The following is a 57,671-nucleotide window of genomic DNA, read 5'->3' on the forward strand; positions in this document are numbered from 1 at the left end:
GTGGGCATACAAAGATCGATTTGAATTTTGATGAAAAATAAGAATACGATACACTGGGGAATAATTGGAGTAGGCGACGTTACGGAAGTAAAAAGCGGACCGGCTTTTAATAAAAGTAAAAACTCGGGGCTGATTGCTGTTATGCGAAGAAATCCAGAAAAAGCAGCCGACTATGCCCGTCGTCATAATGTTCCAAAATGGTACTCAAACGCCAGTGAGTTAATAAATGACCTGGAAGTTGATGCCGTTTACATAGCCACCCCACCCGATTCTCATGCTCAATATGCTATTGAAACAATGCGGGCCGGCAAACCGGTTTATGTTGAAAAACCGATGGCCAGAAATCACAGGGAATGTATGGAAATGTTAAAAGTATCGGAGGAAACAGGCATGCCGCTATGTGTTGCATACTACAGAAGAACTTTGCCTGCATTTTTAAAAGTAAAAGAGCTTGTTGAAAAAAAAGCTATCGGCAAACCGTTACTCGTAAACATTAAACTATATAAACAAGCAGCCGAAAAAAATCAAAAGAGAGAGGAAATGCATTGGCATGTTTTTCCTGAAATAGCTGGTGCAGGTCATTTTTTTGATTTGGCTTCTCACCAGTTCGATTATCTTGATTTTGTTTTCGGCCCCGTCAAAGAAGTTTCAGGAAAGGCGGAAAATAAAGCTGGTCTGTATCCCGCAGAAGATACTGTTACCGGAACCTGGAAACACGAATCGGGCATCACCGGAACAGGAAGCTGGTGTTTTGTAGCAGATGCATCATCAGAAAAAGATGAAATAGAAATTATCGGAGAAAAAGGCCGTATAGTCCTTCCTTGTTTTTCACCGGGAAATGTTATTCTGCAAAACGAAAATGGCACCAGGGAATATGAATTTACCAACCCAAAACATATTTCTCAAAATCTCGTTCAACAGGTTTCCAATGAATTCCTTGGCCAGGGAAAATCAGTGAGTACAGGAATTTCGGCTGCCCGCACAAGCTGGGTTCTTGATGAAATGGTCAAAAACTACTACCCGGAAAAACAATGAAAATTATTATCGACGATAAAATACCGTATATTAAAGGCGCTCTCGAGCCTTTTGCTGAGGTTGTCTACCTTCCGGGGAAAGCAACCAATGCAGAAGTTGTAAAAGATGCCGACGCACTGATTACCCGGACCCGGACCATCTGTAACAAAAAATTACTTGAAGGTTCGCTTGTGAAATTCATTGCTACGGCAACCATTGGTTATGACCATATTGATACAAATTACTGCAAATCAGCGGGAATTCACTGGACAAATGCTCCCGGTTGTAATGCCGAGAGTGTAAACCAATACATTACATCAGCATTATTCTCCTGGTCGATGCGAAAAAGAGAAGATCTGGCCGGAAAAACCATTGGAATTGTCGGAGTAGGAAATGTAGGCACGAAAGTAGCAAGAACTTGTGAAATACTGGGAATGAAAGTTTTGCTAAACGATCCGCCACGTGAAAGAAATGAAGGTTCTGAAAAATTTGTGTCGATTGAAACCATTCAGAAAGAAGCAGACATTATTACTTTCCATGTTCCTTTAAATTTAGCAGGAAATGATGCCACCTTTCATATGGCAAATGAAAAGTTTTTACAGAATCTTTCAAAACAACCGCTTCTGATCAATTCTTGTCGGGGTGAAGTTTTTGAAACTGAGTCGGTTTACAACGCACTGGAAGCCAACGATATTTCAGGAGTAATTTTAGATTGCTGGGAAAATGAACCCGAAATTGATTTAGAGTTACTAAACCTTGCTGATTATGGAACTCCTCATATTGCAGGATATTCAAAAGACGGAAAAGCCAACGGGACAAAAATGAGCGTTCAGGCTGTCAGCCGATATTTTAATCTTGGAATCGATGATTGGGAACCGGAAGGTGTTGAACTTCCTCAAAATACATTTATTGAGATTGACGGGAATCAACGACGTGAATATTCAATTCTGGCGGAAGCTGTACTTTCAACTTATGATATTGAAAACGATGATGAAAGCTTGCGCGAAACTCCGCATCTTTTTGAAAAGCAGAGGGGAGATTATCCGGTAAGAAGAGAATTTGATAGCTTTACTGTTAAAGCAAAAAATATTAAAAAAGATACACTAGAAAAATTGAAAAAATTAGGATTTAAAATTATTGAAATATAAAAATCAAAATAAAATGAAAAAATTAGCTGATATTGGATTGATAGGGTTAGCTGTAATGGGCGAAAACCTTGTATTAAACATGGAAAGCAAAGGTTACACTGTAGCAGTGTACAACCGCACTGTAGAAAAGGTGGACAAATTTGTAAATGGACGCGGAGCCGGAAAAAACTTTATTGGTGCGCAGTCCATTGAAGAATTTGTTGCTTCTCTCGAAAAACCAAGAAAAGTGATGATGCTGGTAAAAGCGGGAAAACCGGTTGATGCGCTGATAGAGCAAATTATTCCGCATCTTGAGGAGGGCGACATTATTATTGACGGGGGTAACTCACACTTCCCCGACACAATAAGAAGAACAGAATATGTGGAAAGCAAAGGTTTGCTTTACGTAGGAACCGGTGTATCGGGTGGTGAAGAGGGTGCGTTGAAAGGCCCTTCGATGATGCCGGGTGGATCTCCGGATGCATGGCCGCATGTTAAAGAAATATTCCAGGCAGTAGCAGCTAAAGTGGAAGATGGTTCTCCCTGTTGCGACTGGGTAGGAGAAGGCGGCGCCGGACACTTTGTAAAAATGGTGCACAACGGAATTGAATATGGTGATATGCAAATTATTACCGAAGCATACCAGCTAATGAAAGACCTGCTGGGAATGAGCAACGATGAAATGCACGAAGTTTTTAAAGCATGGAATGATCAGGAACTGGATAGTTATCTTATTGAGATTACACGCGATATTTTGGGTTATAAGGATGAGAATGGTGAAGAAACTGTTGACTTTATCCTTGACACAGCGGGTCAGAAAGGAACCGGAAAATGGACAGGTATTTCTGCTCTCGACCTTGGTATTCCTTTAACATTGATTGGAGAATCAGTTTTTGCACGTTGTCTTTCCGCTCAAAAGGATCTAAGAGTTCAGGCGTCAAAAGCAATTTCGGGCCCGGCTCCAAAATTCGACGGAGAAAAGGCGCAGCTGATTGATGATCTGAAAATGGCTCTGTATGGTGCAAAAATCATCTCATATGCACAGGGTTATAACCTGATGATGGAAGCAGCCCGGGAATATGGATGGAACCTAAACTATGGCGGAATCGCTTTGATGTGGCGCGGTGGTTGTATCATCCGTTCAGTATTTTTAGCTGACATCAAAGCGGCATTCGATAACAACCCTGATTTACCAAACTTACTTCTGGATCCGTTCTTTAAGGAAAAAATTGAATCAGCGCAGGAAGGTTGGAGAAGAGTTTGTGCAACAGCTCTTTCAAACGGAATTCCGGTACCGGCACTTACTTCTGCACTTTGTTATTTCGATGGATTCAGAACAGAGAGATTGCCGGCAAACTTATTGCAGGCTCAACGCGACTATTTTGGAGCACATACATATGAAAGAACAGACAAACCACGTGGCGAGTTTTTCCATACCAACTGGACTGGTCGTGGTGGCGATACTGCTTCTTCAACTTACAATGTGTAGCTTAAACCAACTTAATTTTAATGTAAAATCCGGGGAATTTTCTCCGGATTTTCTATTTAAGAAAAGATTACAAATTAATCATTGCCTTTATTGCGCCGTCTTTATACCCTTCCACAATATCAAAAGCTACAGCTGTTTCGTCAAAGGAAAAGTTGTGTGTCACCATTTTTTCAATATCTATTTTGCCCGAAACGACCAAATCAATTGCTTCTTCTACACAGTGATTCTGACGGCGCACGTTAATGACGGTTAATTCCTTACGACGCATTAAATCCATATTAAACGTGTACTCAGCAGAAGGAGGAATTCCGACTAAAACAAGTTTGCCTCCGGGTTTTAATATTTTAATTGCATTGGTTACAGCCTCCTGTTCGCCACTTGCCTCAAAAACGACATCGAGCAACAATTCTTCTCTTTTTTGAACTTCTGTTTCCACTACCTCTTTTTCAGGATTGATCAAATAGGAAGCGCCAATCTCACTTGCTTTTTTCAGCCTGTATTCAAGAGGTTCAATTATTCCAACATTCGAAATCTCCTCAGCCAGAAGTTTCATAAGAATACTCATCCCTATAGGACCTGCCCCGAAAACACCTACAGAAGTTTTATTATTCGAAATATTTGCCAGATTTACCGCATAAACCCCAATCGTAAGCGGTTCGATTAAAGCCGCCTGTGTTTTATTGAGTTTTCCTGTTACCGGGAAACACGTAAACTCAGGCATTACAATTGACTCAGCCAAACATCCATCCAACTGCCCCGGGCAACCTAAAAATTTATTATTCCGGCAGGTATGTGGTCTTCCTCCCCGGCACTGGTCACACTCTCCACAATGTACAGAAGGATCAATCACAACCAGGTCTCCCACTTTTACACGGCTTACCTCCTCGCCTATTTCTTCTATTATTCCGGAACATTCGTGCCCAACCGGGAAAGGATATTGCACAACTTGAGAACCTATTTTCCCTTCAGAATAATAATGAATATCTGAACCGCAAACCCCAACTACCGACACTTTAATTTTAACTTCAGTCGGTTTTACAATTTTAGGTTCATCGCAAACAGTTGGTTCCATTTTCCGAATATTTGTCAAAACAATTTTTTTCATTATGATAAGTCTAAAAAGATTATTTTTTAAAAGTAGACATTTATGCACACACTGCCTTATACGACCTGCTCATAAAACAATTGAAAAATGATTTTTGTCACATTTTATATTTCACAGACCCTATTGAATAAACAAAAAAATCAACAAAAAAAAAGTGTTTATATTTTACAACATGCCCCCCTTTTATTAACGACTGAAAATCAATATTTTAAAAAAATAGGCATTTGAAATTTTAACAAATATTAATAAATTTTTAAAAATCGTTAACGATTGAAACAATTTTGTACTATATTAGCAATGCTTAAAAATGAAAGATTAAGAAAATTATTGAAAACTACCTTTTCTCTATTAGACCAATAAAGTTTTCTTATCTAACTAAACTAGACTATGAACAATCGGGTTATCCAATAAAAGATAACCCGTTTTTTTATACTCTTTTTCTGATATTATGTTTAAAACGAAAATAAAACAGCAACCCGGCAACCCCAAGTCCAACGAGGTATCCATACCAAATTCCCTGCGGGCCGATATTAGCAACAAAAGTTAGCAAATAACTTGTTGGTATTCCGATTAGAAGATAGGCAACAAAAGCAATAAACATTGGAACTTTTACATCTGCCATTCCTCTCAAAGTACTTAGCATAACCACCTGTAATCCGTCAAAAATCTGAAATACTGCTGCAACAACCAGTAAACTGGCTGCAATAATAACGACATGTGAATCGGTGGTGAAAAGATAGGGAAGATAGTTTTTTCCAAAAACAAATACCAGTGCCATAAACGACATAAAGGCTAAAACAAGGTGAGTAGAACCAAATGCTGCCATTTTTAAAGCTTTTAAATCGTTATTTCCCATCTGATGGCTGATTCTAATTGTATTGGCCTGAGAAATTCCTAACGAAATCATGTAAGTAAAAGAGGCCAATCCAAGCGCAACCTGATGCGCTGCGAGAGGCTTTTCTCCTAACCAGCCCATCATTATTGCTCCAATACCAAAAGCTGTAACCTCTACAATAATTTGTAATGCTATAGGAATTCCGATTTTTAGAATTTTTTTAATACGACTTAGTTCCAACGGATGGATCCGCGCACTACGAAAATGAATTCTATGTTGTTTTCTCTTCCAGATAAAAAGTATAAAAAGGCACGGCATCACTAGTCTTGAGACCAAGGTGCCGATTCCGGCACCAACCAGCCCCATGGCAGGAAAACCAAATTTTCCAAAAATTAAAACATAATTGAGCAATATATTTACAACATTAGACATCAGGGTAATTTGCATAGCCATTTTTGTATTTCCCAAACCTTCAAAAAACTGCTTAAAGGAAAAAAATAAAATAAAGGGTAAATAGGATGCACACAATAAAAGATAGTAAGGTTTTGCCAGATCCAAAACATCTTTTGGTTGTCCCATTAGTGGTAAAAAGAAATAAACCCCGCTCATGATTGCAGTTAAAACAAGGGCTGCCACAATATGTGTAAACATGCCGTTTTTAAGCCAAACTGTAACTTCCGATTTTTCATTGTTTCCGAAAGCATTACCAACCAACGGAGTTAGCCCCAAAGTAAGCCCCATGCCAAAATTCATCCCTATCATGAATATATTATTCACAAAAGCCGATGCAGCAAGCTCAGTAGTCCCTACATGACCAACCATCATTACATCAATAAGCTGTACGCTTACCTGCCCAACTTGCGAGAGTACAACTGGTAAAGCCAGCCTCAGATTACGCTTGTAATATGGGAAATAATGTGCCAGTTTCATTCCAAACATTGAATAATTGGGCACCAAAGTTATGATTTTGAATTAAAGTGAGAACCAGTAGCTCAGTTTTATCATAAAAGCATTTTGAGCAGCCACTTTTGAAATTCCTTTTAAACTGTTGCCGATTGACGGGTTGTATACATTTTCGTAACGAGACCTGTAGTTTGTCCAAACAAAATAAAATGTTGAACCGGTTTTGTATTCCCAGCGTAAAACCAGATTGGAATTAAATTCCTGAAAATTAAAATCCTGATTATCCTCGGTAAGATTAAGAACTAAATTTGAATTTTCATCTACCAGTAAACGCTCATCTCCTTCTTCAATATTTAAGAAGGTATACCTGCTGTTTAAATCTTTAGATTTAGAATCAGCAACTTTTCTAAAGTCAAGAAATTTTCCGGTAGAAGCATAGGGGCTCCCGTAATACTGAAGCGATAATTCCGGAGTAACAAACAGTTCTGCCCGTAAGGTCGTATACAAGGTTTTTCGATCCAGTTTTCCAACAATATATTCCTAATTATCGGTTATTGATTTTTGCATAACATACTGGCTGTTGTCAACCTCGTTGGTATATGTCGTACGCGCCGCTACCGTAAACCGGTTGCTAATTAACCATTGAATATAAAACTGAGAATAATTTTCCTGACTTATTTTATCATCAAAACGTGCCCAATAACCGGAGAATCCCAAAATAACATCTTTTCCCGGGTCGGTTTGTAAATTAACCCGGCCCATTGTTCTGTTGTCAATTCTCAAAGAAGGACCGCCCCATAATTGTCGGGTATCAATTGTATTAAACTTACGATCAAAAACCAAATCCAATCGCCAGCGGTTTTTAAATTGGATACGCGAATTTATATTTATCTCATCTCCTATATTTTCACCGCCATAACTCCAATGATGCATCTGTTCCACCCCGATATGGTAACTTCGGAGAATTCCTTTCGGTTTATTTATCCAATATAAAAAATCAAGATTCTGATCGATGTAGTCGGCTTGTCTTAAATATCCCAAATCATTTAATTCAACTCCCGGAGACCGCCAGTCAAAGCCACCGGTCAACCTAACCTTACCACTTCTTTTTCCTCCACTAATTTCACCTCCCCAACCTTCCAAAGTAGTCAACTCAGGATCATATTTCAAATGACCAGCATCAGGTCTTTGAAAATAGTGCCTTGAATTATTTTGCAAACTCGATATTGCAGTTGTACTTCCATTCACCTGTGAATAAAAGCTCTTAAAATTCACAAAATATTTTCGGTTTTTCCAGTTGTGCTCAAAGTCAACCCCGCCTACGGTCGAATTGTCGGCCAAAAAATCAAGATGGTCATCTTTTATATTTCTGATGGTTGAAGTTACCAATCCGCCCAGCACGGTGTTTCCTTTATTAAAATCCTTTTTAACCCGACCAATAAAATAATTGGTAAATGGCTCAACGGCTTCTTTTGAACTTCCATTATTTGAGAAAAGCGTTGCCTGTTCGTTTGCCGTCATACTATTGATAATCCCCAGCGAAAGCCCCTTTTTGTTTTTTCCAGTCAGCTTCAGGGCATTTATGATTGATGTATTATCCGGAACTGAAATTGAATTTATACCCTCGGTGTAACCCGGCGCATAGCTTGGCGCATGTCCAATTCGTCTTGAATAAAACAGCAAATCAGAGCCTGCTCCATACTCCAGAATATTGTTTCCTTCCAGAAAAAAAGGTCGTTTTTCATCATAAAAAACTTCATACGAAGTTAAATTCAAAACAGAGGGATCCGCTTCAACCTGCCCAAAATCCGGGTTAATTGTATAATCAAGAGTAAAGTCGGAAGTAACTGCAATTTTCCCGTCCAGGCCTCCGCCAAAGTTGAATTTGTCGTGAGCATCAGAAATGTATTTTGATTTTACATAGGGCAAGACCTCAAAATTTCTTTTAAAAGGGATATCTTTTATTCCTCTCAATTCTCCAAATATATAAACCATGGCAGGTGCATCAACAGGAATTAATTTCCACTGGTCTTCTTCACTCAATCTGTGTATCCACCGCCAGATGTGCATTCCCCAAACATGTTCTTCATTGTTTGCAAAACGCAACTGCGTAAAAGGCACCCTCATTTCAGCATACCAGGCCGAGTCTCCAACCGAGGATTTCCCATCCCAAACGGCATCCCAGTTAAAATCCCAGCCATATTCTCCCAAATGCATCAGATCCACTTTTTGGCCGGCAGCAGTTACATTAAACTCAAAGGCCGTTTGTTTATCGTTGTATGAGTCAAGCGCTATTCCTGCCATATCACCGTTATTTTCATCACGACGGCCTAAAATCGGACTTATTTTATCCGGCTCATCGTCATGACAAACAATTGCAAAATACAAATAGGTGTCATCATAAAGTATTTTTATTTCAGTTTGCTGAGACGGAGCGTTTGCCTGATGTGGTTGCTGCTGGATAAATCCTCCATCCCACTTTCCTACAACTTTCCAGCATTCGTCATCCAGCTTACCGTCTACTTTGGGTTTTAGGTTAGTTCGTGTTGCATAATATACCCTTTTAATGCTTGCATGATGATTCACCAATGAATCATCGGAAAGCGTATAATTAAAATCCTGAGATTCAGCTACCAGAGATTCAGATAAAAAAGATATACTAAAAAAAAGTATTAAGAGGTAATTCCTATACATAACGCATATTTAAATAAGTGGCCTAAAATTAGTTGTTTGCGAAAATACAAAACTTTTTTCTAAGAAAATCTATTTCAACCTTAGAACAAGTTCTTTTGTTTTTCGAATTTAATGGTCGCGATTAACAATCCTATATCTCAAATTTACATTTATTAACACATTTTGATTTGTAGATTAAACCACAAAAGGTAATTTCAAATGGTTTTCTGAACTAAACAATTTTGGATTTGTACAGTTATACTTGATTGTATTTATAAAACAGATAATTTTTATCGATTTATAAAATCAAAATGAGTCAAATAAATAAAATTTTAGTTGCAAATCGTGGCGAGATTGCAATTCGTGTAATGCGCACCTGCCGGGAGTTAGATATAGAAACTGTAGCTGTTTACTCTGAGGCGGATCGCACTTCACTTCATGTAAGATATGCACACGAAGCATATCTCATCGGAAAAGCGCCTTCAAACGAAAGTTATTTAAACATTGAAAAAATATTAGAAGTTGCCAAAAACTGCGGAGCCGATGCTATTCATCCAGGTTATGGCTTTCTTTCTGAAAATGCAAAATTTGCACAACGGTGTTTGGAAGAAGGCATCATCTTTATCGGACCAAATCCGGATGTAATTGTAAAAATGGGTGACAAAATACAAGCCCGTGAAGTTATGAGCAAAGCCGGCATTCCGGTTGTTCCCGGTACTGATGGTGCGATTACAAGCGAGGAAGAAGCACTTTCCATTATAAAAGAAATTGGCGTACCTGTAATGATAAAAGCTTCTGCCGGAGGTGGTGGAAAGGGAATGCGGCTGGTAAAAAATGAATCGGAAGTTGTTTCAGCTGTTCGCGCTGCCCGCTCAGAGGCAAAATCATCGTTTGGCGACGATTCCGTTTATATTGAAAAATATATTACATCGCCGCACCATATTGAATTTCAAATATTGGCCGATCAGCATGGAAATGCCGTTCATCTTTTTGAAAGAGAGTGTTCTGTTCAGCGAAGACATCAAAAAATGATTGAGGAAACTCCTTCTCCGCTGATGACAGAGGAATTACGTGAAACAATGGGAAAAGCAGCTGTTGAAGCAGCCAAGGCGGTTAAATATACGGGGGCAGGTACTATCGAATTTTTAGTGGATAATGACCTGAACTACTATTTCCTTGAAATGAATACAAGGCTTCAGGTTGAACATCCAATAACTGAAAGAGTCACCGGAGTTGATTTGGTAAAACAGCAAATAAAAATCGCTGAAGGACAGGAATTGGAATTTACACAAGATGACCTTATTCAAAAAGGGCATGCTATTGAGTGCCGGATTTATGCTGAAGATTCTGACAATAATTTTATGCCCAGTGCCGGAAAAATCTATAAAATTTCAGAACCTCTGGGGTTAGGTGTCAGAACCGATGGGTATGTGTACGAAGGCTACGAGATTCCAATTTTTTACGATTCAATGATCTCAAAACTTATCGTTTGGGGAAAAACACGGGATGAAGCAATTCGCAGAATGCGGCGGGCACTCTATGAATACAAAATTACCGGGGTTAAAACATCCATAAAGTTCCTGGAAAGAATCATGAATAATAAAAACTTTATTGATGGAAACTACGACACACATTTTATTGAAAAGAACCAGGAACAGCTACTGAATAACGATTCGTGTGAAGACTGTGACGACATGGTAATTATCGCCGCGTTTATTGATTATCTTGATAAACTGGGAAATTCAGAAAAAAACCAAAAGGAATTTACCGCTGCACAAAGCAGATGGAAGAAAATCCAGTTTATTAATCATTTCTAAAAAATTAGTTATGCCAGTTGAAATAAAACTAAACAACAGAGTTGCATGGGTAAATCTGTTAAATCAAAATGGAAATCTTCTTGAAGTTGAGGTTGACGGAAAGCTCTACAAGGTAGATTTAATGCATACAGCCGACGGAACCTTTTCAATTTTGGAAGGAGGACATTCCTATAACATTGAGCTCGTGCCTCATGAACAACCAAAAAAATACACTGCTTACACGCTTTATAAAGAATTTGAGCTTGAAGTTATTGACGCAGAAGCTCGTTATCTCTTAAACAGAGGAGCCAATGGTTTTAGCTCAAACGAAAATACAATTTCGTCGCCAATGCCGGGAAAAGTAGTTGAGATACTGGTTAACGAAGGTGATGAAATAAAAGAAGGCGAGAATGCGATTATTATTTCTGCCATGAAAATGGAAAGCGAATACAAATCGCCCCGCGACGGGAAGGTAAAAAAGATAAATGTTAAAGCGGGCGATACAATCGAAGGAAATCAGATTTTAATTGAACTGGAATAAAACCTGGAAATATATGGATTTAAAAGAAAAGTATAACCAGCTCGAAGAATTGAATGAAAAAGCCGAGTTGGGTGGAGGAATTGAACGTATCGAAAAACAACATGCTGCCGGAAAAAAATCGGCTCGCGAACGGATTTTACAATTGCTCGACCCCGGTACATTTAACGAAATAGACAAATTGGTTACCCACCGCAGTTATGACTTTGGAATGGAAACCAAAAAAATACTTGGCGATGGTTTAATTTCGGGATATGGAAAAATGAATGGCAGACTTGTTTATGTTTTTGCCCAGGATTTTACAGTTTTTGGAGGTTCACTGAGCCGGGCAAATGCCGACAAGATTGTCAAAATTCAGGAATTGGCACTTAAAATGGGAGCGCCTATTATTGGTTTAAACGACTCAGGTGGAGCAAGAATTCAGGAAGGAGTGGAAAGTCTTGCAGGATACGCCGATATCTTCTATAACAATGTTATAGCATCGGGAGTTATTCCGCAAATTTCAGCTATCTTAGGTCCTTGTGCCGGTGGAGCAGTTTACTCTCCTGCCCTTACCGATTTTATTTTTATGGTGAATGAAAAAAGCCACATGTTTGTTACCGGACCAGATGTAATTAAAACTGTTACACACGAAGAAGTTAGCAAAGAAGAACTGGGTGGAGCCTCAACACATAATACAAAAAGCGGCGTTGCTCATTTTAATGGAGCTGATGAAGACCAGACTTTAATGATGATAAGGGAACTACTTAGTTTTCTTCCCTCAAATAACCTGGAAGATCCTCCCGTAAAAACAACAATCGATCCTTCTGACCGTGTGGAAGAAAGTTTGCAGGATCTGGTACCGGCCGACCCCAACAAACCTTACGACATGCACGAGATTATTCAAAAGGTAATCGACAACAAACACTTTTTGGAAGTCCAGGCACAATACGCAAAAAATATAGTTATTGGATTTGCCCGCTTTGGAGGCAAGCCTGTTGGGATTGTTGCAAACCAACCGGCTCACCTGGCGGGAGTACTCGATATAAATTCATCGGTAAAAGCTGCTCGGTTTGTTCGTTTCTGCGATGCCTTCAATTTACCCTTGGTAACTTTTGTTGATGTCCCGGGATTTTTGCCCGGAACCGGCCAGGAGTTTGGCGGTATCATTAAACACGGTGCAAAACTTCTGTATGCTTTCTCGGAAGCAACGGTTCCAAAGATTACGATTATCACGCGAAAAGCTTATGGCGGAGCGTATGATGTAATGTCGAGCAAACACATTGGCGCTGATGTAAATTTTGCTTATCCTACAGCTGAAATTGCTGTTATGGGCCCCGAAGGAGCCATAAATATTATTCACCGGAATAAACTAAATGACGATGAAAAAGTAAACGCGGTGCAGGAATACCGGGAAAAATTTGCCAATCCGTACAAGGCGGCATCACTGGGTTACGTCGATGAAATCATTAATCCCAGGGACACCCGTAAAAAAATTATTGATGCGTTGGATATGACTCAAAATAAACGAAAGTCAAATCCACCCAAAAAGCATGGAAATATTCCGTTATAAATCAGAATTATATTAAAATATTGGGCAAAAAGGCGTACAATTGTACGCCTTTCTATTTTTAAATACATTTCTCTTTTAAAAAGGACCGAAAGTATTTGATAAATAACATATTATTTCTATTTTTGCGCGTCCAAAAAATTGGATATTTAATATTAATTAAAAATTAGATGTTTATGTTGAATCAGTATGAAACCGTTTTCATTTGTACTCCCGTTTTATCTGAGCCACAGGTAAAGGAAGCGGTAAAAAAATTCAAGGAACTCATCGCTGAAAATGGAGGCGAGATGATCCATGAAGAAGATTGGGGAATGAAAAAACTGGCTTACCCAATCCAGAAAAAATCGACAGGCTTTTATCATTTATTTGAATTTAAAGCTGATCCTTCTTTTATTTCAAAGTATGAAACTGAATTCCGTCGCGACGAAAGAGTAATCAGGTTTATGACCGTTAAACTCGATAAGTACGCAATTGAATACAGCAATAAAAGAAAAAAATTACAAAAAGCTAAAACAGAACAGGAGGGATAAAAATGGCACAGAATTCAAGTGAAATCAGATATCTGACTCCACCGTCAGTTGAAATCAAAAAGAAAAAATATTGCCGTTTCAAAAAGAACGGAATTAAATATGTAGATTACAAAGACCCGGAATTCCTGAAAAAATTCTTAAACGAACAAGGTAAAATTTTACCTCGCCGAATTACCGGAACTTCTTTGAAATATCAGCGTAAAGTTGGTCAGGCTATCAAACGTGCCCGCCAAATTGCTTTATTGCCATTTGTAACCGACATGTTAAAATAGTAAGGAGGACACGAAATGGAAATTATATTAACACAAGACGTTGAACGTTTAGGAAGTAAAGACGACATTGTATCTGTAAAAGATGGTTTTGCACGTAACTTCCTTATTCCGCAAAAAATGGCGATTGCCGCTACGGAAACCGCAAAAAAAGTTTTGGCGGAAAACATAAAACAACGTGCGCATAAAGAAGCAAAACTAAAAGACGCTGCAGCTGAAATCGCAGAAAAAATTGTAAACAAAAAGATTACCATTGGAGCAAAAACCAGCTCATCAGGCAAAATTTTTGGTTCGGTAAATACAATTCAGCTGGCAGAAGCAATCAATAAGAAAGGTTTTGAAATCGACCGCAAACAAATCATTCTTCCTGAAGACAGTATTAAGGAAGTTGGTTCGTACACAGCAAAAATTAAACTACACAAAGAAGTAGTTGTGGAAGTTGAATTCGAAGTTGTTGCTGAATAAGAAAATAACTTATAAATAAAAAGAGGCTGCTTTTATGTTTTTCATACACAAGGCAGCCTCTTTTATTTTTTTGACTATTCTTCTTACCTTGTATAAGTATCTCCCGATATACAGACGTAACTATTTATACCTTTATACCTGACCAGTTATTATTTATGTCAAGAGTAGTGACATCCGTTGCACATCCTTTGGCAACACTATTGGGTGAATCATCAATAATAAGATCATAATATTCTTTTGAATAATTCTCGTACGGACAATGATTTGGTGCATGACGAACTAATACTGCAGATCCCCATTTTGACCAAACATAGCTCAAATCCGCAGTATCTGCTCTTGCTGAATGCGCTGCACCATTGTAATATATTTTACTGTAATAGTTCATATGATCTACTTCTTCATATGTAGCCCTATCTCCGCTAAAATATTTCTCAACATCGGAAACATTTGGTATTCTAACCGTATCTCCCCCATCAGACATATGCCATGCATACGCATGGCAATTATATTTATATGAACCATTAGCTTTAATGTCGGCATTCCATCCATTTACATTAATCATAGAGTCATAATATGCCCAGCAAGCAGCACGTTCTCCAGCATCCATAATGGTATTATCCACCTCATAATAAATATCTACTCCTGTCGGAGTTTTAATATCAATTTGACTCAATGAGTATAATGGTATAACTAATAATATTGTTGATAAATTAAGATATTTCATTTTGGGTTTACATTTAATTCAATTAAATAGTTTTCAGTATAATAAATAATTGTATCGGCAAGCTCAATACTTAATTGGTAAGTACCTGTTCCATCAATAAACCGGCCAAGCGCATCATTCCTGTCTATTGAAAATAAAAACGGTTCGTTTTCATCAAAGGCCATAAGACGTCCCATAAATACCGGAGTTCCATCCCAATGAATAACACTGTCATTAAAAATATTTCTTCTTTCTTCAAAATAATCCAATTGCAGATTTAACATTTCAATTTTTTGTTCTTTTGAAAACCGGTTTAAAACGCTATCCTGAGCAGAAGCTACTTCAAGAGCATACAAATTATAATCTATCGTATTTTTAAGCTCAATGGTTTTAAAATAGGAAATAAAAGCAGCAGGAGCGTCAAGCCGTTTTTCCAGTTCATCAAATCCACGGCACCAATTTTTCATTAGATTGTATCCCGATTGATATCCGTTTGAAGCTTCTATTAAACGTCCATAAAATGTCGTGTAACAACTTTTTATTAATCCTTCAGTTGTTAGACAGGGAAGCACACTTTCGGGAATATTCATGTATTCCTTTCTTTCTTCACTGGTTAACGATGAATCCGGAATACTGCTCGCACAAACATAAACTCCGTCAATAAGTAAACTGCAAGGATCCACTTCTTCCTCAACCGGAATCTCTTCATTGTTACAACCCCAAGCAATTATTATAATTGACAAAAAAATTAATAATTTTCTCATGGTAATAATTTTTTGTAATAAAGGTCTGCCATATTGTTTATACAAATCAACATCTTTCTGTTATCCGTAATTCCTTCTTTTATAAAATCTTCACACTGTAAGAATCTATTCTTAATATCCGAAAATTCCACGTTTTGATTTTTCTCTAAAATTCTACCAAGTACTAATCCTGTAGAAGACAAACTCAATAAAGAATAATTAATTTCCGGATTATTTTTGTCCTGAAAAACAGAAATTGCTGCACCCAAAAGTTGTGTTAAATCTTGTTTAGATAAACTTCTTAGAATATTTGGCTGAGATAATACTATCTCAATAAAAATAAATTGATAGCTAAAATTACCTTTTTCAATACTTGTTTTTAATCCCAATCGTTTTTGAGGATCCATTTTTTCGTACTCTTTAAAAACTCCTTTCCTGCATCTTTTCGATTTTCTAATTCTCTAAATCCATTAAATACAGATTTTAAATAATCGTATCCAGCCTGATTATTATCGCGGCTGGTAATTAAAATCCACCAGGGATAAGCGAGGCAGGTTTCAACCAGATTCTCAGTTGTCATTTCCGTTAAAATATCGCCCGGAATATTAAAGGCGTTAAGTCTTTCAGAGAACGAATTGAGCGTATTCCATTCTTCTGTCCCCGGATGAACCGGATAATTCCATGTTACTTCTTCTGTTTGCGCAAATGAAATAAATGGAACGAAAAAAATTAAAATAATAAATTTAAAATTCATAATTTTTGGGTTTAGTAATTGTTGGTTTTAATTTAAACTTAGGCTAATAAAAAATTAGTGAAACTTTTCTTCATATTCAGGATAATCGTAGTTACCGTGCGAGAGAGCAATTGAGAACGAGGTTCATTTGGAGGAGCGGGCTATTCAACCTTGTTGCTGCCCGGGAATGTTTTAAAAGATTTGGTTTACGGGGCATGTTTCATTTTTTAGGTTTTTTTGTAGTTATGAATTTCAGATGAGTTTAATTACCAGAAGATTGCGTTGAAAAGCGGGCCAAGAAATATTCGCACCTTCCGGCGTGTAAGTAAAGGTTTTTTGAGTGGCGGGTTCATAATTTTCAGTTTTACTTGTTTGTGAATTTCAGGTTTATTTCTGTAAGTACATTCCTTAAAACCCGAAAAAGGAACCTGGTAAACAATATGTTTCGTAACACAAAGCTAAAACTTACCTTTCCCAAAGGTTGGGATTTTTGGCGTTTACAAGCCACGCGAAGAAACCGCGCGCGAGTAGAACCATGCTTTCAGATTTTAAAGAAACTGAAAGATACGTCCGACTTCGAAGCTCTAAAAAATCTTTTGTGTATTTGAACTGTTAAGGTAAATCAAAAACGAAAACCAATGGAGATTTTTTATTAAAAAAATATATAAGCAATTTATTCTGAGACAACTGCTTTTATTTTACCGCAATAGTTTCAATTTCAATAAGTACATTCAGCGGTAACTCTTTTACCGCAAATGCTGCCCGGGCTGGTTGATTCTCAGTATAAAACTGTCCGTACACCTCATTCATGTCTTTAAAGTCTTCCATATTTGCCAAAAGACAGGTCGATTTCACAACGTCCTTATATGAATATCCTGCAGCTTCCAAAATGGCACCAATATTCTTTAATACCTGAACTGTTTGTTCCTTAATACCACCATACACAACCTTTATTGTTTCAGGGTCTAACGGAATCTGTCCTGATATATACAGTGTGTCCCCCACCTCAACAGCCTGGCTGTATGGTCCAATCGCTTTCGGAGCATTTGAGGTTTCAATAACTCTTTTCATTTTTTGTATTATTAATAATTGTCGAAATAACTTCTGTTTTTTGTCAGTTTTAAATCTTTTAACAACGAAGATCTTGCATTAATTGTAAAACTGTAACTCCGTCTCTGCCCAAAAGGAATAAAATTAAACACCATTTGCCAGCAATGCAAATCACGTGTTATATTAAAAGTAGTAAATGAAAATTCCCGGGCCATAATGTCAAAATTTGTTGTCATACTCATACGCCACTTTTCCGTGAGGTTTAGGTTTCCCCTGAACCCCAGGGTCTGAGTAACAATATTATCTCCTCCTAAATAGTTAGGCCCCCGATAATTAATACTATAATCAATATTAAAATCCCAGGGCACGTTAAAATCGGCATAATTTGAATAATCACCGGGCAATATATTTTCCTCTTCAATAGCTTCCTTATTTGCCTGAGCCTGCTCTTCTCCTTTTTTCGATTTAAATTGCAAACCAAATGAAAGGTTGGCCTGAGTAAATCTACCAAATTTTGAAAATCCTTTCTTTTCACTCCAGGCGTATTTATTTACTCTTCCATCTTCATCAAGAATATATGGATCGAGCGTTGTTCCAGCATTTATACTAACGCCGGCAATAGTTGTCCTGGCCCGAATGGCTACAGGCGACAAATTAAATGAGTCGGCAACCAGATTATACGATGTACTAAAACTTAAATTGTCAATCAATTTTACTTTTCTATACTTCTGCTCTTCATCCGACTTCGTTGTATCTCTCACATCCAGAACCTTCATCTCCAAACTGTTGTTTAAAGAAAAAGAAACAGCACCTGAAGCTCCCTGGCCTGGAGAACCTCCGTAAATTCCACCATAGTTTACATCATAATATCTTATTGTTCCGGCAGAATCGACTTGAACAGGCTGATAATAGCCAAACTTCTCCTGCCCGAAATCGGGAGTATAACTAAGGCTAACAGAGGGAGTCATTTTATGCCGGATAGCCTGCACTTTCGAGTCTGGATTTAAGGGCGAAAACATTCCGTAAATATTTGTTGAGGCACTCACGCTATATGAATAATCATATACACGGTTTAAACCCGTTAATGTATCAATTCTAACCGTATTTGCAATTCTGTCAGGATTGTCTTCAAAATCAGCGCCCGGAACATAGGTATATTTCATTTTTTTGAAGTACCACTTTTCATTGTAACTAAAACTCGGGCTAAAGTTGACATAGTTAAACAAATTAAAACTGGGCAATGAAATTGGAAGGTTGTGTTTTATCCCATTTTTCCAGTCTTTTGTAAAAGATGAACTCATGACCTCCCATTCTTTTGCATTCTGAAGCGCATTTCTGAGATTACCGGAGTAATTGACTCCAAACTTCTCATACCACCTTACCGGACCCGCCCGGTTTTTTTTCCTAAAAGGATATACTTTGGCCATGCTAAAAGTCATCTCCGGTAATGTGAGAGAAATGGTGGAATCGGTAGAATTTTGCGAGTGCCTCAAGTTTACCGACATATTAAATGGTGTATTTTCAAACTTTTTGGTGTATGATACACTCGACTGTTTTTGCGTACGCAAGTAGGTATCAGCGGTTAACGAATTTTGCTTATCGTATCCGCTGGTTGAAAAATTTACACTTGCCGAAAAGGTTTGGTTCGGATTCGCTTTTGCATCCTGCGAATGTCTCCATGAAATAGCAAATTGATTCGATTTTCCATAGGTGTCGGTTCCTCTTTCGCCTGTTGTATTTACATTATATTTAAAATCGAAATTTCCGTTAAACTTGTATCGCTTTCTGTAGTTGGTATTTAGTTTTCCGGCCCATGAGCCTTTTGAATAAATATCTCCACGCAAGGCTAAATCGAAATACTGGCCGGCAGCCCAATAATAACCACCATCGCGAAGATAAAATCCACGATTGGCTTCCTCTCCGTATGTAGGAACAATAATTCCCGAAGAATAAGTTGGTGTGCTCGGAAAATATCCAAAAGGAAGAAAAGGGAAATAAATTGGAAAATCTTCCAAAACCATATATGCAGGGCCCGTTATAATTTTGTTATTGGAAATAACTTTTGCCTTTGAAAGGTGCAAATAGAAGTGCGGGTGATCAGCATCGCAGGTTGTATATTTTCCGTCTGTTGCAAGAAATGCGTCATCCGATATCTTCTTGGTTCGCTCACTGTGAAAATAGCCTTCGCCTTGCTCGGTAACAACCTGAGTAATTATTCCTTTTTTTGTTTCGAAATTGTATCTCAGTGTTTTTGATTCAAATTCTTCATCACCGTCTCTAAAAACCGGTTTCTGAATAAGTGTTTCAGTTGAATCTAAAAGACCTTCAGCATAAACTTCTTTGGTTTCCAAATCGAGTTCAATATAATAGGCTGTTAATTCAATTTGCTGATAAGTAACATGAGCATTGTTGTACAAAAATACTTTTTGCCCGTCAAAGGATACAATTATAGAATCTTCTGCGTTATAATCAATAGGTGCTTCAATTACAGGAGGTACAATTGAGTCAATCTCAATTGTATCTACAGCTAAAGTATCCTGCACGGGAGTTTCGGTGAAAGTAGTGTCCTGCTGATTTAAATTTGTTAAACGAACATTTTTATCTGTTTCCTGGCCAAAAACAAATAGTGACAAGACTATGAAAAGATATGTTAAACCTATTTTGTACAAATTGTTTTCTGAATTAAAACCTTTATTACCCGGCTTGCCGTGCAAAAATAAAAATAAGGGTTATACAAAAGCCCTAATAAATGCAAAATAATTCTAATATTTCTATTTTTGTTACCGAAATGAATTTTGTTATGAGACAAAGCTTATTCATATTTCTTATCATTTTTTCTTATTTGTCGCCGAAGTGCGCTGAAATACAGGGAGAAAACCCGAGCCCATCTTTTCAGGATGAATCGAAAGTTTCAATAATCGTAATTGATGCAGGACATGGAGGAAAAGATCCGGGGGCAGTTGTAGGTACAGCCCGTGAAAAAGATATTGTCTTGGATATCTCATTAAAACTCGGAGCCTATATCAAAAGTAGTTTCCCTGATGCCAAAGTAATTTATACGCGAGATAAAGATATTTTTGTTCCATTGTACCGGCGTGCCGAAATTGCAAATCGCAACGACGCCGACCTGTTTATCTCAATCCATGCCAACTATGTATCGGCAAGGTCGGTTCAGGGAGCCGAAACTTTTGTTCTCGGACAACACCGAAGCGAGGACAATCTGGAGGTAGCAAAAAAGGAAAATTCGGTGATTTTACTCGAAGACAACTATTCAACCACTTACGAAGACTTTGATCCCAACTCTTCCGAATCCTACATTATGTTTGAAATGATTCAGGATGAATACCTTGAACAGAGCGTTATGCTGGCTTCCGTTATCCAGGATCAATTTCGGGAAGTAGCCAAAAGATATGACAGAAGTGTTAAACAAGCCGGTTTTTTGGTTTTAAGGGAAACGACAATGCCAAGCGTTCTTGTTGAGGCTGGTTTTCTAAGTCATCAATCGGAAAGAAATTACCTTCTGAGTGAATCGGGACGTGATAATATTGCAAACTCCATTTTTAAAGCTTTTAAAGAATACAAACACCGAATAGAAGAAAAAAGCAGCTTCAATCTGGTTACCGAACCGGAAGAAAAACAAGTGGTTCGCAATGAAAAGAAAGAAAATTCAAATCCGATTTTAAACTCCTATTATTCGGTTCAGGTTGCAGCCACGAGAAGATCTCTCGATACAAAACCTTCAAACTTCAAGGGAGAGAAAAACATTTTTAAAATAAATACCGGAAAAATTTACAAATATTATTCAGGGAAATTTGAATCGTACGACGACGCGGTAGCGGAGAGAAAAAGGCTACAAGGAAAATTCAAAGACGCATTTATTGTGGTTTTTGAAGACGATAAGTTGGTTTCCGTTAAAAAGATTCGGTGAAAAATGTAATTCCTGTTCTAAATCCCTAATTTTACATTATCAAAAACTGAAAAGCTGATCAAAAAAAAATAAAATTTGGGTTGATACATTTTATTGTTGAAAAAATACACGCATGAAAATAAAAATTTCGAAATACGCGCGATTAGGCATTTTAATTGTTACATCAATAACCATATTGATTTGGGGGCTAAGTTACCTGAAAGGGAATGACATATTTAAACAAAACAAATATTACCACGTAATCTACGAACGCATTGACGGACTTGATGTTTCAAACAAAGTTACATTAAACGGATACCAGGTGGGGCAAGTCAAAGAAATTTCATTTACTCCCGACAACAGCGGAAAACTTATAGTAACCTTAATGATAGATGCCGATTTCAGAATTCCCGTAAATTCAGTTGCCCAAATCATAAGCGCCGATATAATGGGAACACGATCGGTTAAATTAGTTCTAAGCAAAGAGACCGAAATTTATTCATCAAATGATACTATTCCGGGTGCTGTTGAAGCTGACTTAAAAGAACAGGTTAGCATGCAGGTTTTACCAATAAAAAATAAGGCAGAAGAGCTGCTTGGTACCCTTGATTCTGCAATAACAGTACTAACGGTTATTTTTAACGAAGATGCCAGGCAGAATCTTTCTGAAAGTTTTGAGAACATCAACCAAACCATCGAAAATCTTGAAAAAACCACGGCCGATTTAAATGAAATTGTCTCCACTGAAAAAGGAAGTATTCAAAGAATAATTGTAAATGTTGATGAAATCACAACAACATTTAAAGAAAATACAGGTGAACTTGAAAAAACAATCCAAAACCTCTCTGCATTTAGCGATACGCTTGCACAGGTTTCCGTTTCTCCTGTTCTAACCAACCTGCAAAATGCCTCAAACCAACTTTTAGCTACTATCGAAAAATTAAACAGCGACGATAATTCTGCCGGGCTTTTGCTAAACGACGATGAACTTTATTATTCCATAAACACCCTCTCCGAAGACTTGAGTTCACTGATCAGTGATATTCAAACCAACCCGAAAAGATATCTTCACTTTTCCGCGCTGGATTTAGGCAAAGAAGTATATATTACCGCAGCCGGAGATGCTGCATCAAAAAATATTATTTTTAAAGTGCATCTGATATCAACCGAAAATCAAATTCCGTTAAATTCAAAAATATTTGACGGACTGGGAACCGAGGTTGAGGAATATTCAACAAGTGGTGCTTATTCCTACCTTACTGGTGCAACCAATTCTTACAATGAAATTATCGAGTTACAAAAAAAAGTAAAAAGAAATTTTCCGGATGCAACTGTCGTAGCATTTAAAAACGGACGGTTAATAAAATTAAAAAAAGCACTAAAATCCTTACGATAATAAACCAGCTAGTGTTGATATAAATTGTTATGACAACAAAAACCCAACTACTACCAACCAGATATACTATTAGCTATCAACGCATTACACATAACATACTCAATATCAAAATCTTAACAGAGCTCGTAAATAATTAAATTTTAAACCACTGATAGAGAAAACAATATAATTATCACGAAAAAATCAATAGCAATTTCATTTTTTTTTTAACTTTTTTTTCGCAAATTTTGTTTCCGGGAATACTGAGAATTATAAAGAATTATTTTGTAGAACCTCATTAACTTGCGTTTTTAAATGAGCAACGAATACCAAGCTGCGTGGGAAAAATGTCTTCACGTTATTAAAGACAATGTACCTACCAGTAGTTATAAAACATGGTTTGAACCAATAGTACCGGTTAAACTTGACAACAAAGTGTTAACAATACAAGTTCCGAGTGCATTCTTTTATGAATACCTTGAAGAACAGTTTATTGACATCTTGCGAAAAACACTTCGTATGGTGCTTGGCACCGGTGCCAAACTTGAATATAACGTTGTTATGGGAAATGCTTCGGATAATGGAAATACACCGTTCACAGTAAGCTACCCAACCAACAACAATAATAAAATTCAGAACAAACCACTGACCATTCCGTTGCGTTCAGAAGAAAAAGCCTCAATAAAAAATCCATTTATTATCCCTGGCATTCAAAAGCTTCAAATCGATCCTCAACTTAAACCGGATAATACTTTTGATAATTTTGTTGAAGGTGATTGCAACCGCCTGGCCAGAAGTGCAGGTTTTGCCGTTGCTCAAAACCCCGGAGGGACAGCCTTCAATCCTTTAATGATATACGGAAATTCAGGTTTGGGAAAAACTCACCTGGCGCAAGCAATTGGAATTGAAGTAAAAGAGCGTTTTCCGGACAAAGTTGTTTTATATGTAAATGCCAATAAATTTCAAACCCAGTTTACCGAAGCCACAAGAAACAACAACAGGAACGATTTTCTTCATTTTTATCAAATGATTGATGTTCTGATTCTGGACGATGTTCATGAATTTGCAGGAAAAGAAAAGACCCAGGAAACTTTTTTCCATATTTTTAATCATCTCCATCAAATGGGTAAACAGTTGGTTTTGACATCAGACAAACCGCCAATTGAATTAAAAGGGATGGAACAAAGGCTACTTTCGAGATTTAAGTGGGGATTAACAGCAGATTTACAGACGCCCGACTTTGAAACCCGAATGGAAATTTTAAAAAGAAAAGTATACAAAGACGGGATTTCACTTTCCGACGAAGTGCTGGAATATATTGCATCTCATGTTTCAAATAATGTTCGTGAACTGGAGGGAGCATTGGTTTCGCTGCTTGCTCAGTCAATGTTGAACAAACGGGAAATTACGCTTGAGTTGGCAGCCAAACTCATAAACAAACTGGTTAAAAATTCCAAACGAGAGCTTTCTATCGAATACATTTCAAAAGTGGTTTGCGATTATTTCAACATGCCGGTTGACGCATTACAGACAAAAACAAGAAAACGTGAAATTGTACAAGCCAGACAAATTGCAATGTATTTTTCAAAAAGCCTCACAAAATATTCACTGGCGAGCATTGGAGCACAAATTGGAAGTAAAGACCATGCCACTGTACTTCATGCATGCAAAACGGTAAATAATCTGAAAGATACAGATAAAAACTTCAGACAGTTTGTAGAAGACATTGAAAAGAAATTAAAAATGTAATTAAAAGCATCCAAAACCGGATGCTTTTTTATCATACAAATGATATATCTATTTGCCAGTATAATTTCCTCAACTTCTATCTATATAATTTTTCGTTGGGCAAAAAATTATTCTTGCAACCTCACTCATTTAATTACAGTAAACTACTTTACAGCAACTATTTTTGGTACTGTACTGTTTTCACCATCTGAATCTATTTTTACAGATCAAACAAAAAACTGGTTCCCTTTTGCCTTACTTTTGGGTATATTATTTACCGGATTGTTCTTTTTAATCGGAAACTCTTCTCAAAAAGCGGGGATTACGGTTACTACATTGGCAAACAAATTGTCATTGGTATTTCCTGTCCTTTTTTCTATTTCATTTTTCAACGAAGGAATTTCCACCCTAGAATATATCGGATTAACAGGCTCATTCGCAGCCATAGTACTAACCGTTTATAAAAAGGAAATCAAAAAAACCAATATCATATTTATTCTCTTTCCTGTTTCTATTTTTATAGGTAGCGGCTTTGCTGATTCACTAGTTAAATATGTTCAAACACTAAAAACATCTCCCGAACAGATACCGATATTTACTACCTATGTATTTTTTGTAGCATTTGTTTTTGCCCTTCTATTCTCGATCCGAAATGGAAAGAAAATATTGAATGTATTGATTCCTACTGTACTTTTGGGTATTCTTCTGGGAATTGCGAATTTTGGGTCACTTTATTTTCTGATGAATGCTTTAAGCAGCAACTATTTGGAAAGCTCTCTGATTTTTGCCGTTAACAATATGTCCATTGTTGCACTCTCAGCATTTGTTGGATATATTATTTTTAACGAAAAGCTAAACAAAATAAATTATGCCGGGTTGGCTCTGGCATTTGTGAGTTTATATTTATTAACGTAATGGAAGACACATATAAAACAATCGGGAATTCCAATGAAGGCTATTTTAAAGACAAAGGCAGTAAATTTTTATCATATGCTTTTCCTGTACATTCCGAAGAAGAAATTAAAGAGCACCTGAATCGACTAAAAAAAGAACACCATAGTGCCCGCCACCATTGTTACGCCTGGCGCCTGGGCACAGAAGAAATTACTTTCCGGGCCAACGACGACGGAGAACCTTCGTCAACAGCAGGAAAACCAATCTTAGGTCAGCTCCAGAGTTTTGAAGTAACTAACATTTTAATCGTAGTTGTTCGTTATTTCGGGGGTACTTTACTTGGTGTAAGTGGTCTGATAAATGCCTACAAAAGCGCTGCCGCCGATGTTCTTTCAAAAACAAAAATTGTTACAAAAACCATAGAAAGACGCTACCAGCTTCATTTTAACTATCCGGTTTTAAATGATGTAATGAATATAATCAAGCAGGAAAATTTTACGATTTTGAATACAAAATTTGAAATCGATTGTCTGTTGGATTTTTCCGTCAGGAAGTCGGAAGCAGAAAAGGCAGAACAAATTTTCAGAAATTTTTATGGTGTAGAAATAAAAAAAACAGAGTGAATTCTGTTGATAAAATAATAAAAAAAACTTGCATTAATCATTATTTCTGAAAATAAAACCCGCTAATTTTGAATCATGATGAAACGCCTAAATTTTAATTCAAAAAAAGGAACCCTAAAACGCTATAAAAAAATAATTCTTTATTCTCAGAGTTTCATCACAAATCCATTAAATCATATTTTCGATTTTCTACATAAGAAAGGATATTTCCTTTTCAACCTACAGAAAACCAACATTTCTTTTTTTCAGAATGTTGGTTTTCTTTTTTTTATGAACAGATTAAACACATTAGTTAAGGCATATTATGAAAAAGGATTTAATTTCAATTACAGACTATTCAAAGGATGAATATCTGAAAATTATGAAACTGGCGGCGGAATTTGAAGAAAACCCGAATCAGGAACTACTAAAGGGGAAAGTTGTTGCTTCCCTTTTTTTTGAGCCTTCAACCCGCACTCGTTTGAGCTTTGAGACCGCTATCAGCCGGTTGGGGGGCCGGATAGTTGGGTTTGCCGATCCAGGGAGTTCAAGCGCAACAAAAGGCGAAACGTTACATGACACCATAAAAATGGTAAGTAATTATGCCGATTTGATAGTTATGCGACACCCACTGGAAGGAGCAGCCAGATATGCCGCAGAAATCTCGCCTGTTCCGGTAATAAATGCAGGAGACGGAGCAAACCAACACCCAACCCAGACATTGCTCGATATGTATTCAATTTTGAAAACACAAGGAACACTCGATAATATGAATATTTTTATGGTCGGGGATCTGAAATTCGGAAGAACCGTACACTCGCTTCTCATGGCCATGTCAGAGTTCGGGAGTCCAATTTTTAACTTTATCGCACCGGAAGAGCTTCAAATGCCAAAAGTGTATAAGCTGTTTTTAAAAGAAAAAGGAATTCGCTTTTTTGAACATACCGAGTTTACCGATATTATAAGTGAAGCTGATATTATATACATGACAAGGGTTCAAAAGGAGCGTTTTTCAGATCCTATCGAATATGAAAAAGTAAAAAACATTTACATTCTGAATAATGCAATGTTAAAAAATACAAAACCAAATGTAAAAATTTTACACCCTCTCCCCAGGGTTAATGAAATTCATACCGATGTAGACAGCAACGAAAAAGCATATTATTTTACACAAGCGTTAAATGGTGTTTTTACACGCGAAGCCATAATTGCCCACACCATGAACCTAAAATAAAAAGAAATGAACAACGATATGAAAAAGAAGCTGAAACTAAAAGTAAGCGCAATAAAAGACGGAACGGTAATCGATCATATTCCGGCCAAAAACCTTTTTACAGTAATTACCATACTGGGCTTAGATAAAATTGAAAACCAAATTACTTTTGGGACAAATCTGGATAGTGGGAAATTGGGAACAAAAGCCATTATAAAAGTTTCGGACAAGTTTTTTGAAAACGATGAAATAAATAAAATTGCATTAATAGCGCCACATGCCAAATTGAATATTATCAGAGATTATGAGGTTGTTGAAAAGAAGATTGTTAAAATTCCGGAAGTAATAAAAGGTATTGTAAAGTGTTTTAATCCCAAATGCATCACCAATCATGAAAAAATATCAACGTGCTTTACAGTTATATCAAAAGAATCACTGGAGCTGAAATGTAAATACTGCGAAAAGATTACATCACAGGATCAAATAAAAATGTATTAAAATGTTAGATTGAAATTTACCTTTGGTCTGCATAAAAAGAAATACTGTTTTTTAACAAACACCAACAGGATTTTTTTTATATTTGCAGCGCTCAAAGCCCAGTTGGCGGAATTGGTAGACGCGCTAGTTTCAGGGACTAGTGTCCAATTGGACGTGAAGGTTCGAGTCCTTTACTGGGCACGATTAAAGAATCAAAAAAAATAAAAAGCACTTAAGATATTGATTTTAAGTGCTTTTTGTTTTTACAAGGAAGTCAAAAAGCACAAAAAAGGTCAAGATAAACGAGACTTTACCGAGAACAAACAATTTTAAAAGATATGTTCTTGATATAGTCTCAGAAATTCTCGCGATACTCTCTTTTACAAACATTTAAATTGACATGAATTGATTCGATTTGGTATTGAAAATCATGCTCTAAACGGGTATTTTTAGGCAACAATCGAGAACAATTTTTCGATTACCTTAAAAAGAAGAAATTATAAGATTTGAAGACTGCTTTTTTTGTACACTTGATTCAAAAAAAACGCCAATTTTTATAAGAGGTTATGAAAATTTCTTTAGGTTTTGTCGTTGTAATTGTTTGAAACAAGGTTTAAACTACCAAGAAAGTCCATGCAGGCAGCTTTTACATTGTAGCTTCTGTCTGGCATCTCACGTACTTTTTTTACAGCCTCAATAAAAGGCGTTTTGTTATTGGTATACATCAAAAAGTTTATAGCCAACAGTGCAATGTCCATGTTCTCAGACAGGCAATTTTCAATAAGAATCTGCTGAGCCCTTTTATTCTCCCACAATCGAAAAGAAATAGCTGCAGCACCAAGCGAAACCAATGGATAGGTATCATCCATACTTTTTACAATCTGCTTCTGAAATTCATTTAACATCTCCTGTTCCTGGCTTCGCAATCCCATAATTCCCCAGTACCTGACGATTTTATTTTTATTCCGAAGATATTCAACTTGTTTTGCAGCAACGTTTCTCCCTCTTTTTCCAGAAACTGAAGCGGCTTTATAAATTTTTTTGAAAGGATATTTTTGTTTATCCAAACGATATTCGTAAGCAGTTTGATATTTTGAAAGCAACCTAATTTCATATTCAGGCAAAAACATTACATCCCTGGCTTTCAATACGTCTTCATCCAATTGTTTTCTCATTTTTTGCAACACATCACTATAAGTCGGATTGTTAATCAGGTTATTAGTTTCCCAAAGGTCATTCTCAATGTCAAAAAGATATTCAGCCGTGCGCGGTTCAAAATAGCTTTTCTGAAGAGAATCAAGCAGCTGGATATTGTAATCGCTTCGCATCTGCTGTACAATTTCAGAAATGTACATATAACGAATATATCTTCCCTGAGGAATGAATGGTAAATAATTTCGGGAATATATAAACCGTCCATCTGTAATAGTGCGCACCATATCAATTCCGTTATCTGCCCGGTCTGCCGACAAAATAAGATGATTAACAGGTTCTGAACGATATTTGCCCATCAAAATCCGGCCCTCGAGGTATTTCGGTATTTCTCCATCAGTCAGGCTGATCAAGGTTGGAGCCAAATCTTCAAAACTTATTAGCTCCTCGGTAACTGCTCCGGCCGTTCCCCAAGGCGAAAGATGTTTGTACATTTCCGGAAACCACACAACAAAAGGTACACGGTAGCCATAATTTATACCATTGGTTTTTCCACGAGGTTCTCCTTCGCCATGATCGGCAAAAAAGAAAATAATTGTGCTATCTCTCAAATTGTCAGCATCCAGCTGTTCAAGCAGTTCTCCGATGCGTTTATCAGTTAGAGAGATCGAATTATAAACCCGTGCAAAATGTTTTCGCATCTCGTCGCTTTCACGATAAATAGGTGGCATTTCAAAAGCATCTTCTGAAATTCGCTCGTCTTCATCCAGCTTTTCCCACACATTTTCGATATACCAGTCATAAGGCATTGTCATTGTTCTCGACTGGTGCGATTCCTTAAAATTAAAAACAGCAAAAAAAGGTTGTCCTGGCTTTCTGTTCCACCACCCGGCTTTCCCGGAGCTTTCGTTCCATGTTTCGCGAATAAAAAAATTTGCATTGGCAATATTGTAATCGGTTTTCGAATTATTGGAAACGTAATATCCCTGTTTTTGCAAATAATAAGGGAAACCTTTAATAGACTCAGGAATCGGATAATTGCTCCGATGATTGCCTGTACCTGCTTTAAAAGTACGAACTCCTGTTATTATTGTACTTCGACTCGGAGAACATACTGTTCCAGTTGAAAAAGCGTTAGTGAATCGAACACCTTCCTGAGCAAGTTTATCGATAACAGGTGTATTGGCATTACTATTACCGTAGCACCCAAAAAATTGCGGAGAAGAGTCCTCAATGGTAATCCACAAAATATTAGGTTTGTTTTGTGCTGAACAATAAAAACCAACCATTAACAGGAAGCACAATAAGTATTCTTTATAGTTCTTCATAGTCTTTATATATTTGTAAATCCCTGTCTTCTATTTAAGGTCTCTTATATCAATTTTATCATCACCGTCTTTGTCTAACCTGTCAAACAATTCATTTGTTCCTCCAAATTCCTTATGTGTAATAATTTCATCATTGTTTAAATCGAATTGTTTAATATCATTGAAAGAAAAACTACCTAATTTCTTTTTAGTTCTCATGTATTTCTGTGAAAGTCTTATTTCATTGAGCAGTTTATCCTTTTTACTACCAATGGTTTTATCAAAGAATGCTAAAACAGAAGGCCACAATAAACTCTCATGTGTAAGCATTGGTGTATGTCCTAAATCATCTACTAAAATTAGATTAATATTTTCAGCCCCAACTTTTCTCAGCTCTGAAGCCAGCCGTATTGACTGACTGGCAGGAACGGTCTTGTCTTTGGTACCATGAATCAACAAAAACGGCGGAGACATTTTATTAACATAGCTAATCGGAGAAGCTTTTTGTGCTCGTTCCATTAATGTCCCTTTCGAACTATCGAGAAATTCAACTGACTGAACCGAATCATAATTTTCCCAATTTGAAAAATCAGTAGGAGCCGAAACTGCACATACTGCGTTTACAACACTGGAAAATTCCATATTGGCTCCATCATCAAATCCCATATCGACTGGAACTAGACCAAGCATAGATGCAAGATGGGCTCCAGCTGAGTTACCATAAGCTCCAATTCTATCCGGGTCGACGTTATATCTGTCTGCATTTGCCCTGAGAAAACGGATAGCTGATTTTACATCCTGAAGACAAGCAGGAAAGGGGGCTTCCCCGGAGAGACGATACCTAACAGCCATAGCAACGTACCCATTTTGAGCAAACCGAACAATTAATCCCCTTTGTCCGTTTTTATCGCCTTTTTTCCATCCGCCTCCATGAATTGTTGCTACAGCTGGTAAATTTTCTCCTACATTCTCCGGAACGGCAATATCTACCAGCCAGGCATTATTCCCTTCTTTATAAGGAATATCAGAATAAAATTTTACTCCTGCAGGAGGACTGAAACACGCTTTCTTCTTTTGAGCCCCTGAGAACAAAGGAACGACTATCAAGAGAAGAAAACAGGCAAGTGGTGATATCAAACTTGAAATATTTCGTTTTAATGTTTTAAATTCAATTCTATTTTTCATAATGGTATCAACTATTTATCTTCATTCAAGATTTCTTCTGATAAGAAAGGGAATGTTTTTGAGGAGATTCGTGCCTCTCTCATTAACCGTTTTAATTCGCCGACAACTTCGGGAAAATCTTTTGCAACATTATTCCTCTCCTCTTTATCATTTGACAGATTATATAGTTCGAATTGACCATTCTCCACAAATAGAACAGCTTTCCAATCTCCTTTCCTAACAGCCTGAGTACCTCCTCTTTCATGAAATTCCCAATACAAAAAATCGTGTTGTTGTTGTTCTTTTTGCCCTAGTAGTGTCGGAAGAAAAGAAATCCCATCAATATTTTTCGGCGTTTCAATTTCCACAAGTTCAGCAATTGTAGGCATTACATCCCAAAAAGCAGAAACATGATCGCTGGTTGTTCCTGCTTTTATTTTACCCGGATACCAGGCAATCATTGGTTCACGGATACCACCTTCATATAAATCTCTTTTATACCCTCTCAATGGTCCGTTGCTGTCAAAATAGTCAGGATCGGCACCAGCTTCGAGATGAGGACCATTATCAGAACTAAAAATAACTAAAGTATTATCGTCTATTCCCAGCTCTTTTAGTTTTGTAAAAATATCTCCCACCTGTTTGTCGAGCAAGGTAACCATCGCCGCAAATGCGGCATGGCCTTCAGGTTGTGTTCCGTATGATCCATCTCTGAAACCTTTTTCATCAGGTTCTGTTCCATCGAAACTTTTTTCCGGCAGGAATTTACCTCTGAATTTTTTAATTAATGTTTCCGGTGGTAACAACTCAGCATGAGGAATTATATTTGGGTAATACATGAAAAAAGGTTTGTTCCTGTTCTGTTCAATAAACTGAAGAGCCTCATGATGAATAAGCTCCGGAGCATATTTTATCAGCTTGTCTCCATTGTTTTCATTCAGTATAACTTTATTTTGGTTATGCCATAAATAAGCAGGGTAATAATTATGAGCCTTGCGTTGACAATTATATCCATAAAATTCATCAAATCCCTGCATGTTTGGGTCTCCTTTTGAGCCGGGATAACCCAATCCCCATTTCCCAAATGCACCGGTTACATAACCCTCTTTTTTAAGCATTTCTGCTATTGTAAAAGTTGAATCAGGAATTGGCCACTGCCCTTCAGGCTTTGCTGCTTTATTCCCTCTTACTGGTGTGTGACCAGTTGTTTGCCCCGTCATTAAAGATGAGCGGGACGGCGCACAAACCGTGGCACCGGCATAATGTTGTGTGAAAAGCATACCTTCACTGGCCATCTTGTCGATATTTGGGGTGCTAAAAAGCTTTTGTCCGTAGCAACTTAAATCACCATATCCCAAATCGTCTGCTAAAATATATATAATATTGGGTTTGCTATTTTCCTTCTTCTTTTGAGTGATACACGAATAAAAAAGAAATACCGTTACAAATAAAAGATAAGCTGAATATTTTAATTTCATTTTTTTACTTTTTGGTTGTTAATGACTTAGTACAACGGAGATAAAACAAAACTAAATGAGGTTTGCTGAGGATGTATCCAAAAGGCTTCCAGCGGTTTCACATTTCCGCAACTCATGTTTCCCAATGGTGCATTTAATGCATCCACATGAAGAATTCCACAGGCTTGTTTATTCAACTCAAAAGGGTGCATTGCCTCAGTAATATTTCTATTTTCGAAATGGCTGACGGAAGCCTGAAACATTGAACTTTGACCGGATATCATAATTCCTTCACCCCTATTATTTGAAAGTTTTAACCAGCGCACATCTGTTTTATTCCCGTTCTCCTGCGGCACGGGATAGTTTACCCACTGGTCATCAATAGTTCCTGACCAGATTCCGGGATAAACACCTGCCCGGTGATCTGCATAAGATTCATAAGGACCATTCCCATACCACTCAAATTGCTCAAAACCTTCAGGCGTTTTCATTTGTATTCCAATACGAGGCAACATTTCGGGTAATTCTCCAAATGGTTCCACTTGCAATGTAACTTTAATTTTCCCATCAGGGAAAATCACATATTTCATACTGGTATTAAAACCAGAGGATTCTTTTGCCTGTGACTGAAATCCAACAGATACAACGATTGTACTGTCATTGTTTTCCATCTGAATATTTTTCAGCACGTTATTTATATCTCCCAATCCTGAATCAAGCCATCTGGCTGATAATCTGCGAGCATCGTTTCTTGTAGGCGGCCTCCAGAAACAAGAAGTAGGACCTTCTTCTAAAAGAGGTTTCCCGGCAAATACATAGGAAATAATTTCTCCATTCTTTTTACTGAATTTCATTGAGAAAAGGTTGTTTTTTATCGAGATTAGCTCCGCCGTTTCATCGCTCTCTATCTTATCATACCGGGAATTTGTATTTGACAAAATGGCCCCGCTCCAATCAGACAGTGAAAAATGCCCCCTTGCAATAGAAAGTCCAGCGCCGGCCCAGGGAACTTCCTCCTTTAGACGAACTTCAACAATCAATATTTGCTCCTTTTCTGAATTTAACCGGTGCTCAGAGAATAACTCAAATTCTTTCTTTTGCCCTGGCTTTATTTTTATGTTATCGATAGTCCCTTGCCAAACCTGATATCCATCCTCAAGCAACCTCCATGCTAAAATACAGCTACTTAAATCATCGAAATAATTTTTGTTAAGCAGTTCAACAGTAATATTTTTTCTATCTGTTAATTTGAACGCTATATTCTGATATGCTGCTTTTACTTCAACAAGTTTGCTGTCACCAGTCCTGTCAGGGAAAATAATACCGTTTAAACAAAAGTCGTTGTCTCCAACCTTATCTCCAAAATCTCCGCCATACCCCCAATAAGGTGTTCCGTCGTTGGTGTATGTGAGTAGCCCCTGATCAACCCAGTCCCAAATGCATCCACCGCTAAGTTGTGGATACTTCTCAAACATAGCGACATACTCTGGTAGGTTTCCAATTGAATTTCCCATTGCATGTGCGTATTCGTTCATTAAGAAAGGTCTGTTGTCATCAAGATGAGCTATAGCTTCCAGTGCTTCCAATGGCAAATACCGATTAACACCTTCAATTTTACCATCCACAGCTATACTGCGATTTATTCCGCCAAGAACGTCACAGGACACAGGATTTCCGGCAGCATGATAATGTGTTGGCCGTGTAGGATCTAACCGGTGAGCCAGTTTGTTCATTGCCACGAAATTTGAGCCATTACCTGCTTCGTTTCCGTGAGACCACATTACAACCGAAGGATGATTTTTATCACGTTCAATCATTGCTTCTGCCCTGTCGAGAAATGCCTGTTTCCAGCTATCATCATCTGCCAGGCTGTTTTGTTTTACACCAAAACCGTGACTTTCCAAATTCGCTTCGTCAATAACATAAATACCAAAGCGGTCGCATAAATTATAAAATTCCGGATCCTGTGGATAATGAGCCGTACGAACGCAATTAATATTGTTCTGTTTCATTAACTGAATATCCTTTCTAAGTAATTCAGGACGAACATTTTTCCCATTCACTGGATCTCCTTCAACTCTGTTTACTCCTTTAAAAATTACGGCTTGTCCGTTAACCAATACTGTTCTGTCTTTTATTTTAATTTCTCTTATTCCAAACTGACTTCCAGCCATTGACAGCGTCTTTCCATTTTGGTCCTTTAATTTAAAAGTTATATAATACAGATTAGGAATTTCTGCTGACCACAGTTCCGGATTTTTAATTTCTAAATTAAATTGGGTTGACAGCGACGATTTTTGTTCAACGGTCTCAACTGAAAACGTTTTATAAAGAATTACTTCTTGAAATGAATTGTAAATTGTCGTCTCAACAGTTGACGAGACTTGCTTTTTAGATTGGGTATTTGTGAGTTCTAAACCTACTGTTAAGTTAGCATTTGAGAAATTATCGTTTAGTTGGGTTTGTATAAAGAAGTCGTGAATATGAAAAGTCGACTTTGCAACCATGTAAACATCACGAAAAATACCTGACATTCGCCATCCATCCTGATCTTCGAGGTAGATACCATCACTTAACCTGTACACTTCAACAGCTAGTGTATTTTCTCCACTTTTCAAATAAGGAGTAATATTAAATTCAGATGTAGTCCGGCTATCTTCACTGTACCCGACAACCTCTCCGTTAACCCATACATAAAAAGCTGATTCTACTCCGTTAAAGTTAAGATATACATTTTTTCCTGTCCACTCTTCGGGTATGACAAAATTTCTACGGTATGAACCGACCGGACGTCCTTTTATATCTTTGGGAATAACGTAAGGTGGATTCTTTTCGATAAGGAAACCAATGTTTCTGTAAACCGGCATTCCATATCCGCGCATTTGCCAGCTACAAGGAACATCAATAAAATCCCATTCGGAAACATCAAAATCCGTTTTATAAAAGTCTGCTGGACGTTTGTCCACATCCTCCGACCAGTGGAAACGCCATTTTCCGTCCAGAGACAAATAAAAGTCTGATTCCTTTTGGTTAAAAAATACTTGTGCTGGTTTTGAAAGAGGAATAAATGTTGAGCGCCAAGGCTCTTCATTTACCTGGTTGATTTTTTGATTTTCCCAATTTTGTTTCGTTGCTTTATTTTGGGCAAAAGACCATGAAAACAACAAAACGAAAACAACAAGAGATATTATATTCTTATTCATTATATTTAATGTTTAAAGTGAACAAATTTTATTTTGCTGGAAAGGCAACCCTGCGGAGAACAGTACATCCTTCGGGTATAAGTTGTACATTTCTCTTATTCCCTTTTTCATCAATAAGTTTTCCCTTTAAATACAAGGGTGATTCTTCCCATGGGCTCAGTTTGTTCGCTTTTTTATTTTCTGTTATTGAAAATTTACTGTCACTGTCAATAAGATAATTCCATCCGGTACTGTCCATCGTATTTACCTCGTAACGATAAAACCCCGTATTATTATATTCGTAGCTTTCAACTAATTCGTATGAAAATGGTAATGCATAAACCAACGGGCCACGTTGTACAAAAAATCCAGGAGAAGGCACCGTTTCTGAAACGGGATGAGGAATAAGTTTGGAATTCATAACAAATTTTATCTCCAAAGTATCTCCTGTCTGCCACTTTTTCGTAATAATAATTTGCTCTTGCTTCCTGACAATATTTGCATCTTTGAGTTCTTTTACTTCAACATTGCTTACTCCTTCCGGAATTCGGAAACAGAGAGCAAAAGAAACTGATTTTTCCGGTTCTACGCTGAAATTTATTAGATCGGAAAAAGGATAATCTGTTCTTTCACTGATTTTTACTTTTACTCCATTAATGTCCGTATTTAGTTCTACAGGCCCATAGAACATTGCTGTTAATCCCGGGGCATCCGTATTTTTCATCCACATTCCATCGATAAAGTAAGGTAATAAACGAGGCCCGCTTGTAACACAGCAAATAGCCTGTTGTTTATACGAATTCGAATCGAACACTCCTTTCTTACACGAAAAACGGTTGGAATCGTATGCAAGCCTGCCTCCATGGTCGCAGGAATTAATTGTAACCCGGTTGTCGCTGGATAAATATTCCAGTGCTTTTAACACCGGGAGACGAGCTCCCTGACCGGCATTAAAAACTGTTCTTTCCACAAAATCCCCTAATTGTAAATTACCGCTGATACTAATTAAACGATTTAATGAAAACACCATTTCCGTCATTCCGCAATATTCCCTATATGCATCAGCTGTTCCCGGGCGTCCTTTAACGGATTCATCGCCAACAACGCCACCTCCGGGAGTAATATGTTCTTTTAATTTACGAACGCTCATGTCAGCGGCTTTCTGAATTTCACTATCTTGGGTTATACTTGCAACTAGTTCAGCCATATAAAGTCCTTCCATAATGTGCGGAGTATGCTTTTCCCACTTTTTGTTTTTAGCCAAAAGATTTGTCATTGTCAAATCATCATCTCTAACCGGGCCTTTATTGAAATCATTGTAAAATTTAACTGCAAAATCCAGGTATAACTTTTCTTTTGTAAGACGGTACATCCATTCGAGAATATCGAAAAATCCAACAGCATGACTAATTCCACCACCTTGTTTTTCTCCTTCGGGTGGACTTTGAAAATAACTTCTGTCGGTATATTGGAGAACAGAAAGTTTGGCTGCTCGGTTCACCGCTTCCAAATAACGTATGTCTCCGGTATATTCGTACCAGGCAAGCATTGCCGACATAATGCGGCTTTGCACCCACAGTTCTCCGTTTTCATAGGTGTGGTTAAACCGGGTATTGGGTTCATCTCCTGCCACGTACATACCGATGTAGCCATCTTCTCCCTGAAATTTCAAAAGGCGTTCCATCCACTCATTGGCTCTTAGTATAAATGCTGTATCTCCTGATTGTATTGCCATTCGAATAATCCCGTCTTTTAAATACCCCTCTGGCTCAGCCCCCCACCAACCAAGTAAATGCGGATATTCAGAAAAACGTTCAGTACTTTTCATCCGGTTTGTGTTAAAAACGTCCTGGTTAACAAAGGGACATATTTTTTCAAAACACGATAAATATCCTTCATTTAAATCTCTCTTCATTTGTTCCTTTATCCAGCCACGGGCAGTTACCTCTCCTACTTTCAAAATTTTATACTTTGGATGATAAGAGGGTTCGGGCTTGTTATCTCCACATATACCTTTTCCGACAAGTAGTAACAGGCAAAATATAATAATATTAATTTGTTTCATTATTTTTTAATTTTTTGTCGAACCAACTTCCACCTTCCTCGATCATTTGGATGCGAAGAGTTAACATTTCTTTCCGCATTTTTTCCACTATTCCAGGATATTGGTCGGCTACATTGTATCTTTGTTCTTTATCTGTTTTTATGTTATATAGTGCAAAATGTGAGGGTTCATTTTCAAGCATAAAATTGTAGTGTTCCAGCCTAAAAGCCCACTGAGAGTATCTGTCCTCACCTTTTCCTGGTTTAATATTTGCAGTTTCAAATTTATTATAGAACGGAGCGTAGGGAGGGATATCGTTCAAATACCCCAAGAGGCACCATTCTCCTTCGCGTAACATGCTAACAGGGTCATGAGTATACTTAAAGAAGAAAAGTGGTTTATTACGTTTTATCTCTTTCTTTTTTCCCTTGATTACCGGTAAGATTGAAATACCATCCAATTTTCTTTCATTCGATTTTAATGGCACCCCAATAATATCAGCCAACGTTAGAAAAACATCTGTAAAACAAGCAGGGAAGTGAGATACTTTGCCTGGGTATATTTTTTTATCCCACTTTATAATAAAAGGAACCCGAAGTCCCCCCTCGTAATTAAAAACTTTCGCACCACGAAGTGGATCATTGGAATGATTCATTTTTGAGCCATTATCAGAGGAAAAAATGATAACTGTTTCTTTGTCCAGCCCTGTCTGGTTTAAATAATCCAATAATCGTCCGATAGCATTATCCATATTCTCAATGCACCCGTAATATTCGGCATTGTAATCATGTCTTTTTACTAAACTATCGGGAGCGGCAACTTTGTCGTGTGGTTCATTAAACCAAACATTCATATAAAACGGAGTTTCAGACTTATGCCTATCTTTCAACCAGTTAATTGCCTCATCAACTACTAGTTGGCATGCATAACCTTTTGTCTGCCCCACAGGTTTCCCATTTCTGAAATAGTTAACAGGATTTTTGTGCGATGGTTGGGCATTGTTATAAGTGTAAAAGCTATAATCAAACCCCTGGTCGGAGGGTAAGTGGCTTTTACTGTTATCGGTAACCAGATGCCATTTACCCAAATGGACTGTTTGATACCCCTTTTTTTTCACCATTTCTGCAATAGTAATTTCACTGTCTCTCAAATGCATAGGTGATTCGGGAGGAATATAATTATAAATGCCAAGACGTGTTGCATTACGTCCGGTGAGCAGGGCCGCTCTTGATGGAGAGCATACGGCAGCACCTGCATAAAAATCGGTAAACAATACTCCATCTTTAGCAAGGTGATCAATGTTTGGTGTAACGCATGTTGGAGACCTTTCTGTTTGCATATTTGACATTGCCCGGTAACAGGAGATATCGTTATACCCCAAATCGTCAGCCAACAGTATTATGATATTGGGGTTATTTGCTTTGCAACTGATAATTCCGATAATAAGCAGTGACAATAAAATTAAATTTTTAGAGCCTTTCATTTTGGAATTTATTTTTAGGTATTTTAAATAATTTTGCTAATAATAATCTTCGGGGATCAAATTCTTCTTACAGGGATATTCTCGGATGAATCTCATAACCGGATCATAAAATCTTTCACCATATAACTCTTTTGCCTTTGAGATATTTCTGTTCGGATAAAAATCAAAAATTTCTCCTTTGCCCATTATTCTCGGGTCATGTTGCAGGGTAAGTTCTTTTTTTAATTTCTTCCACAGTTGACGTTTTATCTTTGCATATTGTCTATTTCCTGCCAGATTTACAATACAATCGGGATCTGAGTTTACATCATATAATTCTTCTTCCGGACGTTTCCCAAAACAAAGCTCAAAGTTTCTCATATCTTCTGCACTTGAGTTATGTTTTAAAATGTATGTTTTTGTAGGAGAATTATCACAGTTCATAAAGCCAAATTCAGGATCCCCTGCAGGCCATCGATCGGTTTTGAAGTTCCTGATGTAAAGAAACTGAGCGTTCCGAATTGCCCTTACAGGATAACTTACTGAAATTAATTCACCATCAGTACGTCCTAAATCATGGCGTTCTTTTCCAACCAGAGTATAATCCCGTGAATCCTTTTCCTGCTCCTCTTTCTTTGATAAAAGGATATCCAAAAAACTTTTGCCTGTCATGGATTGAGGTATGGGAACTCCTGCCGCCTCAGTAATTGTTGGAGCAATATCTGCGAAATTGATAAAATCAGAAATTACACAGTTTTTTTTGATGCCAGCTCTCCAGCTTATAACCAAGGGAACATGAAATCCTTCATCATAGATTTGTCCTTTTATACGCGGAAAAGGCATTCCGTGATCAGACGTAACCACTATTAGTGTATTTTCAAGAAATCCATTTTCTTCTAAAAGTTTAATACTTTGTCCAATTTGTTTGTCAAACCATTCTACCTCTACCGCATAATCAGAAAGATCTCCCCGGACTATTTCATTATCACCGAGAAAAGATTGAGGGATTATTTCTGTTAGAACTTTCCCCTCTTTTGCGCCTGAACCGGATTCGTATCCCCGGTGAGGTTCCTTTACTCCCATCCAGAAACAAAATGGTTTATCATCCGCTTTTTCCTTAAGAAAGGTTCTAAAATTCTCAACGTAATCAATATTACTAATCCCGTTGTAAGGAGGCTTTAAGGTTTTATTGTTAAATGCGTGCCCCGCCGGGTTATGTTGAACCCGAAAATCTCCTCCCTGGAGTTCATTTTTATAGATTCCGGGCCCCCAGCCTTTTCCTGTAAAACCGACAAAGTATCCATCTTTCTCCAGCAGCGAAGGATAAAACAGCCACCTATCGGATAAAAAAGGATTGTGATTACATGCTTCTTCCAGTTGCCATGAATAACGTCCCGTAAGTAAGCTAGCCCGCGATGGCGAACATTTGGGATTTGACGTGAAAGCGTTGGTAAACAATATTCCTTTATTTGCCAGCCTATCAAAATTTGGAGTTTCAACAAAATTACTTCCGTATGCGCCGAAACTCGTTCTGGATGCGTCGTCTGCTATAATTAACAGAATATTGGGTCTTTCATTTTGTGCCTGTAAAATTTGAGTTACAAACAAAAATACACCTAATAAAAAGACACTACTTTTCTTTTTATGATTCATTCTCTTTGGATTAGGAGGAATACCTGTAATAACGAAGGTGGAAACAAAAGGATAATCTCACAATTACCTGCTAAAGTTACTTTTGAGAATGATTATCCTTTTGTATATGTTTCAAGAATTTTAACTTTATTAATACCCGGGATTGTTCGGCAGCAGGTTTGGATTTTTCTCCAATTCGACATCAGGTATAGGAAATAAGATATGGTGTACTTTAACATTTGCAGCACCTATGGGATTCGCGTCAGCAGATGACTGAACCGCTTCCACAAGTTTTCCCCAGCGATTAAGATCCCATCTGCGATAACCTTCTCCTCCAAGTTCCCATTTTCTTTCGTCCATAATGGCTTCACGGAATGTTTCTTTATCAAGCCCACTCAAATTATGCAGGTCATCTCCAAATGCCCTTTGCCTTACTCTGTTTATCATACTGTAAGCTTCTTGCGTTGGCCCGTTTAGTTCATTTTCTGCTTCTGCGTAAACAAGATAAAAATCAGCTAATCGGAAAATGATAATGTCCCGGTCGCCGTTATTTTTGGGCTCGCCAAGTATGTTCCATTTATAATAATATATAAATTTCAAATCATAGATAGTTCCATCGTCTGCTTCGGCAGTGCTAAAGTTCGACATGTATTTTCTTGAATCATCATCAGCAAAACTATTTACATAAGAAGGTTGAGCACACAGCATTCCCCACCCGTTAAAATAATGATCGCTTCCTGAAAATTTGGGCTCGTCTTTTGGTCTGGGCGAGGCATTGGTATGAATCTGACTACCGGCAATGTCCTGTATCTGATCTAAACAAAAAATAATCTCTTTATTTCGTTCATTTTCAACATCAAAAATATCATTGTAACTACTGAGTAATGAATGAGGAGATTCATTTATAATTTCAGCTGCTTTATCTCTTGCATTTTCCCACTCTTCATTAAATAGATAAACTTTTGATAGTAGTGCTTTTGCTACCCATTTGGTAGGTAGGCCTGTTTCGTCGCTGTTACGGACAGAGGGCAGGATTTCTTCCCCATCCTTCAAATCCTGAATAATTTGACTTCTTACTTCTGATACCGATGAGCGCCCTAAAATAGAAACTTCATCAACATCAAGTTCGTCAAGCCACAATGGTACTGCACCAAAATAATTGCTCAAATTAAAATAGTAATAGGCTCTGAAAAATTTTGCACTAGCCACGATATCAGCCTTTTCGTCTTCGTCTATTTCTGCTTTCCCCACACGGTTAACAACCATATTTGCAGAGCCTATAGCTTTATAAAAAGCTAACCAGCTTTCATTTAACCAATCATAATTTACTTCCAGATTATAATTCTGACAAGTCCATTGATCCAGTTCCCGCATATAACTGACATCTGTTCCCAATTCAGAAGTCAAAATAAAAACCTTTTCATTGATGTATTGGTTTGAAAGATAATTTTTTACACCAAACAAAGCCGCTTTACATTCATCAACAGTGTTAAAATATTCTGAGGGAGAAATAAAGCTTGTAGGTTCTTCCGTTAACAAATCAGAACATGAAACAAGCAATGTTGCGACTAAAAAAAATATATATATTTTAAATTTCATTTTCTAAATAATTTTAAATTCAAAAAGTTGCCTTAATCCCAAAAATATATGTTCTTGCCTGTGGATATACATTATTGTCATATCCTCTTAAAGTAGAATCAGTTCCTTCGCTGTTCACATCCGGGTCATACCCATCATATCCAGTAATGGTCAAGAGGTTGTTACCGGTAAAGTATACGGATAGCATTTTAAATAAGTCTGAATGTTTTATAAAAGGCAGTTGATAACTAATGTTTAAACTTTTTACTTTTAAGTAAGAACCATCTTCAACATAATAATCATAAGAACGGTCAGCCAATACTGCACCTGCTGCCGGAAAGTTAGAATCAGAATTTTCCTCTGTCCAGCGATCACGGTATTTGCCAACAACATTTGTACTATTTCCTGTATAAAGCGCAGAGGAATTCAATAAATTATAAACAGAATTTCCGTAGCTTCCCTGAAGAAAAAAACTTAGCGTTAGATTTTTATAAATGAAATTTGTTTGAATTCCTCCAAAAAATAGTGGTTCGGCATTACCAAGTATCACTTCATCTTCTATCTCATCAATTGTTCCGTTTTCGCTGGCATCAAACACTTTTATATCTCCGGGGGAAATATCGCTTCCTTCGGGAATCTCACCTTCTTTCCAGGTTCCTAGTGTTTTTAATCCTACAAAGGTTCCAACCGGTTCCCCCACCATCAGTTTTCCTATCGGTAGTCCGGTGGTTCCTCCAGATGTTTTAGTAATGATAAACTCTTCTCCTCCCAAATCAATTACCTTGTTCCAGTTTTTTGAAATATTAGCTGAAATATCCCACGAAAAATCGTTCTTTTTAACCGATTGGTATTTTATCATAAATTCGATACCCTGATTTTCTATTTCTCCAATATTCTCCAACTTCGATGTGTATCCTGTTTGATTGGAAATATCTCTGTTTAAAAGAAGATCATGCGTACGTTTATAGTAATAATCAGCCTCAAAATAAACACGGTTATTTTTTAGTCCGCCATCAAGGCCGATATCAAATTGATCTGTCGTTTCCCATTTCAAATTTGGATTTGCTATTCTACCGGGAACGTAAGTAAGGACTTCATTTAAGCCAATAATTGTTGTTCCCGCATTCAGTTTTGAAAGAGTTGAATAAGCACCAATACCCTGGTTACCAGTCCTCCCATAGCTTGTTCTGAATTTTAATGTACTAAAAAGATCCAAATTTTTAAAAAAGGGTTCGTTAGTTACTTTCCATGCAAAGGCGGCAGAAGGAAAAAATGCGTATTTGTTATTCTCTCCCAGTCTAGACGAACCATCATAACGACCTGTCACTGTAAATAAATATTTGTTTTTTAGAGTATAATTAAATCTTGCAAGGCCCGAAATAATGGTCCATTCTGTAAAATCTGATTCAATGTCGCGCAAAAGGGGATCACCTGACTCCAAACTATTGTATTTTGTTACATCATTTGTAAAGCCTGATGCTGATAAAGTGTGCGACTCCTGTTCATAGTGTTGGTATGTTAGCCCAAGCATTGCGCTGATTTTATGAACTTCGGACAAGCTTTTTATATAATTCAAAACGTTATCGCTCTGAATTGTATTAGGAAACGCAGAGTAAATGGAACCATTCCCCCCTTTCTCGGAGGCAACCAAGGTTGGCAGGGTACTATATTCATAACGATTTCGTTGATCCGAGTTTATATCAAAACCTAAAGTAGTTTTAAAATTAAGTTCATTATTAAAATCAAGTTGAGCATATATATTTCCAAGAGCCCGATTTTTTAAGTTTTGTGAAATCTTTAGTTCATTCTGCGCTAACGGGTTATCATAAATACTTCCGTGTACCGAGTTTACCGACCAATAATTACCGACTTCGTCGTATATAGGGTCAGTTGGAAGTAACTTACCAAGAGCTGTAACCCCAACTTTATTGTTATCTGTATTTGTTCTTGAAAAATTTAACGTTGCCCCTATTTTTACCGTATTACCAAGCTTTTGATCTATATTAAATCGTAATTGATATTTTTTTAATCCCGAGCCTATTACTATTCCTCTTTGATCAGAGTGGTGTATTGACAAAAAATAGTTTGATTTTTCCGTTCCAGCGCTTATGTTTGCATCTGCACTGTAAACTCCCGCTGTCTCGAAGCCTACATCCTGCCAGTCTGTATCTGCCAGTCCGTCATATTGTTCATAAGGAATTTCGCCTCCGTTCCATTTTGCATAATCTATTGCATATTCATAATATTCAGGCCCGTCTAATAAATCAATTCTTTTAGGTAAGGTTTGTATACCATAATACGTATTTACATTCACAACAGGGATTCCGTTTTTTCCTCTTTTGGTTGTAACCAAAATTACACCATTAGCTCCCCGGGCTCCATAAATAGCTGTGGAAGACGCATCTTTCAAAATCTCAATAGATTCAATATCGTTTGGATTAATCAAATTAAGGTCTCCCCCGCCAATTACACCATCAATTACATAAAGTGGCTCATTCCCTGCATTTATTGAGTTCCCACCCCTAATTCGTATTGATGAAGTTGCCCCCGGCATTCCATTCGATGTTGTTACCAGCACACCAGAAGCTCTTCCTTGTATCGCCTGGTCGAGACGTGTTACATTTTGTTTTTCAATCAATTCAGATTTTACAGATGAAACTGAACCTGTAAGGTCTGTCTTTTTTACAATTCCATAACCAATGGCAATAACTTCTTCCAGTCCAACTGTCTCTTCTTCTAAAATCACATTAACTGAGTTTTTCCCACTTACCACAATTTCCTGGGTTTTCATTCCAACAAACGAAAATTGTAATATAGCATCATTAGGAATATTATTCAATGTAAATTTCCCTTCTGTATCAGTGGTTGTTCCTTGAGTGCTACCTTTTATAATTACTGTTACGCCAGGAAGAGGGAAACCAGTGAAATCAGTTACTTTGCCGGAAATAGACTTTTGCTGTTGAATGACTGAAAACTCCGGACTAATAACAATCTGATTGTTAATTCGGTGAAAAATTACATTTTCATTGAGAAATAACTCGCTCAAAATTTCATCAATGGTTGCGTTCTCCATATTAATATCAACCTTACGTCCCACATCTACAAGGTCTTTATTATACATAAAGCCCAGTTCAAAATGATTTTCGAGCTCTGATAAGATTTTTTCAATAGTTACGTTTCTGTATTCCACAGAAATCTTTCCCTGAGCAAGGGAATTTTCTGCAAATGACTGAAAAACAACCAATAAAACAACTAGAAAGGTTAATTTCATTTTCAAAAATAGTTTTAGCGGTACAGGATAAAACAATCCTTTACCTTTTAGACATTTTTTCATAAATTTGTAATTGATTAATTTAAATGATTAATAAAAAACATTAGTTTTAATGTGGGTAATGTTGGAGCATTACTCACATTTTTTTAGATGTTTCGATCTTGCATAGGCAAATAATATTTATTGGTTCACAATTCTTTTAGTATCTTTTGTAATAATTACGCATGCTTGCGTATAAGAAAAGTCTTCTTTTTGTTTTGGTTTAACATAGTTATATTTAATAGGTGCTGAAAGAGTTAGCAAATCGAGCATCTGTTCAAGCCCCCCGCCCCTCAATATAGCATTGTACTTATAATTTGCGATATCATCATCATCAATGGAGATTGAAACATTATAGTGCCTTTCCAGAGTTCTAGCAATTGTTGCCAGTGTTGCATCTCGGAATATAAGTACTCCATCTTTCCAGTTAACATACTGACTGATATCGCTCTCAAGGATTTCAAACGAGTGTGCCTGTTTATTAAATTTTGAAATCTCTCCTGGTTTCATAAAAATTTCTTTGTTATTTACGTCCAAAGATACTTTCCCTTCAGCAAGCGCAACAATTACATTCTCTTCATTGTCATATGCACTTACACTAAATGCTGTGCCATATACTTTAATAAGTGGTCCAGCATTCTTAACATAAAAGGGCACATTTCGTTTTTTTATTTCAAAATAAGCCTGTCCAGTAAGGGTTACTTCACGTTTATCACTATTGAAATATGCAGGGTAAGTAATTTCTGAACCTGCATCTAGCCATACCTTTGAACCATCGGGCAATTGTAAATTAACCAATCCACCTAACGGCGTACTAACAGTTACCGTCTTTTGCGGTAACTGATTGGTTAATTCTGCAAAATTATTCTTGATTGACAAATTGTTTTGATACAACCAAATTACAGAAATAATTAAAGGAATGACTAAAATAGCCGCCACTCTCGACATCCACGATAAAAAGATTTTAGAAGAAAGGGGGCGCCTGAGCGTATTTAGACGTTTATCAGTTTTATCCCAAATATATTCTATTTCCCGATTTGAAATATCTGGAGATTGAAATTGAAGTAATTGAACGGTTTTAATTGCATCTTCAAATTCTAATTGAAATTCAGGATGACGCTTTTTCCAGTCTTCCCAATATTCAGAATCGAATTTATCTTTGCCCGATGCCCAGTTAATAAACCGATTATCTGCTAGTAACTTTTCATATATGTCATTTTTAAAATGATTCATTCTTCCAACTCTATTAAAAAGAGGAGAAAAAATGATTTTATACTCAATTAATTACTACTTTTTTTTGAAAAGAGCGAAAAAAGAATTAGTTCAATGTTTTCTGCATCATGAAATCCAATGTCTTTCAAATCGTTTCGAACCTTTTCCAAGGCCCGGAATAACAGGTTTCGAACAGATTGAACATTCATCTTTAAAACCTCTCCAAGCTCTTCAAAAGTCAAATTATGATAAAACCTCAACAGTATAACCTCACGTTGTCGTTCTGAAAGCTTATTTAAACTGATAACCAGTCTTTCGTTCAACTGCCTTGAATCTTCTTCACTAATCAGAAAATCCTCTATCGTTAACGTAAATGGTTCAATGTTTATATGCTCTTCCTCTGAAATGCGATTTTTCTTTGAAGCGTGAATAAGTTCGTTTCGTAAAGCAACCAAAAGATACGATTTTACTTTAGTTACATGTCCGACATTATCCTTATTCTCCCACAACCGCACAAAAACTTCCTGAATAACGTCTTTAACAAACTCGGGAACTGAAACAATTTTTAGCCCATAGAAATATAATTCCTTGTAGTAAGTTTGAAAAATCTTACCCAAAGCCTCCTTATCACCTTCCTTAAAACGAGCCCAATATGACATGTTAGTCAACACTATGTTCCTAAATAAATTTGATTCTTTATAAAACACAAATATAACAACTCTTTTTACCGAGAAAAGAAGGATTTACCAGATTTTGTAATCCATAAATTTTTGTCAGCGAATCCCTATTTTATATTTTTCTAGAAATGTAAACGAATGCGATTACGATACAATAAAGTCACAAAAATTAAAATAAAGACTTTATCAAACTATAGTGATTCCAGTAGATTATTAATTTAAAAAGCAAAATAAACTATATCATCGCCATTTACCGGGCACAGATAAATTTTTACTATCCGATGCAATCGATTGATAATATATTTTGCCCCCCTGTTTATTGCTGCCACTGCAACAAGCCAGAGATTTGCGCTAAGATGTATTTGTGTCTTGTAGCAAGGACAACTCAAAACACAACGCATTCATAAAAAATGTTTTTTATCTAAAAAATAAATATCTTATTTTAAATTATGACTCACGCTCCAGAAAAACCTTATTTAAACCAGAAAACTTGTGCTACTGCGACAAAGAGCCTATGAATTTTGTTTTACAGCTCTTTGAGTGCGCACGAATTTTAGTTAAAATACGTCTCCAACACTGATTAACTTTATACTTGAAATCCAAAGAAATTATATTTTTTTTTATCTATATTTAATTCAAAATATAGTCTATCATGAAACAAATATTTTTGCTCCTGACAATTTTAACAATTTTATTTCACGAAGGATTTTCGCAAAATATTGTTGTGCACGATCCGGTTATGATTCAACAAAATGATACCTATTACCTTTTCTGCACCGGTCGCGGTATCAGTGTCTGGTCATCTGCTGACATGAAGGAGTGGAAACGCGAGAAATCTGTTTTTTCGGAAGCACCGGAATGGGCCATTGAGGCTGTCAAGGGTTTCAGAGGGCACATTTGGGCACCCGACATTTCTTTTTATAACGGAGAATATTACCTCTATTACTCCGTATCAGCCTTTGGTAAGAATACTTCCTGTATAGGACTTGCAACCAACCAAACGCTGGATCCAAACGATCCTGATTTTAAATGGGTTGACCACGGAAAAGTAATACAATCGTTTCCGGGAGAAACCAACTGGAATGCCATTGATCCAAACCTGATTGTTGCTGAAGACGGTACACCATATCTAACCTTTGGATCATTTTGGGATGGGCTGAAACTGATAAAACTGAATCCGAATGGCACTGAAACTGCTGAAGATTTAAATAGCATTCCAACCATTGCCTCGCGAAAAAAATCATCAGATGCCCCTAATCCTCCGTCTGTTGATGACAATCCTGTAGATGCCGGAGGCAATGCCATAGAGGCTCCATTTATCTTTAAGAAAGGGAAGTACTATTATCTTTTTGCATCTATCGATTATTGCTGTAAAGGAGTGAACAGTACATATAAAATGATTGTTGGACGGTCGGAAAAAATACCTGGCCCATACCTCGATAAAAATGGAAAATCAATGGCAACCGGAGGCGGGACAATCCTGTTAAAAGGGGATGAAAACTGGCATGGAGTAGGACACAATGCAACTTATACATTTAACGGAGCCGATTATATTATTTTTCATGGCTACGATGCCAACGATGAAGGGAGGCCAAAACTTATCATTAAAAAGCTCGATTGGGATAAAAACGGATGGCCGGTAATTACTAATATCTAAAAACGCTAAAACATGAAAATGAACAACTTTATGCAAAGATTTATTTTGCTGGTAATGCTGTCGGGAATTTTTTCGGCGCTGACAACGACGGCACAAAATGCTAGAATAAAAATTGATGTCGACCGGAAGATCGGCGAGATAAACAAAAACCTTTATGGAAATTTTGTGGAACACCTTGGGCGTTGCGTCTACGGTGGCATTTACGATCCTGATTCTCCGCTTTCAGATGATAAAGGAATTAGGCTGGATGTACTTGACGCAGTAAAAGGGTTAAATATTCCATTAACACGGTATCCGGGAGGAAACTTTGTTTCCAATTATCATTGGAAGGATGGAATTGGGCCCAAGGACCAGCGACCAACAAGAATGGAACTGGCCTGGGCAAGATTGGAAACCAACCAATTTGGCACAGATGAATTTATTGAATATGCGCGTAGAATTGGCACCGATCCATATTTTGCAGTTAATTTAGGTACAGGAACAATTGAAGAAGCTCAGCAGTGGGTGGAATATTGTAACGTGAAAGAAGGTCCGTATTATGCTGAACTTAGAAAAAAATACGGTCATCCTGCCCCCTATAACATTAAATATTGGAGCCTTGGAAACGAAATGGATGGATTCTGGCAAATGGGTCATCTTAATGCGGAAGATTATAGCAAAAAAGCCCATGAAGCAGCCAAATTGATGCGGCTTACTGATCCATCGATTAAACTGGTAGCTGCCGGCGCCTCCAACTTCAGACCGGATAATGATCCGCACGAATGGAATGCTACGGTACTTTCTGAGTTAAAAGATGTGGTTGATTATATTGCTCTCCATATGTATGTTGGCAATCATCAGGATAATTACTACAATTTTGTTTCGTCGCCGTTGGTTTTGGAAGAGCGGACCAAAGTTGTAAAAGGAATGATTTTACGGGAAATGGAAAAAGCGGACCGTGGAGATCGAGACCCTATTTATATCGCATGGGATGAGTACAATATTTGGTATCGCTGGCGAGCAGAGGAAACCATGACAGGTGACCGTGCTCTTGAGGAACGCTACAACCTTGAAGATGCTTTGGTAATTGCTGGTTTCTTAAACGCATTTATCCGAAATGCCGATATCGTAAAAATGGCAAATATGGCGCAGTTGGTGAATGTTATCGCTCCTATTTTTGCCGAAAAAGATGGAATGTTTAAACAAACCATTTATTACCCGCTACAGCTTTTTGCCAATAACATGTTCGGAACTTCGCTTGACGTTTTTGTGGATTGTGAAACATACGATACTGACGAATTTTACCTCGGACTGGCAGAACAGGCAACTCAACAAAACAATGTACCCTATCTTGACGTGTCAGCAGCGTACAATGGTGGAGAAGTTGTGGTGTGTGTTATTAACCGACATAAAGACAATACAATTGAAACAGATATTATTTCGCAGGAAGGATTATTTGACGGGGAATTTGAGGTATATGAAATAAATGGTCCGGATATTAAGGCCGAAAACGACTTTGACAAAACCAATGTTCAAACGGTTCAAAAAGAATCAGTAAAAGTCAAAAAAACCGGAAATTTTTCTTACACATTTCCTCCTCATTCATTTACTATGTTAAAAGGAAAAATTGTTAAATAAGATCTATATGGCCTGATTTTTAGAAAAAATATTCCAACACATAATTGAAATTGCTTTAAAATGAACTGCCCCCGCCGCTCTGCGGCGGAGAACTAACCCCAAAGCGATTAGAAGTTTAATTGTTACTTAATTTCATTTGTTCGTTAAGCGACTAAAAAGTAAAGGAGGTTCAATTTATTACAAATTTACCACCCCGGTATTTTCGTGTTTCGTTGAATTTCTAATATTCTCCGGGCGATATTCCCGCCTGACTTTTAATATGTGTACAGTGTATCACGGAGGTTATAAGTAATTTTGCTAATAATGCACAAACAACTATGTTATTCAATTTTAACTAATTGATTAATTTCAACAGAACAAGTAGTTAAGCCAATGAAAGAAATGAATATTGTGATTACCCAATCTGGTCAATTACAAAGACAGCAATGGAAGTTTTAAGTTGATTTTAATTTACAAAATAATATTCCAAACTTTTATTAAACTGAATTGTTTTTGTTTTGAGATAACCAATAATTTTCAACATGAAAAAAATTGTTTTGCTTCTTACAGTCGCATTATTTTTAGGCTTAGGTGTAGATGCACAAAATACTATTCACAAATTTAAAGTTAAAGATATTGATGGCAATAGTTTTGATTTGTCATCCTTAAAAGGGAAAAAAGTATTAGTAGTTAATACCGCCTCAAAGTGTGGACTTACACCGCAATACGAACAACTTCAGGAATTATACGAAACCTATGGAGATGAAAACTTTGTTATCATCGGGTTTCCGGCAAATAACTTTGCAAATCAGGAACCTGGTTCAAATGAAGAAATTGAAGAATTCTGTCAGAAAAATTATGGAGTAACATTTCCTATGATGTCCAAAATCAGTGTTAAAGGAGATGATATACACCCGGTTTATCAATGGCTGACTCAAAAAAGTAAAAATGGAGTTATGGATTCCGAAGTAAGCTGGAATTTTCAAAAATACTTAATCAATGAAAAAGGAGAATGGGTTGAAATGATTGACCCAAAAACCAAGCCAAACGATGAAAAAATAATAAACTGGATTAAAGGGACACAACCATAAAAATGATTATGCAGAAGCTGACTTCCTGTTTGACTCTTCATTGTCTGCATCAACTTCAATATGTTTCTCCTGGATATTGTTGTTTTTTAAAATCTTTTTTGCCTTTTCATTGAGATGTTCAAAAGCCTCCGCAAAAGATTTTATACTTCGGAATACGTTGATTATTTTAATTTTTGGATTTGGCTTATCAACAGTTTCAGAATAAACATGAATTTTATTCATTGAAGAATCATATTGAATAAGTTGTCCTTTTTCATAGTCAAAAGAAAACTCTTCATGCTCAGCAATAACAAACTCCAAACCCGACTTTTCATAACCTACCTTGAAAAATTTAGCATACAAAATATACACCTTCCCGTCTGGCAATCCATAAAACTGAACAGGCATTTTAGTAGGCAAATATGTCATGTATGATTTGTGGATTAACCTCGCAAATGACTCCATAACACAAACTAATGATTATAAATGACCCTCTTAACTTAAAAAGTTTCTGAAGATAGTACTTTTTTCAAGAGAAAAACAAATATTTTCTACACTAAAAACTGAAAATTTAAAAATCTTAATAGTTGAAAAGAGGAGATTTTTGTTCATCCATAAAACATCAATCAAAAAGAAAGGGCAGCTCAATAGCTACCCTTTTAAATGTTAACCCCCAAACACACAATATGGGAAGAACCCCATATGCATATCTAAGATACAAATATTTTTTTAATTGGTCAATATAATTTTATTAACAATAATTCTCAATACAGAAAAATAAAATGGAGTGAGTTACCTTTTATTTTACATAAATTCATCAGAATAACAGACCACTTTTCGCGAACACGTAATAACGGTAAAATTTCGAACTGGTTTACATTTTAACGTGAAAACCGTCAAATTTCAGCAAAAAAAGAAAATCTGCCAAAATGTAACAATCTGGTTTACAGAGCGGGAAACGGGGATCGAACCCGCGACCCTCAGCTTGGGAAGCTGATGCTCTACCACTGAGCTACTCCCGCTTTTCTCAATGCGAAAATATAAATTATTTTGATTGATTAATCTTCATACAGCCATAATAATTGAAGGAAAAAACAAATATTCTGTTCTTCTATACAAATGACTAAAAATTAATTTTTAATCTGCCTCAATTATTATTAAACAGTAAAAAAACTTTTATTTGACCTTTGCTACTGTAATAATTCTATCCTCAAAATTAGACCTTTGGCAATTGCCACTGATCACGATAAGAAACCTTCATAAGTTTGTTAGCTTCTTCATCATCAAATTTTTTGGCTGCATCGTCCCAATGGATAACTTTTCCTACACGGTAAGCAATATTCCCCATCTCGGAAACCGTTGCAGTTTTGGCACCAATTTCAACAGAGGCATTTGGAGTTCCACCTTCGCGAATACATTGTAAGAAATTTTTCACATGTTCGTCCTGTCCGTCTCCATAATTATTTTGCACAAGCCCCTCAAAAAATGGTTCTCTTTTTTCATTATTAAAATCCGGAATAAGTTCATACCCCCCACGATCAACGACTAAAGTTCCTTTATTTCCAACAAATGCGACACCGTGAGAATTTCTTTTGTAAAGCCCTATTCCAGGATTCAGGCCGCATTCCCATATCATCGTATGCTCAGGATAACCATATAAAGCCTGTTCGATATCCGGCGTATCCATTGCTCCGGGTTTATTGTAAAACATACCTCCCCCGGGAGAAATTTTCTGCGGCATACCGGCATCCATTGCAAATAGAGCAAAGTCAAGCAAGTGAACTCCCCAGTCAGTCATTGCACCTCCTGCATAATCCCACCACCAGCGGAAATTATAATGAAAACGATTCAAGTTGAAAGGTCTTTTAGGTGCAGGCCCCAACCACATATCGTAATCTACATAGTCAGGAGCCTCTTCTTTATCTGGCATTACCGGATATGGATTATCATATCCTTTGTAAATCCATGCACGAACCAAATGAACATCTCCTAATTCTCCCGACTTAACAATGTCAGAGGCTTCAAACCAATGTTTTGAACTCCGCTGCCACATATTTACCTGAACAACTAATTCCGGATGTTTTTTAGCGGCTTTTACCATTGCATCACATTCTTCAATACTATGGCCCATTGGTTTTTCAACATACACATGTTTTCCGGCCTCTAATGCCATCATCATCATAATTGCGTGCCAATGGTCTGGTGTGCCAATAATTACAGCATCAACATCGGGGTTATCTAAAACTTCACGAAAATCAGAATAGGTGAGTGGTTTCGTTTCTGTAATTTTTTCAACTTCTGCAGCGCGTTCTTCAAGAATATTGGAATCAACGTCGCATATTGCAACACAATCAACATTGTTCTTTTTGTCTGTTATAAAACTTTTTAAGTCGCTAAATCCCTGGCTTCTGCAACCAATTAAAGCTACTCTAATTTTCTCTGCAGGAGAAGCACAAGCATTCATAATAGTTGGAAAAGTACTTATTGCTGCTGTGGCAATTGCCGAAGTTTTAATAAAGTTTCTTCTGTCTGAATTCATCTTAGTGGTTTTTGAACGTTTAAATTGGACTGGTAAATATAGCAGTTCTGACTTTTAAATAGAATTTTTTAATATACTTTAAACAGATATTTTGAATAAACCATAAACAAAAATCTAAAAAGAACTTTTCCGGTTTTTAGGAGAACATCGAACAAAGCCCCAAAATTAGCAGGAAAGCAATCTTTCAGCTATTTTTGTAAAAAAACTAAAAATGTTTGTTTGGGAATGGCCTCAGTTGCAAAATAAAAACCACTCATTTCAAAAAAGCAAAGAGAATTTGGTTGTTTATGCCAAAAGCTGTGGAAACTTTTATTACCCCAAACACAGATCGCCTTATCTTTTTCTGACCAACTTTTTAAATCCCGGAAATTATTATTTAAACGAAAGTCAAACACAGGTCAGGGAAAAGAGTTTCTATTTTCTGAATGCAGACGATTCCATTGCAATCGATTATTCCAAACCGGTAAAGCTGCAAACACTTCTTATTTTGTTTGACGATGAATTTATAAAAAACAGTATCAAAAATCTTCTCTCGACACAAGAGCAACTACTCGATTTTAATGCAAAAAGAACAGATTTTCATATTCCTACAGTCCCCTTCGAGCTAAACGAAAGAGTTCAAAAAATCCTTTGTTTTCTGTTAAACAATTCATCTTATAAAGAAAATGTTGATTTTTATTTGTACGAGTTGGTTTCGGAATTTGTTAAAATGAACAACAAAACATCAAAACAGATTCAAAAAATTGATGCAGTAAAAACTTCCACAAAAACAGAACTGTACAAACGACTTTTTATCGCCCGGGAGTTTATCCGGGAAAATGTCTCAAAAAAAATAACCCTTGATGAGATTGCATTGGAAGCAGGTTTAAATAAATACCACCTGCAATCAAATTTTAAACAGCTGTTTCAATCTACCCCTCACCAGTTTTCGACCCAACTAAAATTGAGTAAGGCTTATCAACTGTTAAAACATAAAAAGGGCTCTGTAACGGAAATATGTGAATCAGTAGGTTTTGACAGTATAGGTTCCTTTAGTCATCTGTTTAAAAATCATTTTCACATCTCACCTTCCACCTTGCTCAAAAACTAAAATTCCCAATTTTCGATAAATTGAATTGCTCTCTTTTATTCATTTTTGCCTGAAACAATAAACAGAAAGAAAATGAAGAAACCCATTAAGTCCAAAAGAATTTCAAAACAAGCTGTCATTAAATTGAACGGTAACATCGAAAATATTTTTCCTCTTTTTGGAGCTTTTGAAGAACGCAAATGGGCAGAGGGCTGGAATCCTGAACTTATTTATCCGGAAACTGAAAAAATAGAGGAAGGAACAACTTTTAAAACAAACCCTACATTTGACGGAGAAAGTGATTATTTGTGGATTGTAACAAAATATTCCACTGAAACGAAGCTCGTCCGGTATCTGGTAATAACTGACGACCGTTTCTGGACAATTACTGTTCAGTGTTTTCAGATAGATGAGAATAACACCAAAGCCCAAATTACCTATTCATTTACAGGCTTAAATAAAAACGGAAACATACAAAACAAAAAAGCCCTGAATAACATATTTTCTGAAAATCTTAAAGACTGGGAAAATGAAATTAACCAATATTTAAAATGCAATAATGTAAAAACATGACGCTCAAAATCAGCGAACATATTATTCACCGGAAAAAAGGAGACTATGTAACGGCACGGCACATGAAACTGTGGGGGACAAGCCGTGAGATTGGATTTCAATTGGGTAAAATAGCTCGCAAACAATACTCTGTTTTAGCCGTGACAAACCCAAATCCGACAAAAAATGAATGTCAGAAAAAATATATTCAGCAAAATTATCCGGTTCATTTCGAACGAATGAAAGGCTTTGCGGAAGCGTTTGGTGAAAGTCTGGTGGCTACGGATAAAGATTTCACTTGTTTTGGTCATCTTAACGGAACGATTGCATGTTCAGCCGTTTTTTATCCCGCTGAATTTACACAAACAAAAACCGGTATTTTAAGCAGAAATGCAGATTTACCGTTGATTGCATTTCAGGAAATAATGGGTCAAAAACCTTCACCTGATTCAAAATCGGTATTGTCCAATCCGTATGTTATTGAAATTTATCCAGACAAAGGATATGCATCACTGTCAACTTTTTCTTTCGAATTGTACGGGCTTGCTTTAGACGGAATCAATTCGGAAGGTCTGGTCGTTTCCCATTTACACGCCGACAGTGTAAACACCAGCTTTTACAAGCCAACAAAGGGTTTTGGCGTTGGAATAAATGAAATGCTTGCCGTTCAGCTCCTGCTCGACAATTGCAAAAATGCAGAAGAAGCAAAAAAATTACTTCTGCTGAATAAACATTTTTATATGTTTTTGCCAACCCATTTGATTGTTGCCGATAAAGACGGGAATTCTTTTATTTGGGAATATTCACCTAATCACAACGAGGAGTTTATTATCAGCGGAAATCAAAAAATTCAAATCATTACAAATTTCCCTGTTCATCAGTTCCTTCACTCAAAAAATTTCCCTACCAGTATCGATGATTCTTGTCCGTTTGCAAGATTCAAAACGCTTGAAAAGGCAATCAAGGACAACAGCAAAAGCCTTTCGATACAACAAATAAAAAATATAAACTCCACGGTTTTTATACAAGATAAAATGTGTACAAAACCTCTTGTTCCACCAGTCAGAACTGTGTATCACAACCTATACGACACAGGCAATAGTTCGATGGAGATTTCTTTTTACAGAAAAGATGATGCAGACCATCAGTTAAGGACAAAATATTACAAATTTCAATTGAAATGATTCTCTTTTCGCTTTTTTTTATCATTTATTTCTAATTTTGAAAAGAAATGAAAAGGAAGGGAGGAAAATCGTGAGAAACATAATTATTTTTTTTCTGATTTTTATTTGC

47 protein-coding genes and 2 tRNA genes (2 of these 49 running past the window's edge) are annotated in these 57,671 nt (G+C 36.9%); 25 read left to right on the forward strand and 24 right to left on the reverse strand.

Annotated elements, in window-relative coordinates; translation table 11 throughout:
* The 4 genes in view from K5G00_RS09355 to gnd are tightly spaced (at most 13 nt apart) and all read left to right on the forward strand, a layout consistent with a single transcriptional unit that may run on beyond the window.
* Positions 1–31 carry the end of a lactate racemase domain-containing protein gene (locus tag K5G00_RS09355; protein ID WP_238765899.1) on the forward strand. Its footprint begins 1,256 nt before the window's first position, so only the last 31 of its 1,287 coding nucleotides appear in the window; the start codon falls outside the window, past its left edge; its stop codon occupies positions 29–31.
* Positions 31–1,035, forward strand: coding sequence for a Gfo/Idh/MocA family protein (locus tag K5G00_RS09360; protein WP_238765901.1), 1,005 nt, complete (start codon positions 31–33; stop codon positions 1,033–1,035). Before K5G00_RS09355 ends, K5G00_RS09360 begins: the two co-directional genes overlap by 1 nt.
* A complete protein-coding gene (gene pdxB, locus K5G00_RS09365; protein WP_238765903.1) occupies positions 1,032–2,162 on the forward strand; it encodes a 4-phosphoerythronate dehydrogenase PdxB in 1,131 nt (376 codons plus the stop codon). The genes K5G00_RS09360 and pdxB overlap by 4 nt, the downstream gene beginning before the upstream one ends.
* 13 nt (positions 2,163–2,175) lie before the next feature.
* Positions 2,176–3,630, forward strand: coding sequence for a decarboxylating NADP(+)-dependent phosphogluconate dehydrogenase (gnd, locus tag K5G00_RS09370; RefSeq protein WP_238765904.1), 1,455 nt, complete (start codon positions 2,176–2,178; stop codon positions 3,628–3,630).
* Between the two features lie 67 nt (positions 3,631–3,697).
* On the opposite strand, the gene K5G00_RS09375 is transcribed toward gnd, so the two are convergent.
* The 4 genes from K5G00_RS09375 to K5G00_RS09390 form a co-directional block, all read right to left on the reverse strand.
* Positions 3,698–4,735: a zinc-dependent alcohol dehydrogenase gene (locus tag K5G00_RS09375; protein ID WP_238765905.1), complete on the reverse strand. Its 1,038-nt coding sequence runs from the start codon at positions 4,733–4,735 to the stop codon at positions 3,698–3,700.
* A gap of 427 nt (positions 4,736–5,162) precedes the next feature.
* Complete coding sequence (locus tag K5G00_RS09380; protein WP_238765906.1) at positions 5,163–6,524, reverse strand: MATE family efflux transporter; 1,362 nt, start codon at positions 6,522–6,524, stop codon at positions 5,163–5,165.
* 18 nt (positions 6,525–6,542) lie between these two features.
* Positions 6,543–6,980 (reverse strand): DUF5916 domain-containing protein, encoded by a 438-nt coding sequence (locus K5G00_RS09385; protein ID WP_238765907.1) that lies wholly within the window; start codon positions 6,978–6,980, stop codon positions 6,543–6,545.
* Positions 6,981–7,013: 33 nt separating this feature from the next.
* Entirely contained in the window at positions 7,014–9,167 is a 2,154-nt protein-coding gene (locus K5G00_RS09390) for a DUF5916 domain-containing protein (RefSeq protein WP_238765908.1), read from the reverse strand.
* Positions 9,168–9,457: 290 nt separating this feature from the next.
* Here K5G00_RS09390 and accC point away from each other — a divergent pair, with 290 nt between their 5' ends.
* From accC to rplI, 6 genes are all read left to right on the forward strand, one after another.
* Positions 9,458–10,963, forward strand: coding sequence for an acetyl-CoA carboxylase biotin carboxylase subunit (gene accC, locus K5G00_RS09395; protein ID WP_238765909.1), 1,506 nt, complete (start codon positions 9,458–9,460; stop codon positions 10,961–10,963).
* A gap of 10 nt (positions 10,964–10,973) precedes the next feature.
* Positions 10,974–11,483, forward strand: coding sequence for an acetyl-CoA carboxylase biotin carboxyl carrier protein subunit (locus K5G00_RS09400; RefSeq protein WP_238765910.1), 510 nt, complete (start codon positions 10,974–10,976; stop codon positions 11,481–11,483).
* 13 nt (positions 11,484–11,496) lie between these two features.
* Positions 11,497–13,032, forward strand: a complete 1,536-nt coding sequence (locus tag K5G00_RS09405) for an acyl-CoA carboxylase subunit beta (RefSeq protein WP_238765911.1) — start codon at positions 11,497–11,499, stop codon at positions 13,030–13,032.
* 173 nt (positions 13,033–13,205) lie between these two features.
* Entirely contained in the window at positions 13,206–13,559 is a 354-nt protein-coding gene (rpsF, locus tag K5G00_RS09410; protein WP_158872363.1) for a 30S ribosomal protein S6, read from the forward strand.
* Positions 13,560–13,561: 2 nt separating this feature from the next.
* Positions 13,562–13,831, forward strand: a complete 270-nt coding sequence (gene rpsR / locus K5G00_RS09415; protein WP_158872365.1) for a 30S ribosomal protein S18 — start codon at positions 13,562–13,564, stop codon at positions 13,829–13,831.
* Between the two features lie 15 nt (positions 13,832–13,846).
* Positions 13,847–14,293 (forward strand): 50S ribosomal protein L9, encoded by a 447-nt coding sequence (rplI, locus tag K5G00_RS09420; RefSeq protein ID WP_238765912.1) that lies wholly within the window; start codon positions 13,847–13,849, stop codon positions 14,291–14,293.
* A gap of 124 nt (positions 14,294–14,417) precedes the next feature.
* Here the strand turns inward: rplI and K5G00_RS09425 are convergent, their stop codons facing one another.
* From K5G00_RS09425 to K5G00_RS09450, 6 genes are all read right to left on the reverse strand, one after another.
* The gene (locus tag K5G00_RS09425) at positions 14,418–15,017 is read right to left on the reverse strand and encodes a hypothetical protein (RefSeq protein WP_238765913.1); all 600 of its coding nucleotides are present in this window, start codon (positions 15,015–15,017) and stop codon (positions 14,418–14,420) included.
* Positions 15,014–15,760, reverse strand: coding sequence for a hypothetical protein (locus K5G00_RS09430; RefSeq protein WP_238765914.1), 747 nt, complete (start codon positions 15,758–15,760; stop codon positions 15,014–15,016). The genes K5G00_RS09425 and K5G00_RS09430 overlap by 4 nt, the downstream gene beginning before the upstream one ends.
* Positions 15,757–16,146, reverse strand: coding sequence for a hypothetical protein (locus K5G00_RS09435; protein ID WP_238765915.1), 390 nt, complete (start codon positions 16,144–16,146; stop codon positions 15,757–15,759). The genes K5G00_RS09430 and K5G00_RS09435 overlap by 4 nt, the downstream gene beginning before the upstream one ends.
* On the reverse strand, positions 16,119–16,493 hold the full coding sequence (locus K5G00_RS09440) for a hypothetical protein (protein ID WP_238765916.1): 375 nt from the start codon (positions 16,491–16,493) through the stop codon (positions 16,119–16,121). Before K5G00_RS09440 ends, K5G00_RS09435 begins: the two co-directional genes overlap by 28 nt.
* A gap of 672 nt (positions 16,494–17,165) precedes the next feature.
* Positions 17,166–17,543 (reverse strand): RidA family protein, encoded by a 378-nt coding sequence (locus K5G00_RS09445; protein ID WP_238765917.1) that lies wholly within the window; start codon positions 17,541–17,543, stop codon positions 17,166–17,168.
* Positions 17,544–17,554: 11 nt separating this feature from the next.
* Positions 17,555–20,155 carry a putative LPS assembly protein LptD gene (locus K5G00_RS09450; RefSeq protein ID WP_238765918.1) on the reverse strand — a complete coding sequence of 867 codons (2,601 nt, stop codon included), beginning with the start codon at positions 20,153–20,155 and terminating at the stop codon, positions 17,555–17,557.
* 116 nt (positions 20,156–20,271) lie between these two features.
* Here K5G00_RS09450 and K5G00_RS09455 point away from each other — a divergent pair, with 116 nt between their 5' ends.
* From K5G00_RS09455 to K5G00_RS09490, 8 genes are all read left to right on the forward strand, one after another.
* Positions 20,272–21,450: an N-acetylmuramoyl-L-alanine amidase family protein gene (locus K5G00_RS09455; RefSeq protein ID WP_238765919.1), complete on the forward strand. Its 1,179-nt coding sequence runs from the start codon at positions 20,272–20,274 to the stop codon at positions 21,448–21,450.
* A gap of 112 nt (positions 21,451–21,562) precedes the next feature.
* The gene (locus tag K5G00_RS09460; RefSeq protein WP_238765920.1) at positions 21,563–22,825 is read left to right on the forward strand and encodes an MlaD family protein; all 1,263 of its coding nucleotides are present in this window, start codon (positions 21,563–21,565) and stop codon (positions 22,823–22,825) included.
* A 294-nt stretch (positions 22,826–23,119) separates the two neighbouring features.
* Positions 23,120–24,553: a chromosomal replication initiator protein DnaA gene (gene dnaA / locus K5G00_RS09465; protein WP_238765921.1), complete on the forward strand. Its 1,434-nt coding sequence runs from the start codon at positions 23,120–23,122 to the stop codon at positions 24,551–24,553.
* 39 nt (positions 24,554–24,592) lie between these two features.
* Entirely contained in the window at positions 24,593–25,447 is an 855-nt protein-coding gene (locus K5G00_RS09470; protein ID WP_238765922.1) for a hypothetical protein, read from the forward strand.
* Positions 25,447–26,049: an IMPACT family protein gene (locus K5G00_RS09475; protein ID WP_238765923.1), complete on the forward strand. Its 603-nt coding sequence runs from the start codon at positions 25,447–25,449 to the stop codon at positions 26,047–26,049. Before K5G00_RS09470 ends, K5G00_RS09475 begins: the two co-directional genes overlap by 1 nt.
* A gap of 304 nt (positions 26,050–26,353) precedes the next feature.
* Positions 26,354–27,262: an aspartate carbamoyltransferase gene (gene pyrB / locus K5G00_RS09480; RefSeq protein ID WP_238765924.1), complete on the forward strand. Its 909-nt coding sequence runs from the start codon at positions 26,354–26,356 to the stop codon at positions 27,260–27,262.
* 6 nt (positions 27,263–27,268) lie between these two features.
* A complete protein-coding gene (pyrI, locus tag K5G00_RS09485) occupies positions 27,269–27,739 on the forward strand; it encodes an aspartate carbamoyltransferase regulatory subunit (protein WP_238765925.1) in 471 nt (156 codons plus the stop codon).
* A 96-nt stretch (positions 27,740–27,835) separates the two neighbouring features.
* A tRNA-Leu gene (locus K5G00_RS09490) sits at positions 27,836–27,919 on the forward strand.
* Between the two features lie 377 nt (positions 27,920–28,296).
* On the opposite strand, the gene K5G00_RS09495 is transcribed toward K5G00_RS09490, so the two are convergent.
* The 11 genes from K5G00_RS09495 to K5G00_RS09545 form a co-directional block, all read right to left on the reverse strand.
* Positions 28,297–30,198 carry a sulfatase family protein gene (locus K5G00_RS09495; RefSeq protein ID WP_238765926.1) on the reverse strand — a complete coding sequence of 634 codons (1,902 nt, stop codon included), beginning with the start codon at positions 30,196–30,198 and terminating at the stop codon, positions 28,297–28,299.
* 30 nt (positions 30,199–30,228) lie between these two features.
* Positions 30,229–31,362 (reverse strand): alpha/beta hydrolase, encoded by a 1,134-nt coding sequence (locus K5G00_RS09500; RefSeq protein WP_238765927.1) that lies wholly within the window; start codon positions 31,360–31,362, stop codon positions 30,229–30,231.
* Between the two features lie 11 nt (positions 31,363–31,373).
* Positions 31,374–32,819 (reverse strand): arylsulfatase, encoded by a 1,446-nt coding sequence (locus K5G00_RS09505; protein ID WP_238765928.1) that lies wholly within the window; start codon positions 32,817–32,819, stop codon positions 31,374–31,376.
* Between the two features lie 26 nt (positions 32,820–32,845).
* Positions 32,846–36,001, reverse strand: a complete 3,156-nt coding sequence (locus K5G00_RS09510; RefSeq protein ID WP_238765929.1) for a glycoside hydrolase family 2 TIM barrel-domain containing protein — start codon at positions 35,999–36,001, stop codon at positions 32,846–32,848.
* A 28-nt stretch (positions 36,002–36,029) separates the two neighbouring features.
* Positions 36,030–38,045, reverse strand: coding sequence for a beta-L-arabinofuranosidase domain-containing protein (locus K5G00_RS09515; protein WP_238765930.1), 2,016 nt, complete (start codon positions 38,043–38,045; stop codon positions 36,030–36,032).
* A complete protein-coding gene (locus K5G00_RS09520; RefSeq protein ID WP_238765931.1) occupies positions 38,032–39,507 on the reverse strand; it encodes a sulfatase-like hydrolase/transferase in 1,476 nt (491 codons plus the stop codon). Before K5G00_RS09520 ends, K5G00_RS09515 begins: the two co-directional genes overlap by 14 nt.
* Before the next feature lie 36 nt (positions 39,508–39,543).
* Positions 39,544–41,139, reverse strand: coding sequence for a sulfatase family protein (locus tag K5G00_RS09525; protein WP_238765932.1), 1,596 nt, complete (start codon positions 41,137–41,139; stop codon positions 39,544–39,546).
* 129 nt (positions 41,140–41,268) lie between these two features.
* A complete protein-coding gene (locus K5G00_RS09530) occupies positions 41,269–42,717 on the reverse strand; it encodes a RagB/SusD family nutrient uptake outer membrane protein (RefSeq protein WP_238765933.1) in 1,449 nt (482 codons plus the stop codon).
* 19 nt (positions 42,718–42,736) lie between these two features.
* Positions 42,737–46,030 (reverse strand): TonB-dependent receptor, encoded by a 3,294-nt coding sequence (locus K5G00_RS09535; protein ID WP_238765934.1) that lies wholly within the window; start codon positions 46,028–46,030, stop codon positions 42,737–42,739.
* A 117-nt stretch (positions 46,031–46,147) separates the two neighbouring features.
* Complete coding sequence (locus tag K5G00_RS09540) at positions 46,148–47,239, reverse strand: FecR family protein (RefSeq protein ID WP_238765935.1); 1,092 nt, start codon at positions 47,237–47,239, stop codon at positions 46,148–46,150.
* 47 nt (positions 47,240–47,286) lie between these two features.
* On the reverse strand, positions 47,287–47,877 hold the full coding sequence (locus tag K5G00_RS09545) for an RNA polymerase sigma factor (RefSeq protein WP_238765936.1): 591 nt from the start codon (positions 47,875–47,877) through the stop codon (positions 47,287–47,289).
* A 670-nt stretch (positions 47,878–48,547) separates the two neighbouring features.
* Here K5G00_RS09545 and K5G00_RS09550 point away from each other — a divergent pair.
* The 3 genes from K5G00_RS09550 to K5G00_RS09560 all read left to right on the forward strand — a co-directional run bounded on the left by K5G00_RS09550 (position 48,548) and on the right by K5G00_RS09560 (position 52,239).
* The gene (locus K5G00_RS09550; RefSeq protein WP_238765937.1) at positions 48,548–49,552 is read left to right on the forward strand and encodes an arabinan endo-1,5-alpha-L-arabinosidase; all 1,005 of its coding nucleotides are present in this window, start codon (positions 48,548–48,550) and stop codon (positions 49,550–49,552) included.
* 30 nt (positions 49,553–49,582) lie between these two features.
* A complete protein-coding gene (locus K5G00_RS09555; RefSeq protein ID WP_238765938.1) occupies positions 49,583–51,169 on the forward strand; it encodes an alpha-N-arabinofuranosidase in 1,587 nt (528 codons plus the stop codon).
* 521 nt (positions 51,170–51,690) lie between these two features.
* Entirely contained in the window at positions 51,691–52,239 is a 549-nt protein-coding gene (locus K5G00_RS09560) for a glutathione peroxidase (RefSeq protein ID WP_238765939.1), read from the forward strand.
* A gap of 6 nt (positions 52,240–52,245) precedes the next feature.
* On the opposite strand, the gene K5G00_RS09565 is transcribed toward K5G00_RS09560, so the two are convergent.
* From K5G00_RS09565 to K5G00_RS09575, 3 genes are all read right to left on the reverse strand, one after another.
* The gene (locus tag K5G00_RS09565; RefSeq protein ID WP_238765940.1) at positions 52,246–52,626 is read right to left on the reverse strand and encodes a hypothetical protein; all 381 of its coding nucleotides are present in this window, start codon (positions 52,624–52,626) and stop codon (positions 52,246–52,248) included.
* Between the two features lie 542 nt (positions 52,627–53,168).
* A tRNA-Gly gene (locus K5G00_RS09570) sits at positions 53,169–53,240 on the reverse strand.
* Between the two features lie 194 nt (positions 53,241–53,434).
* Entirely contained in the window at positions 53,435–54,757 is a 1,323-nt protein-coding gene (locus tag K5G00_RS09575; RefSeq protein WP_238765941.1) for a Gfo/Idh/MocA family protein, read from the reverse strand.
* A gap of 211 nt (positions 54,758–54,968) precedes the next feature.
* Between K5G00_RS09575 and K5G00_RS09580 the strand changes: the two genes are divergently transcribed.
* From K5G00_RS09580 to K5G00_RS09595, 4 genes are all read left to right on the forward strand, one after another.
* Positions 54,969–55,847, forward strand: coding sequence for an AraC family transcriptional regulator (locus K5G00_RS09580; protein ID WP_238765942.1), 879 nt, complete (start codon positions 54,969–54,971; stop codon positions 55,845–55,847).
* A gap of 72 nt (positions 55,848–55,919) precedes the next feature.
* Positions 55,920–56,399 (forward strand): hypothetical protein, encoded by a 480-nt coding sequence (locus K5G00_RS09585; protein WP_238765943.1) that lies wholly within the window; start codon positions 55,920–55,922, stop codon positions 56,397–56,399.
* Entirely contained in the window at positions 56,396–57,562 is a 1,167-nt protein-coding gene (locus tag K5G00_RS09590; protein WP_238765944.1) for a C45 family autoproteolytic acyltransferase/hydolase, read from the forward strand. Before K5G00_RS09585 ends, K5G00_RS09590 begins: the two co-directional genes overlap by 4 nt.
* A gap of 70 nt (positions 57,563–57,632) precedes the next feature.
* Positions 57,633–57,671: the beginning of a hypothetical protein gene (locus K5G00_RS09595; RefSeq protein WP_238765945.1), read on the forward strand. It continues 504 nt past the right edge of the window; only the first 39 of its 543 coding nucleotides appear in the window; its start codon is at positions 57,633–57,635; its stop codon lies off the right edge, out of view.

Origin of the sequence: Maribellus maritimus (genome assembly GCF_022267315.1) — a bacterium.
Taxonomy (GTDB): domain Bacteria; phylum Bacteroidota; class Bacteroidia; order Bacteroidales; family Prolixibacteraceae; genus Draconibacterium; species Draconibacterium maritimum.

What these genes read in the sequence shown, in the direction of transcription:
- K5G00_RS09360 (WP_238765901.1), top strand. Translation starts at nt 31, where the DNA reads ATGAAAAATAAGAATACGATACACTGGGGAATAATTGGAGTAGGCGAC.
- pdxB (WP_238765903.1), top strand. Translation starts at nt 1,032, where the DNA reads ATGAAAATTATTATCGACGATAAAATACCGTATATTAAAGGCGCTCTC.
- gnd (WP_238765904.1), top strand. Translation starts at nt 2,176, where the DNA reads ATGAAAAAATTAGCTGATATTGGATTGATAGGGTTAGCTGTAATGGGC.
- K5G00_RS09375 (WP_238765905.1), bottom strand. Translation starts at nt 4,735, where the DNA reads ATGAAAAAAATTGTTTTGACAAATATTCGGAAAATGGAACCAACTGTT.
- K5G00_RS09390 (WP_238765908.1), bottom strand. Translation starts at nt 9,167, where the DNA reads ATGTATAGGAATTACCTCTTAATACTTTTTTTTAGTATATCTTTTTTA.
- accC (WP_238765909.1), top strand. Translation starts at nt 9,458, where the DNA reads ATGAGTCAAATAAATAAAATTTTAGTTGCAAATCGTGGCGAGATTGCA.
- K5G00_RS09400 (WP_238765910.1), top strand. Translation starts at nt 10,974, where the DNA reads ATGCCAGTTGAAATAAAACTAAACAACAGAGTTGCATGGGTAAATCTG.
- K5G00_RS09405 (WP_238765911.1), top strand. Translation starts at nt 11,497, where the DNA reads ATGGATTTAAAAGAAAAGTATAACCAGCTCGAAGAATTGAATGAAAAA.
- rpsF (WP_158872363.1), top strand. Translation starts at nt 13,206, where the DNA reads ATGTTGAATCAGTATGAAACCGTTTTCATTTGTACTCCCGTTTTATCT.
- rpsR (WP_158872365.1), top strand. Translation starts at nt 13,562, where the DNA reads ATGGCACAGAATTCAAGTGAAATCAGATATCTGACTCCACCGTCAGTT.
- rplI (WP_238765912.1), top strand. Translation starts at nt 13,847, where the DNA reads ATGGAAATTATATTAACACAAGACGTTGAACGTTTAGGAAGTAAAGAC.
- K5G00_RS09425 (WP_238765913.1), bottom strand. Translation starts at nt 15,017, where the DNA reads ATGAAATATCTTAATTTATCAACAATATTATTAGTTATACCATTATAC.
- K5G00_RS09430 (WP_238765914.1), bottom strand. Translation starts at nt 15,760, where the DNA reads ATGAGAAAATTATTAATTTTTTTGTCAATTATAATAATTGCTTGGGGT.
- K5G00_RS09435 (WP_238765915.1), bottom strand. Translation starts at nt 16,146, where the DNA reads ATGGATCCTCAAAAACGATTGGGATTAAAAACAAGTATTGAAAAAGGT.
- K5G00_RS09440 (WP_238765916.1), bottom strand. Translation starts at nt 16,493, where the DNA reads ATGAATTTTAAATTTATTATTTTAATTTTTTTCGTTCCATTTATTTCA.
- K5G00_RS09445 (WP_238765917.1), bottom strand. Translation starts at nt 17,543, where the DNA reads ATGAAAAGAGTTATTGAAACCTCAAATGCTCCGAAAGCGATTGGACCA.
- K5G00_RS09455 (WP_238765919.1), top strand. Translation starts at nt 20,272, where the DNA reads ATGCAAAATAATTCTAATATTTCTATTTTTGTTACCGAAATGAATTTT.
- K5G00_RS09460 (WP_238765920.1), top strand. Translation starts at nt 21,563, where the DNA reads ATGAAAATAAAAATTTCGAAATACGCGCGATTAGGCATTTTAATTGTT.
- dnaA (WP_238765921.1), top strand. Translation starts at nt 23,120, where the DNA reads ATGAGCAACGAATACCAAGCTGCGTGGGAAAAATGTCTTCACGTTATT.
- K5G00_RS09470 (WP_238765922.1), top strand. Translation starts at nt 24,593, where the DNA reads ATGATATATCTATTTGCCAGTATAATTTCCTCAACTTCTATCTATATA.
- K5G00_RS09475 (WP_238765923.1), top strand. Translation starts at nt 25,447, where the DNA reads ATGGAAGACACATATAAAACAATCGGGAATTCCAATGAAGGCTATTTT.
- pyrB (WP_238765924.1), top strand. Translation starts at nt 26,354, where the DNA reads ATGAAAAAGGATTTAATTTCAATTACAGACTATTCAAAGGATGAATAT.
- pyrI (WP_238765925.1), top strand. Translation starts at nt 27,269, where the DNA reads ATGAACAACGATATGAAAAAGAAGCTGAAACTAAAAGTAAGCGCAATA.
- K5G00_RS09495 (WP_238765926.1), bottom strand. Translation starts at nt 30,198, where the DNA reads ATGAAGAACTATAAAGAATACTTATTGTGCTTCCTGTTAATGGTTGGT.
- K5G00_RS09500 (WP_238765927.1), bottom strand. Translation starts at nt 31,362, where the DNA reads ATGAAAAATAGAATTGAATTTAAAACATTAAAACGAAATATTTCAAGT.
- K5G00_RS09505 (WP_238765928.1), bottom strand. Translation starts at nt 32,819, where the DNA reads ATGAAATTAAAATATTCAGCTTATCTTTTATTTGTAACGGTATTTCTT.
- K5G00_RS09510 (WP_238765929.1), bottom strand. Translation starts at nt 36,001, where the DNA reads ATGAATAAGAATATAATATCTCTTGTTGTTTTCGTTTTGTTGTTTTCA.
- K5G00_RS09515 (WP_238765930.1), bottom strand. Translation starts at nt 38,045, where the DNA reads ATGAAACAAATTAATATTATTATATTTTGCCTGTTACTACTTGTCGGA.
- K5G00_RS09520 (WP_238765931.1), bottom strand. Translation starts at nt 39,507, where the DNA reads ATGAAAGGCTCTAAAAATTTAATTTTATTGTCACTGCTTATTATCGGA.
- K5G00_RS09525 (WP_238765932.1), bottom strand. Translation starts at nt 41,139, where the DNA reads ATGAATCATAAAAAGAAAAGTAGTGTCTTTTTATTAGGTGTATTTTTG.
- K5G00_RS09530 (WP_238765933.1), bottom strand. Translation starts at nt 42,717, where the DNA reads ATGAAATTTAAAATATATATATTTTTTTTAGTCGCAACATTGCTTGTT.
- K5G00_RS09535 (WP_238765934.1), bottom strand. Translation starts at nt 46,030, where the DNA reads ATGAAAAAATGTCTAAAAGGTAAAGGATTGTTTTATCCTGTACCGCTA.
- K5G00_RS09540 (WP_238765935.1), bottom strand. Translation starts at nt 47,239, where the DNA reads ATGAATCATTTTAAAAATGACATATATGAAAAGTTACTAGCAGATAAT.
- K5G00_RS09545 (WP_238765936.1), bottom strand. Translation starts at nt 47,877, where the DNA reads ATGTCATATTGGGCTCGTTTTAAGGAAGGTGATAAGGAGGCTTTGGGT.
- K5G00_RS09550 (WP_238765937.1), top strand. Translation starts at nt 48,548, where the DNA reads ATGAAACAAATATTTTTGCTCCTGACAATTTTAACAATTTTATTTCAC.
- K5G00_RS09555 (WP_238765938.1), top strand. Translation starts at nt 49,583, where the DNA reads ATGCAAAGATTTATTTTGCTGGTAATGCTGTCGGGAATTTTTTCGGCG.
- K5G00_RS09560 (WP_238765939.1), top strand. Translation starts at nt 51,691, where the DNA reads ATGAAAAAAATTGTTTTGCTTCTTACAGTCGCATTATTTTTAGGCTTA.
- K5G00_RS09565 (WP_238765940.1), bottom strand. Translation starts at nt 52,626, where the DNA reads ATGCCTGTTCAGTTTTATGGATTGCCAGACGGGAAGGTGTATATTTTG.
- K5G00_RS09575 (WP_238765941.1), bottom strand. Translation starts at nt 54,757, where the DNA reads ATGAATTCAGACAGAAGAAACTTTATTAAAACTTCGGCAATTGCCACA.
- K5G00_RS09580 (WP_238765942.1), top strand. Translation starts at nt 54,969, where the DNA reads ATGTTTGTTTGGGAATGGCCTCAGTTGCAAAATAAAAACCACTCATTT.
- K5G00_RS09585 (WP_238765943.1), top strand. Translation starts at nt 55,920, where the DNA reads ATGAAGAAACCCATTAAGTCCAAAAGAATTTCAAAACAAGCTGTCATT.
- K5G00_RS09590 (WP_238765944.1), top strand. Translation starts at nt 56,396, where the DNA reads ATGACGCTCAAAATCAGCGAACATATTATTCACCGGAAAAAAGGAGAC.